We start from the raw sequence: 47822 nt of genomic DNA on the forward strand, positions 1-47822 counted from the left end.
TACCTTAAAGATGCTTCTATAATTTCCTGTGGATCCCACTATAGTATGCAATTAAAAAACACTGAAACTTGAACCTTTCAAATCTCAGTGTTTTTATATTTAGCCTTCTTTCCTCAACGACACAAACTCATAGGGCGAAAGTGTAAGCCTTCCCTCTTTATACTTTAAGCCGTCATAATTGCCTAAAACTTTTTTAATTGTATATTATAAACTTGTCAATTCTCAAAAATTTGATTAAAATATATTTATTATCAATATAAATAACTTCAAAGCATTATAATATTAATTGTATTTAATTTATTCTTCCGGAGTTATTTAACTAACTACGACACCACACTAATACCTAAGATAATCATGTTCTTATACACTACTTATTATATATAACAAGAACTGTAGAATAAACAACAAGGTGATAAATATTTATGGGTGAAGCAAGCAGAAAAATAGGAAGTCTGATTCGTCAATTCAGACAATCCAAAGCACTGACCATTGAAGAATTGGCTGAAAGAATTAATAAAAGCAGGGCAACTTTGTCAAAATATGAAAAAGGAGATATTGTGTTGGATGTAGATACCCTCTATGATATTTCTGACGCTCTCGGCATTCAAGCGGAGCAACTTTTATACAGAAAAAACAAAGAATTTTCTTTTAACAATAAAAGAATAAATCCCGGTTTTTTCCAAAATATTGAGCAATTCTATGCATATTTTTATGATGGTCGCAATAAAAAAATAAATCGTTCCGTCATTGACATTATTCGTAATAGCGACGTTAACAGCTATGAAGTTGCTATGTATATGAACTGTTCCGATTTGAATAATTATCATAAATCAGAAAATACCTATTGGGGATTTATGGAGCACTATGATACCATGACTTTACTGGAGGTAACCAACCAGGATACTCCAACTGAAAAAGCCAGCATACAAATTTTAGCTTCTTTTTTAGATGCCGAAGTTAAATGGGGACTTTGGAACGGAGTTTCCAGCCGTCCTTTAATGCCTGTTGCCTTAAAAATGCTTTTTTCAAAAAAGGCTCTTAAAGAGGATAAAGAGCTGGTTCAACTTCTAAAGGTAAGTAAAGAAGATTATCAAAATTTAAAATACTATAATTTTTTCTGTGTTTTCTAATTTATAGTTTTAAATTTATGCATTCTCTTAGCTCGGTAGCGGAATTTCTCACATACTGTAATTTCCTTATACCTCCCTTGCCGTAATATCGGCAGGGGGGATTAAAAATTCCCCCTAAAAAATCATATCTTATTTTTATATTCTTCAATGGATTTGCAGATTCTCTCAAGTCCTGTCTTTATTATTGCTTGTGGCATCGCAAGGTTCAAACGAATATATCCATCCGCATTTCCTACAAAAAGGCTGTTTCCTCCCTCTAAAAGTACTCCTGCATTATTCGCAAAAAATCCGGGAAGGTCTTTTACATCCGGTAATACAGCTGATAAATCAACCCAAGCCAGATAAGTTGCCTCGGAGATTCCCATTACGGCCTCCGGAAGATTTGTACTCAGATATTCCTTTACAAACTCAAAATTTTTGTCTAAGTATATTTTTAACTCCTCATGCCATTCACCACCTCGGTCATAAGCCGCCTTTGCCGCCACAAGAGACATCGGGTTTACCATTCCGAAAAGTTTATCACGATTTTTAAAAATTTCTCTAAGCTGCGGATCCCTTATTATAATATTTGAAAATGCAAGCCCTGCAAGATTGAAGGTTTTACTTGGTGCCATACATGTAATAAGTTTAGGATAATTATCAAGCACCTTAGCCATCGGGATATGTTGCTTGCCCTGCCTGATTAAATCACAATGAATCTCATCAGATATAACCCAAAGATTATATTGCATCATAATTTCTCCGCAACGCCTCAGTTCTTCCTCTGTCCACATTCTTCCTGTCGGATTATGGGGGTTACACCAAAATACTAATTTACAGGCAGGATCTGCACATTGTTTTTCAAAATTTTCATAGTCCAATACAAATCTGCCATTTTTATCTTTTTTTAAAGGAGACTGAAGCACTTCCACTCCTGAATACTCTGCCGCATGGAGAAAATAACCATAAGAAGGGGTATTAACAAGTACCTTCTCATTTTTGGTCAATAAAGTTTCCACCAGTTGATACATTGCCGGTATAATCCCCGGTGAAAAGCAGAGCTCATCTTTAGGAAATGACCACTTATAATGATCTTCACACCACTTTTTAAATGACTGATAGTAGCTGTCATCATATACTCCTGTATACCCGAATATTTTTCTGTCGATTCTTTCTCTCAATGCCTCAAGAATCGGTGCAGCAACAGCAAATTCCATATCAGCCACCCACATACGCACAAATTCTTCATCTTTATACGGAAATTTCTTTTCAGGCTCCGCATGAAAAATATATCCTCTAAAACCGTCTGTATTCAAACAATTGGTATTTCTCCGATCAATTATTTCATCAAAGTTATACATTTAAACCTCCTTATTCTGCCCAATTATTAATATTTCCCGAAACAATACTTGTATGATAATAGGTGTAAAAACAACATCTGCTCTGCTATTCCTCAAGTAATGCTTCTTTTACAATTTCTTCTCTGCGCTTATCCAGGCTCTCTTTTGAAACAGCTCCCTTTTTCAAAGCAATTGCAGAAAATAGAAGCGGAATCAATATTATAGCGGCAGCTGTAATCATATCATAAATTGTAAGCCCGCCAAATAATGTGGAAGCTACTATAAGAGCACAGATTCCTCCTAAAATACAGCAAATGTCATATATTACCGCCGGGCACTTTATAGACCTTTTCTCAAATTGTTTAGGATATTTTCTCGGTATAGTAATACAATACACATTCAAGAATGCATTAATCAGCATACTGGGAATCATCAGCATGGAAATTGCATTATTTACGCTCATTCCGGTTAATATGGGAACCAATGCAATAATATAAACTATCAAAAAGCAGTATTTAGGATATCCGTCAGCAGTTTTTTCTTTAAAGATGGCAGGCAACCATCCATCATCGGCCATATGTGCAATAGGTTCTCTAATCATGGCTAATACAGCAAGAAACGAAGAAACTATTGCGCAAACTCCTCCGCCTAACACAAAATAAGCAAACATCCCCTTAGGCATAATTACCGATGCAGTAACTGACAAATTTTGCCCTGCAACCTCATCATATGGAAGGACTCCGGCAGCGGCAAATGACATCAATCCATATATTATAGAAACCACAACACATGTTATTAAAATACCCATGGGAATTGTTCGCTTAGGATTTTTTGTTATGGGAATAACTCCCACCGGCCCCATTGTAGTTCCTTGACATGCCCATCCCATGATTGCAATTGCATTTATAACTCCAAAAAACCCGTTATGAAAAAATCCGCCATCATAACTCATATCAAAAAAGTTATTTATATCCACTTTGGGGATTCCAAGTATAACAAAAAGCATTAATGCTCCTATTAAAAATATCGTTGCAGCATTTTGAAATAATGCAACAATTCTATTTCCTTTAATTGAGAGCAGAAAAAACAAAGTTAATATAGCAGCACTTGTCAGTTTCCCATGTTCACCAAGTACAGGCCAAAGACTGCTAAGATAACTTGTCAGTCCTAAAGCATATCCGGTAAATCCGAATGCCCAAATCACATTCGTCCAGCCTCCATAGCCGATTAAAATAGGTGGAAGAAGCATACCCTTCATGCTGTAGTCTCCTCCATTTACAATAAAGATACCTGAAAGTGCCAGATTATACCAGTAAGCCAACAGCATATAAAATACACATATAACAGTCATCGGAAGAATTGAACGACCTGTACTGGCAATAGCTGTGCCCAATGTAATAAAAATTCCTGAACCCACGGCACCGCCAACTCCCAGACCGACAACATTCCATAGTCCAATTTTTTTAGAAGTTTCCTTATTCAATTTTGCCTCCTTATGGAAATGAAAAATCATATCTCTAAGAATGTACTGCGCAGCACTCTTTGTAATAAACATTATATATGTGAAAAAAACTTATTGCAAAAAGAGTAAAATCTCTTTAAACGAAATTTTTTCTTTAAAAAATTCTTCTCATGAGAAAAAAACTATATTTTATTAAATAAAATCAAGAAAGACAAAATATCCAGAAACTTATGTAAAAAAATCAATTTATAATAAATAAATATGGCCGCTCAACTCGCAAAGACTATATAATCATAGTAACCCTACATGCACATCCAATGTGCACCACCCACGGCAAAAGTGGGGGTATGGGGGCACACTTGAATTCAAGCTGCCTGACGGCAGCAGGACTTTCAAAGTAATAAGCTTGTGATATCTAATCAATTCCCTCCTCATTATAGTACAATTCGGCATTTCCCATGCCAACACCGTTTCCCCTAATTTTTTAAAATCATCTCACAAACAAATCCTCCCATCTCCCCCTCATGAAAGGATATTTTCCATTTATGACGGCTTGCCACCTGCTTTACTATTTTTAATCCCAGCCCGTGATTTCCTTCACTTCTTTCCGTTTCATAACTTTTTTTATTCAGCTTTTTTAAAAGCTCTCTTGAAACTCCCGCTCCATTATCTTCCACACTCAGCACTATGGCGTTTTTTTCATTTTTATATAATTTGATTTGAATATTGCAGCCCTTGGGATTATGCTTTATTGAATTATTTAAAAGGTTAATAATTGCCCTTTCTGTAAAGTCTTCGTTTATTAAGAAGCACTCTTTTTGAAGAGACTCGTCAATATCCAATTCAAAGCTAAAAACATCCTCTTCCAATGCATTTAAAATCTGAGTGACACACTTTCTCAGTAATGTACTTATTTGGATATTCTTTTTTTCAAACTTTACACTTCCGTAGTCCAGTTTATTTAAAAAATTTAAATTCTCCACAAGTGTACGACATCTTATCCCCTGCTTTTCAATAATTTCAGCCCTTTTTCTTACTTCATAATCTTTGCTTTCTCCCATTATCATTCCGGCATTTCCCAGTATTATAGCTAAGGGAGTGCGAATATCATGGGAGACTCCGGCAATCCATTACACCCTTCTTCTTCCCTTTGTCTGATTTGCCTTCTGTAAAGTCCCAGGGAAATTATAATTAAAAGCACCACATTCCCCAAAATAAGAAACGGTGTCATCTTAATTGACAGCAGCAAAGAATCCTCATAATATTCCAATGTATATTTCCAAATATTTTTATTCCTATATCCCACCACCAAAAGCCCCGGACTCACTACATAGGTATGTACTTGATAATCATTCAAATAATACCTTGTAAACCTTGCCACATCCTGAAGTGTATATTCCTTTTCAAGTTCCTTTGGCAGATCTTCACTCCATAAAATATTTCCTGAATTATCCAAAAGCATTGCAAACTCTCCTCTTTCCCTAAGGCTTTCCACCGCCTCATCTGAGAGCTTATACTTTCCCTCCTCAAATAAAAGATTTTCCATTATATTGACCTTAGGATAATATAATGAAAGAGCGCTTTTATACATAACAATGCCGTAAAGAATTAAATCTATAAATAATAATGCAAATATTGTCATTATTACCAGGATAATTAATCCTAGATTATTCATGGTAACTCCATGAAAGTGGCTGAAAGACATATTATTACTATATTTTAACTAAATATTGCTTTTCACTTATCAAGTGAATAAAAAAAGAGCGTCCATTTGTGGTAAAATTAAGGTGCTTTAAACTTAACAAAATCACACAAAGGAGCCCTTTATGAGTATTGTAAACACCTTATCACTTGAAAGCAATAGAAAAATTAAAATTAATTTCGATGGAGGGGATTTATCCTCCGATGCTGCCTTACTTCTTATAAAAGAATTCGTAAGTAAACTTGGTATTGATAAACTTTTCAGTCAATCATTTAAGACCAATGATTCTGCATTATTTCGTTATCACACTGATAAAGAAAACCTTTTTCAGATGATATATATGATCATTGCAGGTTATTTTGAAGATGATTCTTCAGATGAACTTACAAATGATCCTGTGTTTAAAGCAGTGCTGAATAAAGACACTTTAATCACAACCGACCATTTCAAGATTTTATAATCGAATGGATGAGGATTCTCTGAAACAGTTCCTTTCTATAAACTAAACCCTTCGAAAGAAAGTTTATAGCATTCAGATGCCGGAAGCTATCATTTTAGATTTGGACTCAACACTTCTTAATGCCTATGGCAAACAGGAAGGCAGAGCATTTAACTTCCACTATCAAAGTAACGGTTACCATCTACTTGTTTGCTATGATGGAATCACAGGAGATTTGATTAAAATTCAGCTTCGCGACGGGACTCAGTATTCAAGCACAGGAGTTGTGGACTTTCTGCAGCCTATACTTGATGAATACCTTGAAGATTTTCCGGAAATTAAACTTTTACCTCGTGGAGATAGTGGCTTTGCAACACCAGGTTTATATAAACAGTATGAAGAAAACGGTACCGGCTATGTAATTTGTTTGAAAGAAAATGCTATACTTCGTGATAAGGCATCATATCTTGTAGATGAAATCACAAAAAACAACAAAGTAGATTATGCTGTTGTTTATGGTGAACTCATGTATCAGGCAAGTCCTTGGCCTTATGAAAGACGCGCTGTCTGTAAAGTTGAAAAAACTGAAAACCAAATGACTTACATGTATACATTCATTGTTACAAATATGGAGTCATCCCCTGAATATCTTATCAAGTTCTATTGCAAAAGAGGCTTGATAGAAAACTTCATAAAGGAAAGTAAAACAGGTTTTGACTTTGCTTCTGTCAGCAGTCATACAAGAATTGTAAATGCCAACAGGCTTCAACTACATGCACTTGCTTATAACATATTTAATTGGTTTAGACGATTGGCATTATCTGTAAATATGAGAAAACAACGTATTGATACTGTTCGTCTAAAACCGCTTAAGATTGCTGCAAAAGTAATTCGTTCAGCAAGGTATGTAACATTCAAGCTGTGTAGCAGTTGCCCATATAAGGATGAGTTCTATAAGCCCCTATCCAATATCAGCAAGCTATTTATACAGCTTGAATAACAACTAATAATGAACCTTGAGAGCTTAATAACTACTCAAAAACTCTACCTAGGGGAAGTCTGCCCATTTTTAGGTGTATTAAGTCAGTTATAGCGTCATGGGTTAAGTTTAAAAATTAATAGCACGGTAATTAATTTAAATATTACACCGTGAATAATTCAGGCTAAGTAAACAATATCAGGTCTTTTAATGGCTTTTTATAGATTTACTAGACCTTGAAATATATAAAATAGTGCCTAAAGTATATAGCACTGTTTTATATACAAGACCTTAATGAACACTTAAAACAATTTTAGTATTATAAAATATGCTTATAATAAATCTAATGTAACCAATAAAGACCGGTAGAAGCATTATTTGTCATAATTCCCTGTACCCTTTGTGCAAAAACCTCATCTTTAGTAAGTAAATCATTCCATTTAACTAAATTTCTATCTTTTTTATTGTTATGTAAATCCATTTTCTTATGTGCAACTTTACTATACCCATCTGACTCATTTCCAGAAGTATTCCTGTCTTCAGGTGCAGTTGCATATGCCGCAGCCCAGCCTTTATTTATTCGTGCAGTCATTAAAGCATTCCAGTATGCATGTCTAAAAGCGTCTGTATTATCACCTAAACCATTATATCCATATAACTCTGCCGTTTTTGCAACTGCATTGTTTGCCAATTCTTTAGTAATTGCAGCATTTACAGGGTTAGTTGCTATTAATATTTTTTCAGATAAGGTAAGTGCAGTCCATGACTCATACCACCCTGCTGGTTGTGCTGTATTACAATACATATCCTCATATTCTTTTAAGATTTGCTCTGGCGATAAATCAGGATTGCTATCTTTTATTTCCTTTATTTTATCAACAAAGTCATCATAATCTGCTGGAAAGCCAAGTGCATCAATATCTTCAATAACTGAATATGAATCTCCAACTTGTAATGATTGGTACTCTGTACTTGTGTTTTCTTCATCAGCATAAATATTATTAGTTATTGGGATTGCAATCATAAAACAACTTAAAGCCGTTACCATAATTTTGCTTATATTTTTCATATAATCATTATTCCTTTCAATATTAATTTTAAAATTATTATCTAACAAAATATTTATCATAGATAAAATTTGCTTTGTCTATAATCTACTTTCTCCATGATATACTTCTTCTGCAGTATCACTATTGACATCAACTATTACTTTATCAACATTCTCCTTAAAATTAGGGATATTAACAAATATTTCTGAAGATACTTCATCATCGCTGTAAACTGGAATAGCCTTTAAATTAATTTTTAATATACTGTTCTCATATGTTATCACATTTACTTTGAGCTTTGAATAAAAGATAATATCTCCATAAGTTCGATAATAAAAATTGTAATTATCACTATTATTTATAATATAATACCTATTATCAATAAGTTGCTTAATATCTACTTCAAATTTATTTTGTTCATAATACAAAATAGAACCATTATTTTGTGTTTTTTCACAACCTGATAAATATAAAGCACTTAATAACAAAATTAAAAATAAACTATTCTTATAGAATATCATAATTACACCCACTAATCCTAAATTATTCATAGCATAGCTATGTCTGCGGCTGAAAGCCACATAATTACTGCATTTACAAAACTTTCTTACTTTCACCTAAAAAGTGAATAGAAAAAAGACCTCTTTCTTGGTAAAATTAAGGTGTCAAATCAAAACAATGCCAAGGAAAGGAAGTCCTCTTATGTCAATTTTAAACACTATTTCACTTGAAAGCAACAAGAAAATTAAAATAAATTTTAACGGTGGAAATCTCCCTTCTGATGTAGGGCTGCTCCTCATCAAAGAATTTGCTGCAAAGGTAGGTCTTATAAAGCTTGTGAAAAAGCTCTTCAAAACCAATGACCATACAAACAGCCGTATTCATACAGATTCTGATAACCTTATGCAGATGCTCTACCAAATTATAGCAGCCTATTTTGAGGATGATTGTGCAGATGAACTGACTAATGACCCGGTATTAACATCTATTTTGGAAAAAGAAGCCTTGGCTTCTCAACCTACACTATCTCGTTTTTGGAATAGAATGGACAACGACACTCTTACACAGCTTGATTCTATAAATGCAAAAATGCGTGATATTGTCTATTCTATTAAGGCTCCGGAGCACATGTTTTTTGACCTTGATTCTACACTGCTTAACACCTACGGCAAGCAGGAAGGCGAAGGTTTTAACTTTCATTATCAGGCTCACGGTTATCATCCACTACAGCTCTTATCATTTGTGTTAATCCAAATGCATAAATTTCCTTATCATCTTCCAGAAAAATATTATTTTCGATCACATATTGTATGATTTTTTTGATAGCCTTTCCATAACTTAAAATTTACGCAACTTTTTCACTTTGTCAGGTAACTCAGGCTGATGATAAATAAAAGCACACGCTGAATTTGCATTAAAAAGTGCAAATACAAATGAGCATAGAGCAATGCCTTTACTTATTAGCAATAAATACTTTTTCATAGTTAAATCCTCCTTTCAATATTCTTTTAATAAGTTACGCTTTGGATTATACTAAATAATGATGTACTGTGCGAAAAATGTAATGAACTGTATGGTTATTTGTAATGAAATGCATTTTTTATAAAAATAATAATCCCCATACTATAAATATTTTTATTTACACAAAAAGCATTAATATACCGCAAATATCTCCATCCAAATAATGCATCAATGTGAATAAAATGTCTTTCTATGAAATAGTTGGGCTGTATGTTGATATAAATATTAAAGGGAAGTAAATTCATAAAAATTCAAAGTTCAAAAAGTTACTATATACCATGATATTCATATATTTATTAATAGGAAAAAGGGAAGGTTACCCTTCCCATATCTTAAACATCATTCTAAAACTTAGGCAAAACTTGACATACTCTAATATTCTTTAATTATACCCTCTTTAGATTTCGGCAATATAGCTACATTTATTTTGTTTGTAAAATCACCTATTCCATTTTCTATAAGCATCACGAACTTTCTGAATGATTCTTGTGTTAATAAATTATTTCTCTTGAAAGCCTTTCTCATTGATTTATTCATTTTATACAATCAATAATTATAATTTGATTTCCTTGGAAATATCCTTTATCTTTTTCTTTTATCAGCAATATAAAATCACTAAAACTACAAATAGATTATCTTCATAATCTATTTGCATAATGCCATTATATCTTTCTGCTACTTCCCTTACGCTTTCTAATCCAATGCCATGACCTTGTTTTTCCTTTTTGGTTGTCTGAAGTTTTCCTTGGGATTTGACTATATTTTTATATGAATTTTCTATTTGTAAAATTAGCCTCCCTTTTTTATATTTCAAATTTATTTTTAATTCTTTTCTATCCGACTCTTTTACAGCTCTGACTGCATTATCCAACAAATTTCCAAGCGCCACTGTCATATCCACATCTGATATTTCTAACTTCTTAGGAATACAAACATCAATATATAAATTTATATCATTAATATTTCTCAATTTGTAATTTATAATACTATCCACTACTAAATTTCCGGATTTACACACTTCTTCTTTTTTATCTATTTTTGATAATAAAGTATCCAAGTAATCTCGGTATGAATCTATTTCTCCTTTTTCATATAACGATTTCAACATAAATAAATGATTTTGTATATCATGTCTAATCAAAGAGATATTTTCATTATTGGCTTGTATCATTTTTAGTTGTTGTAAGTATGCTTCATCTTGCTTTTGTAAAAGAAGCTTTTTATTTTTCTCCTGCATTATGGAAACAACATGGTTATATAATTGAAAACTCACTATATTGATTATAGCAATGGATAGCAGTACAATTAATATATGCAGTTGTTCAGAGCCTGTTGCTATATTAAGAAATAAAATCATTACAACCAAACTTGCAACCGGTATACTTACAACTCCTATCCAATATAGAGGAGATATTTCTCCTGATTTTTTTATATTGAATTTTCTTTCAGAAAGAATCAATGCTACTATATACACCAATACTTTCACACAAATAATAAGATAAACAGAATGCAACTCCTGTACTTTAAAAATGAATATCTTTTTATATTCAAACAAAGACATAACCATTATTTCAATACCAAAGATAATCAAATAAACATATACCGTAGCTGTTATATGGCGCTTTAATGTTCCGCTATAATTGAGTGTTATAGCAAAAATACTTATTATGTTAAATGAAAGAAGAACTACTGGAACCGGAAAGAAAGTAAAAATCAGAACACTCAAAATATAATATATAACATATGACAGTACCTCAACACATTTATAGATGTTTTCTCTTTCAAAAAATATAGATATAAGTTTAAAAATTGAAAAAGTTCCCAATATGTTACTGACTAAAAATACACTATGTACTAAACTCACTATTATAATCCTTTCCTCTCAAACATCATCTGTAACTTTCTTATTTCTTTTCTTTTACTCCTGCTTATCGGGATAATATCTCCATTTGACATTATAAGTTCTTCATATTTAAAGCAAGCTATAAGCTCATAATTTACAAGATAACTTCTATGTGGATATATGAAAAAATCCGGTAACACTTTACTCAATTCTTGGATATTATCATAAAATGTGTATTGCATTTTGCAACTTACTAAACTGATTTCTCTGCCTTTACTTTCAAAGTACAATATGTCTTTATATGGCACTTTTACTGTGTTCCTGAGATTTTTAAATTCAAAGATTTTATTTTCCTTTCCAGAGATTTTAATTGCTAATTTTATGTCATTTAGAAGTTTTGAAACATCAATTGGCTTTTGAAGAAAATGCAAAGGTTGTACATCAAACAGTTGCCTGTCATAATTATTCTTAGACGAAATATATACTATTTGAGTTATATAATCGTCCATTTCATCTCTAATAATATGCCCTATCTCCACACCATTTATCTTACCTCCAAGTTCAATATCCAAAAAAATCAAATCATATAGATTCCCTTCCCCTATATCGGATATTAAGGCATCTCCACTATAAAATATATCAACGCTAATATTCTCATGTAAAACTCCCTTTGCTTTACTTAAAATAATTTCTTTAAGTTCATCACATGTAGCCTTAATATCATCACAAACAGCAATCTTAAACATAATAACTCCAATTCCGCCGCCAAACCTTGGCACAAAGTTTCTTAAGAATCTTCATACATTATATAGATTATATCACAGCCAAAATCAATGATATAGATAAACAAATTAATTCTCTAATCCTTTGTTAAAAAGTGTTGCAGTACATCAGAATAGCTGTAAAAATAAAAAGTCACAGAATTAGAATTAGGATTTTAATTTATTCTGTGACTTTTTTCAGCTATGTTTACTTGTGTTAGCACTTATTGTTATCCCATCCCCTTCGTTGTCTCTTTTTGTTTTGTACTGTCTTTTAAAACAGATGACATTATCTTATCATAATCCGGCGTATAGAAAATCAATATTGCTGTAACCAATATCATCAACATTAATGATATACAACCAATTGCCGGATTGTAAGCTCCCTGTGCATAACTGATAATTCCAAGCCCCGCCGTAACAGGATATACATCTGTCAAATGTCTCCCTGCTGCAAAAATTCCGCAAAGCCCATAAAAGAAAGCCAATCCGACACCGACATAAAAACCTCCACGCTTTCTGCTGAAAAATGCAATCAATGGAGAAACCGCAATAAAATTAAAAACGGCTATCAAAGAAATTTGAATACATGAAACTCCGATTACCTCAGACCCCATTTCTTTACAAGAAAGAAAAAACTTTGCTGCTGCCAGTGTACAGATAAAGCTGAATAATCCAAGTATTGCAGATATTACTCCTACACAGATCATCTTGGCAAGCAGTAATCTGCGCATAGAAACAGGAACTGTCATGATATTTTTCAATGTATCATCTGTGTATTCATGGTCAATCATATACCCTCCAATCAATGTGATTGAAAAAGGAAAGGAAATACTAAAATTATTCCAGATTACACTATTAAAAAATTCGTTATAGGAGAGAGTTTTTACACCTTCAAAATTTTGAAATACAGATATAACAACAGCAAAGATAACAGCCACAATACCAATCCACATAATATTGTATCTCTTCAGTTTAATAAATTCACAGCCGATAAGATTCATTATTTTCATACCTCCTATATTTCTGTACGTTTATAACTGAACAGGGACAGTAGAGTAAAGGCAATTCCATATGCAACCAGAAGCCCGAAAGCAACCGGTGTTGATAATGTGTATGGAAGTATATAGGAAAGTGCTTGCTCCACAGGAACGATACCCAAATACCACTTGCCTGTAATACAAATCGGTAAAGCGAATGTGAGCCTATCTAACACCGATCCTCTGCCTATTGTCTGCACCGTCACAAATCCAAGTACAGCATAAATTAATACAATAATGATTGAGAAAACTTTACTTTTATTGCAAACAATTATAATCGCTATAACCGGTACGGTAGCCAAAAAAACAAAAATTCCAAGCCCTATTGAAACTGAAAATAAAAACGGAACATCTGATATTTTACCAATAATCAGACCTCCGATAAGTGAAGCTGCATAAGCCGCCAATGTATATATTAATGACAAAAGAAACAATACCGTAAGTTTAGTTAAAAAGATATTTGTCTTTGATACCGGAATGACCAGCAGATTTTTTAAAGTATCACTGTCCTGTTCCATAGAAAAAAGTATGATTGCAACGATTCCAAGCACACATGGCAAAAACAGAATATCATCAAACATTACAACAGCCCGAAACAGCTGAATAAATGACTGCCCGTCTTTTGCCATAGCAATAATCAAAGGAGTCGGAAATAAACAGGCCGCAGCTATGGTAAGCTTAATAAATCTCTTCCGTCTCAATTTTTTAAATTCACATCCCACAAGTTTAAGCAATTCCCTCACCCCCTGTTACACGTTTAAAATAATCTTCCAGTGTCTCCTCACAAGTATGGGCTTCGGACACCTCCAATCCGGTTTCTACATATGCGGCAACAATTTTTCCCACGGGTAAATCAAGGTTATACAGGTTGAGATTGTGATCGTCATGAACAAGAAAATGTGTCTCATTAAATGTTTTTTCCAAAACCATTGCGGCTTGTGCCGAATCCGAAACAGTGAAATGAATGTGGCGACTGCTCTTTTGTTCAAGTTCTGCAAAAGTTTCTTCTTCCAGCAGTACGCCACGGTCTATGATACCGATATCATCCGCAAGCAAGGCGATTTCCGAAAGGATATGGCTGGAAAGCAGAATTGTCTTACCCCTCTTGTTGCAAAGTTCTCTGATGAATTTCCGTACCTCAGCAATCCCGATTGGATCAAGCCCGTTGATCGGCTCGTCCAGTATCAAAAGCTCCGGATCATGCATGACTGCAAGTGCAATTGCAAGACGCTGTTTCATTCCCAGTGAGTATTGAGAAAACAACTTTTTATCTTTATACGGCAGGCCGACTAAATTCAGTGCATCCTGAATAGAGTGGTTGTTGGGAACACCACGCAGTATTGCAAAAATACTCAGGTTTTCTGTCCCGGTCAGATTCGGATAAAATCCGGGAGACTCGATCATGCTTCCTATACGTGGAAGCACTTTATTTTCATTACCATGCAGAGGCTCTCCCCATAACAGGACTTCCCCAATAGTAGGTTTTGTCAGACCCAAAAGCATTTTCATTGTGGTTGTTTTACCCGCACCGTTTCTGCCTAAAAGACCGTAAACCCGTCCTTTTTTCACATGAATATTCAAATCGGCCACGCTTTTTTGTGTGCCGTACTGTTTTGTCAAATGTCTTGTTTCAATAATATATAGGCTCATACAAAAAACCTCCTTTGTATTACTCATATTGTAGCATGCCAACCTTGCATTAACCTTACAATTTAAAAAACAGCCGGCCACATAGCCGACTGAATATAATACATTATTTTAAAAGAGGCAAGGTCAGAATAAATGTCGTACCTTTCCCCAAGCCGCTTTCAACACATAGCTGCCCTCCCATCTTTTCTGCCAACTGGTACGCAATAGACAGACCAAGCCCGCTGCTTTTATTGCTCCTGCTCTTGTCACATTTATAAAGGCGTGAAAAAATATGTTTAAGCTCCTCTTTTCCAATGCCGATGCCGTTATCTTCTACTGACAATCTCATTACACCCTCATGTTTTGTGAAAAGCACATCTATTCTATCTGCCATGCTGTGTGTAATAACATTTTGCAACAGATTATTTATGATCCGCAAGTAACTGTCCTGATTAAGATTAACTGTGACTGCCTGATCCGGTATCTCTATAGAGTATTCGATACCCTGCTCCTCCAAAAGAGGTATCCAGTCAATCAGAATATTGCGGGTCAGTTCTGCCGCCTCCACACTTTGTATCTCCATAGCAAATTCATCTGAATTGAGCTTAAACCAATCAAACAAAACATCAATATATCCTTTGAGGTCGTAGGCTTTATGTCTTGATATTTCGATGTATTCCTCACGTTCACTACCGGTAACACTGCCTTTATGTACCGCATCCAAATATCCGATCAGTGTTGTCAAAGGTGTCCTCACATCATGTGAAAGGCTTGTCATAAGTTGTTTGTTCATTTCATCTGTCTGCTGAAATACTGCTATTTTGTCCTCATAAGCTCTTATAATGTCATTGATTTCATATACAAGAGGAGAAAGCAGCTGACCGGGATAGGCAAGAATGCGGCGGTTTCCGTTTCCGTTTCTCACATCAAGCAAAGCTTTTGAAATCTCCCCAATTTGCTGTCGTTCCCTGTGCAGAATAAGTACGGAATAAATAATGACAAGCATGGTAACGAATGTAAGAACAATTATTAAAACTTCCATAGTAGAGATCACACCTCCTTATTGAAACGGTAGCCGATACCCTTTACCGTCTGTATGTACTTCGGATTTCCGGGATCCGTCTCCAGCTTCTTACGCAGGCGACTGATAACAGACATGATATTGCTGTCATCATAAACATAAGGTTCACCCCACACTTTTTCATAAATTTGCTGCTTTGTCATAATTCGTCCCTGATTTTTTGCACAAAACAAAAGCAAATCAAACTCTTTGGGAGGAAGTTCAAAAGTCCCCTTTTCAGTTGTGAAAGATCTTGTATCAAGGTCAATAATAAGGCCGTCATAGTTAAGTGTTTTTGCCTCGTTCCCGTTTCGGTTAAACATTGTATAACGCCGAATCAACGAGATAATGCGTGCAAGCAGTTCCTCCATAACAAATGGTTTTGTCATATAATCATCTGCTCCGTTACGCAGTCCGCGCACTTTTGAAAAGCTGTCATTTTTTGCTGTAAACATCAGAACAGGTATGCAACTCTCTTTTCTAATCTGTTCCAATGTGTGAAACCCGTCAAATCCCGGCATCATAACGTCCAAAATAATAAGCTGATATTCATTTGACTTTAGTTTTTCTAAACCGACCCGTCCAAAGTGGCAACATTCCGCCTCTATACTTTCCTGTAAAACTGTATGCCTAATCAGAGCACACAGTTCACGGTCATCATCAATAACCAAAATCCTGTTCATTCCCTTATCTCCGTCCTTAATTCTATTATATTTTCTGCTCCACCCTCATCTTTTCCGATGTATGTTATTTTTTTACAAGTCCGTTATTTACATTTTCATAAAACTGTCTATCAATCAAAACCGACGGTGTTACAATTTAACTATACCACAACAATCCCTATGATAAGAAAATGTAAATACTATTTTAAATATTTTTTTATTCTAATTTTCCCTCCCCTATTGTACTATAATCGTACTGTTAAAATATCCTGAAAGGATTGATCATAAATGAATTTATTTAAAAAATTTATATCAGAGAACTGGCTCGGTCTGTTTATATGTTTTATTATTGCTCTACCCTCATGGACTCTTGGTAAGAAGTTTCCGGTGATAGGCGGTCCAATGATTGCTATCATTACAGGCATGATTATTGCCCTTTTTTGGAATGATAAGAATGAGGCGGAAAAGGGAATAAAATTCACTTCAAAATATATTTTGCAGACCGCAGTTGTTTTCTTGGGCTTTGGTCTTAATCTAAATGTTATACTTCAAACCGGCAGGCAGTCATTGCCCATTATTTTATGTACCATATCCACATCATTGATTATTGCCTTTATTCTTCACAAAATAATGAGAATATCAGGCAATATATCCACACTTATAGGAGTGGGTTCCTCAATATGCGGCGGTTCCGCCATAGCTGCCGCTGCTCCTGTGATTGATGCGGATGATGATGAGGTGGCACAGGCAATATCAGTTATTTTCTTTTTTAATGTGCTGGCAGCACTGCTTTTCCCGATATTGGGAAAAATGATAGGTTTTGATACTTTAACAGGTGAGGCCTTTGGAATCTTTTCCGGTACCGCAATAAATGATACTTCCTCTGTAACTGCTGCCGCTTCTACATGGGACAGTATGTGGAATCTTGGTACACAGACTCTTGATAAAGCCGTTACGGTAAAACTGACAAGAACTCTTGCTATTATACCTATAACTTTAGTACTTGGAATAATAAAATCTCGTACCTCATATGAGGAAGATATGGATTTTGATCTGATGAAATCATTTCCGGTATTTATAATATATTTTATTATTGCATCTGTTATTACTACTGTTGCCTTATATATCGGCATACCTTCAAATATCTTTGCTCCATTGAAAGACTTTAGTAAATTCTGCATTATCATGGCAATGGGAGCAATAGGGCTCAACAGCAATATAATCAAGCTGGTAAAATCAGGCGGAAAGCCTATTATTCTTGGAGGAATATGTTGGATGGGTATTACTTTTGCAAGCCTTATTATGCAACATATACTTAAAATATGGTAAACCTCTATTTTCTCATACTTTACTATACCAAAAAATTAAACTGACTCTATCTTAAAAATACCTATGCAACTGTACAGTCAAGCAACCTGTTATACTTGACTGTACAGCACCACATTAATTTGATATCGCTTTAATTTGATGAATTAAAGCGATATCAAAAAAAGTCTGTCATGAAATTTTTATCATTGAATTGACAGCTTTCTGTCATTATATACACTTCTACAATGGTGTATTTATGTTCTTTTACTATTTAAAAACTCAACCAGCTCATAGACTGTTGTTACCGGATTACTATCCCGACAGATCACAGCAACCTGATCTCCTGTTAATCGCTCCACTCGTTCTTTTGCGTACTGAATAGCTTTCGGCTGATGTTCCTGCAATTCTTCAAAAACATCCACGCTTTTTCCGTAGTTCTCCAGATACCCTTTATTTTTCAAGATATCACTTACTGTAGAGGAATCTTTCAAATATCCATTCCGTTTTTCAAAGTGGAGCAAATACCAATATTCAAATGCCGGATTGGAATATGCGATTTTGTACCCATGTTTCTCCGCATAGGAAATTGCGGCTTGGAGTTCAGAGTCTTTATTATCATCACAATCGAATACACACCAAAGCCGATCTCCATCTTTTGGATAATAGTCAGCTTGAGAAATTAAAGATTTTGCATGTCTAACCAAATGTTCCGCTGCTTTATGTTTTGACGGAATTGGGATAATATCCACCAGGCAGTTTCGTGAACGAAAATGTTTGAAATAAAGTGTCTCTGTTTCTTTTCCTTCGCATATGATATAAACAATCGGTCTACGCTTACGCTGCTTCACTTTGTTCGGATCGTACTCTTTTCGCATCTTACTCATCAGGTGTCACCTCCGATAAAAGGGATTGCACCAAACCGTCCCCGGAGATAACCTTTGCGTACATTTTCTCCTTTTCTTGGAGAAAATGATGCCAGAGAGTAAAGCTCTGTTGCACAAGTCCCATCGTTCTTTTCAGCAAACCAAATCTGATCTCTACGGAAGAAATTCAAATCAAGTAGCATTACATCATGTGTTGTAAAAATCAGCTGCGTTCCCTTTGTATTGATAACCTTATCCTGCACCATTTCAATCAGCCTTCTGGTTAAAAGAGGATGCAGACTATCTTCAATTTCATCAACAACTAAAAGTGTGCCGTTTTCAAGTGCCTGCAACCACCCGCCAATGCGGGAAAAAAAATGTTGTGTACCGACAGATTCCTGCTCCATTAAAAGCCGAAAGTATTCTGTTGTACCATCCTCGTTAATAATTCGATGTGTTGTCATAATAACCGGGATTTCACCGGAAGTATTCTTGATTGTAACATCGGTAATTCCAAGATCCGCAAGCAACAATTCTTTTAAGATTTGAGCTTTCTTATCGTCACCACCGGCAATCTGAGCAACGGTTTCTGAGGTAGCAGGTTCTTCATCCATCAGGAATGTCAACTTTTCCAGAAACCACTGATAAGCATTTTCCGTCTGAGGCAGGTTCCAGTCATTAGATGACACCAGATAGAGCTTATTATCCGGTGTTCGATTGCTTAGAGTTACCTGTTCATTTACATTTTCCCGGAACTCATACACTCCGTTTTCTCTTGAAAAAATTAATGCTTCACGGCCATTCGGCCGGTGGTAAAGATACTCTTTGTAAATCTTCTTTGCATCAAAAGAAAAACCGTATGTGTAACGAACGCCATGAAAAATAAATACCATCTCAAAAGAAGTCGAATCCTTTGTTCCACCAAACGGCTCCCACGGCAACTTTTGTCCCTTAGAAACTTTTGCCGCATTTCCTACAACCATTTCTTTCATCGTCATCATTGCGTGTAATACATTACTTTTTCCGGCAGCATTGGCACCGTAAATTGCAAGTACAGGCAGCAACGCCTTCTTTTCATCCGGACGAAGCAGATATTCTTCAAATGCCTTATCCTTAGAGGCCGCAAAACTGATTACTGCACTGCTCTTTATTGACCTGTGATTTTCAACTGTAAACTGAATAAACATAATTGAATACCTCCATTCTCAGTATTCGTATCTTTAACCGCTATTATAGCGGTTAAAAACGCTTTGGTTAATATTTATTAATTATTTTTGCAGTTTTTCTTCGGAATTTGCAAATAAATCCTTTCTCAGCTATTTTTCGTAAAATATTTATCATACTATAGCCTACCATCTCAGTCTGAACGACTTAGTCAGTGGCCAAGATCGTAAGTAAGATACATCCACCCGTACACCATGTCTTGAATTACATTATTTCAAATCCTGCACCTTATCCAACGTCCAAATTTCCGCTTGCGACAATCAGCAATAGTAATTTCAAAATTTTTTGCATGATTATCATTTCATCTCCGATTCATATTTTTTTACCTCAATTTAGAATTCTTCCACAGTGAAATGCTTTTTAAGTATCAATTCTTTTTGTTAATTTTTTTATGATGGATGTGTACTGTTTTTTCTGTACACTCCTGCCTATCGGTACAGACATTATGCCGGCAGCAACGCCAATGATCCACACATATTTTCGGCTTATGAAAATTGCTATAAGGGCAATTGCTATTATAATAATTGACAGGTATACGATTTGAAACCTTACATTTGCTTTGTTTAATTCACTCAATACATCAAATCCCTCAGATACATGTGGAGCTTTTTCTATAAATTTTGCAGCCCCTTCTGTTCCTATACATGAGCGAAAATCCTTACTGCAATCTTTTGCAGCTATGCTATAAGAGTTATTATTTAAAACTTCCTGCACGGCAGCACGAATGCCTTTGACAGAATCGTCAGTAAGCATAATCCCCGCTCCGATTTCTATCGTTCTTCTTGCCACTGCCCGCTGTTCACTTGTCTGTGGATAAAGAACAAGCGGTGTAGCCATATAAAGACTCTCTGAAACACTGTTCATACCGCAGTGAGTGATAAATACATCTGCCTTTGAAAGTATATCCAATTGATCAACATATGGGTATACTTGAACATTATCCGGCAATACCCCCAGTACCTCTCGGTCCATAGTATTGCCACATGATATAATAATGTCCGCATTCTGATCTTTTAGTGCCTCAATACATCTGCTATAAAAATCCGGTCTGTTATTAATAACCGTTCCCAGAGAAATGTAAATAAGCGGTCTTTTCTTTTCCTTATCAGGTTCATTTTTTGAAAAAACTGATGGACCGATAAAGGCATAATGTTTTGAAAAGCTCTGTGCATATGGTTGAAAACGTCTTGAAGTATAGACGACTGAATCTGTATTATTATCACTTTGAACCAAAGATAAGGCGCTTCGAACATGATATCCATACGGCTTTAATTTCTTTAATTCCTTAGATATTTTCGGCAACCCGAAAATCATATCCGCCAGTTCTTTCGGTGAATTTTTCATATACTGTGAAGACATTTGATTAAAAGCAAATGTGCTTGTGGATACAACCATCGGTACACCATGTTTTAATGCATTAAGTTTTCCCCAAAAACAGATAGAGTCCGTATATACAACATCCGGCTTAAATGACAGAAATTCATTATGCAAAAACATATCCATTGCAAGCGTAGTACGAATACTCTGTATTGTCATTTCAGTGACAGATACATTTTTAAGCTCCGCTTCCTCCCTTTTTGTAAGCTTTGGAAGATAAGAATCACAGGATATAAACTCAGCTCCGGTTGCATCTATTTTACTTTTAAATTCATTAAATGAATAAAACCTGACTGTATTCCCTCTACTGACCAGCTTTGCCGCAACAGGAAGCATGGGGTTTGTGTGACCATGTGCAGGGATACAGAAAAAAGCTATCCTTTTCAATCAGTGTTACCCTCCTTTTCTCCATATGCTATACCGAATAATTAATCAAATATTCTGCCATACTAATTACTGCCTTTTTCGGTTTCACCTGTCCAATCCTTAATACCGCCAAACTCATAGACATTGGTATAGCCCATATCGGCCAGCTTTTGTGATGCCTGTCTGCTGCGGTTTCCGCTTCTACAATATACCAATATCACCTGTTCCAAATCCGGCAATTCCTTCGGCTGTTCAGTTCCTATACTCTCATTCGGGATTACTATAGCTCCCGGAATATGTCCTTCATTGTATTCTTCCTGACTTCTTACATCCACAATCACATGACCGTCATCATTTGCCATCATCTTTTTTGCGGTTTCCATGTCAATATGTGTGTATCCGCCTTCCTTCTTAGCGGCATCACTCTTTTTAGCAGTATCTTTTTGACTCTCACTTGATGCAGTAGATTCAACTTTTGTACTCTCTACCTTATTTGCTGTACTTGAGCATCCTACTGATGTCAATAAAACTCCCGTTAATATTAAACATGCTATTCTTTTCATATGATATATCCTAACTTCTATAAACCTATTTATTATTTATACAATAATCAGTTTCTCTTAATATTGTATAGAGTGCATTATATCATAAACTCGACTATGTAGTCATCAATAAAAGAACTTAAACGTAATTCAAATATATCTTAACTTGACAGATTCGTAAGTGTTATACTATAAAATATTTCAAAAAATAAAAAAGGATAAAAAATATGACATTTAAAATATGTATGATTGAGGATGATTCAGATCTTGCAAATATCGTTAAGGAGTACCTTATCAGATATGATTTTGAGGTCTTTATTTGTGAAGATTTTAAAAATATAGATAAGTTTATCAAAAAGCACAGCCCTAATTTAATTTTACTTGATATCAATATTCCATACTATGACGGCTTTTACTGGTGTAATGAAATCAGAAAAATAACCAAAGTTCCGATTATATTTATGTCTGCAAGAACCGAAGATTATGATCAGGTAAGAGCCATTATGAGTGGTGGAGATGACTATGTTACAAAACCTTTTTCATATGAACTCCTGCTTGCAAAGGTGAATTCTCAGCTTAGGAGAGCCTATGGCGAATACTCAGGAGGTGAATCGACACTTGAGCTTTATGACTGCTCCTTTAATAAGTTGCGCTTTACATTAAAATGTAGAGATAATCAAATAGACCTGGCAAAAAATGAAGCTATCTTAACAGGTATCTTGTTTGAAAGTTATCCGAATGTGGTAAGCCGTGAAAAGATACTTTCTGAAATCTGGGACAGTGATATGTTTGTGGAAGAAAATACTTTGAATGTAACTGTCAGCAGGGTGAGAAAAAAGCTTAAAGATCTGGAATCGGGATTAAAGGTAATCACTGTAAGAGGAATGGGATACAAGGTGGAATATGAAGAATAAAGATGCTTTAAAATTATTTTTTTCAGACAACGCCTTTATATGTCTGATTGTATTCCTTACACAATTTTTTTTCTTCGGAATACTGTTTATGGTTAAGGGAATCTGGTTTGAAGAGATTTTCTATTTTGTATTTTTAGTGTTTTTTATGCTGACTTTATTTATTTTAATCAGATTTTATAAAGTAGGAAGAGTATATGAAAAACTTTTACTTAAGAGTAAACTTTTAAATGATTATATAATTGAAGAACCCAGGAGTGATTTTGAAAAAAATTATAATCTGATGATTGATGAAATAATAAAAATTAGCAGTGACAAGGAAATAGCACAAAAACAGGATAAAAAAATACAAAAGCTTATGATATACAGATTTGTTCATCAAATGAAGACACCTCTGTCAGTACTTAAGCTTATTTATGAAAATAACGGTGACAAGGATGATTACAAAAGAATAGGCAGAAATATTAATACTTTAGAGTATAATCTCAATCAAATTCTTAATATCTACAAATTGGATGATTTTAAGAATGATTTTGTATCTGAAAAAGTATTTTTAAAAAATGTATGTAAGGACAGTATCAACGATCTGAAAGACTATTTTATCAGCTCACAAATCTATCCTAAACTTGATATAGAAGATGATATTTATGTTTATTCAGACTCCAAATGGCTGAAATTAATTATTCACCAAATCCTAACCAATGCAATAAAATACAGTAACAGTAATCGGAGTGTAAATGTAACAGCAAAGAAAAAAGGCGATAGAGTATATCTGTCAATTATCGATTATGGTATCGGAATAGAAAAGGCTGATTTAAAAAGTATTTTCGAATTGTTTTATATAGGGAAAAACGGGCGAAATAATGCCGACTCAAGTGGGATAGGTCTTTATATAGTAAAAAAAGTCAGTGAATATTTGGGTCATAAGTTAGAAGTCGAATCTGATATAAATAAAGGTACAACAATAACCGTTATATTTCAATAAAATCTATAATCCGATAACATTACAAAAATGTAAGCTTATGTAATGTTACCGGATTTTTATTTTATACTGTCTTTGATAAAATCATTACATACTTGATAAAGACCTTGGAGAGGGTCATTAAAAAATACTACAAAAATTTTGGAGTACAATATGATATTAAAAGTTTCAAATCTTGAGAAAATATATAAGGGTAAGATATCCTTCAAAGCCTTGGAAAATATAAATATGGAAGTTTCTGAAGGTGAGTTTGTAGCTATAATGGGTCCAAGCGGAAGCGGAAAAAGTACATTTTTAAATACAATATCAACTATTGATAAACCTACTGCCGGATCTGTTTTAATTGCAGGAAAAAATCCTTATGAGATGAATGCAAAACAGCTTTCGACTTTTAGAAGAAAGGAACTGGGCTTTGTATTTCAGCAGTTTAATCTAATCAATACTCTAACGGTAGGAGAAAATATCATACTTCCGCTTACACTTGATAAGGCGGATGTTAAAACAATGAAAACAAAACTGGAAGAAATCAGTGAACTTCTTGGACTTTCCGATTTACTTCATAAAAGAACCTATGAGATTTCAGGAGGTCAGGCTCAAAGGGTAGCTATAGCAAGGGCTGTAATCAATGAACCTTCAATACTGCTTGCAGATGAGCCTACAGGAAATTTGGATTCAAAGGCGGCAAAGGATGTAATGAAGCTTTTTAAAAAACTGAATGAAGCTATGCATGTAACTATCATTATGGTAACTCATGATCCTAATATTGCATCATATTCAGATAAAACCTATATCATAAAAGACGGCAATATTTATCAGGAAATCATTAACAGAAATGATAATAAAAATTATAGAAGAGAGATACTGAACACTATGAGTTTGCTTGGAGGTGATGACATTGACATTATTTAATTTTGCATACAATAATATAAAAAGAGATTTTAAAAATTATTTATACCACTTTTTAAGCTGTGTATTCTCCGTTTTTATCTTCTTCTTATTTTCAACCTTGGCAAAGCACCCGGCATTAAAAATAGTGGAGTCCGGAAGTGCTATAGGTATCATATTATTTATGGCAAGTATAGTATCCATGCTTTTTTCTTTTGTGTTGATTTTATATTCTGTCAGCAATTTTTTAAGAAACAGAAGTAAACAATTTGCAATCCTGAATATTATAGGTGCAAGCAAAGGGCAGTTTAATAAGCTCATCTTTTTTGAAAATATTATAATTTCAATATTTGCACTGCTTGTCGGAATAATAACCGGCATTATTTTTTCAAAAATCTTTTTGATGATTGCACAGTCAATGATAAACGGATTAAATTTATATTTTTATTTTCCTCTTATTCCGCTACTGCTCACCGTTTTTCTGATGGGAGGATTATTTTTACTTATATCATTGATTTCTCCTGTAATTTTAAGAAAGAAAAGGATAATAGACCTTCTAAAAAAGGAGGAACTGGCTGAGAAAAATTATTTTTTACTTTCATTGGCGGCAGTTATAGTTATATTATCTCCTACGATTTACTTCCATATCAAAAAGGAATTTTTTACATTTATTTATATATTGGACTTGCTGTCCTGTATCAGTACCTCTTATTTTATTTTTAATCTTATTTTTAATGTATATAACTTTTTTATGGAAAAAAGCGGGCGTATTTATGTAAATAATAATTTGATAAAGCTTAGCAATTTTAAGTATAAGGTAAATACAAATATAAAAACCATGGCTGCTACTATGATTTTGTTTTCCATAATACTTACCGCCTTTGTATATATAGTTGGTGCACCGATGAATGTTACCGAAGATACAGAAAAGATAATGCCCTATTCATATATGTACGCAAACTGGGAAGACGAAGCAGAAGGAGAAAGAAAGGCCAAACTGATAGCAGATGAACTTAAATCTGCGGACGGCTTTAAAAAGCTGACCATCTCCTATTCCGAGTTGAAAAATAAAGCAAGAACTGTAAGACATATCATTTTATCAAATACTATGTATAATGAGGTGGCAGACTTTTTAAACAGAAAAAAGATTAATCTCTCTGATAATGAATATTTCCTTGTAGGAGTGGACGGAAAAAGCAAGCCTATATTACCTGATGTTGTAAAAAATGAGATTTCAGGTCATGGTATCACAAAGGAAATAGGAACTGATAAAAGAATAATTTCAATGTCAGGATATTTTACAAGTGTTACTGTCATTTCTGATAGAAGCTATGAATCAATATCATCCGCCTTGGTTAAAGATAGAATATATGCTTTTACGCAGAGTAATTTGACAAATGGCGGCAGTGAGGATTTGGCAAATATAAAAAAGCTTATAGGATTTGAAGAGGGAAAAGAAAGCCTGATATCTTATATTTTTTATTATGACATCGAAAATCTGACAAGAAGACTGGTTTCTTATGTGGGAAGTATATTATGTATATCATTTTTAATAGGAATAGCAAGTATTATATACTCAAGACTTTATTCTTCTGTAGAAGAAGAGAGCAAAAAATACAGCATAATGATAAAAATGGGACTTAGCAAAGATGAATTAAAAGATATACTTGCAAGTACATTAAGGTGGCTGTTTATTCTACCTTTTATGACGTCACTTATTATATCATGGATTATTATCAGTATTGTGAATCAAATGATAGTAACATCATATACCAACTTAACTATAATTTGCAGTTTTATATATCTGCTTACAGAGTTCATTCTATATATGACTATAAAAAGAAAGTATCAGGAAAAAATATTAAATAATATTTAGACAAATGTTAAAGCACATAGTAAAGAGATTAATCATGTTGCTATGTGCTTTAACTCTTTCTTTTTTCAGTATTACTTTAATTCAGAAGCAGCTTTCCCATCCTCTTTTAAAATATCCTCACTTTTTTTGTTCTTTCCCAATGCCGTCATTACACCGGCAATAATACAAAGTACAATGCCTACTGTCAAATAAATCATTTCAAAATTTCCGCTTGTGCCATATATATCAAGTACTCCTTTATATAACGAACCTACTGTAAGTGTTGCTATACCACATTTCCATGATAATTTTGCACTGTCTGAGATTTCTCTTTTTATAAAAATATTTATAAGACTTGGAATAAAAAGCCCTATAAACGGTATCAAGAATGCAAATACCATAAAATTTGAATATACACCATGTGAGAAATATTCATATATCTGAGAAAATATAAATATAAAAGTGGAAATACCGAAGTAAACAAATAATTTTTTCATCAGCTCTCACCTCCTATATATATGATATCACTGACTGCCCTTTCCTGATTGGAATGTCCGTTTGTAGTAGGATTATTTATAATTTCCCCTTTAAATACCATGGTAGAAGAACCGCCACCGTCCAGGTTATATGCATCCACTACACCAATCTCCTTCATAAAACTTGCAAGCTCATATAGACTAAGTCCTGCACTCTCACTTGTCCTTCCGTCGGAAACTACAAATACATAGTGATTGTTTCCCAAATATCCGACAGCAGTTCTTGGATTACTTGCCATTGCCATTCCCACCTCTTCATTTTCACCTACTGAAATCTCACTGTTATTTAAAAGTACAGGTCCAAATGAAAATACCTGCAACGCTCCGGCTTGTAAAAGTTGTTCTGCACTTGTCTCACTCTCTGAAACAAACTTAAACTCACCGTTTTTTTGTATTACCAGAGCATCTCTGTCTCCGGAAGTATTGCGATACAATTTGCTGTTTCTTATCACATATCCGCTCTGTCTTGCTCCATAGTAGTCTCCATTGATTGCCAAAACGGCATTATTTTCATCTGCAATATCTGAAGTTGTATCTGTGATATTTCTTCCATAAGTATTATTTGCCAATGCGGTTTTTAATGCAGATGCATCCGATACTGTAATATCGGCAACATATATATCACTGTCATAAGCTCTATACTGCTTCAGCGTAATACTTGTCTTACTGTCTGAATACTCCCCTATAACGGTTCCTCCTTCAACGGTTTCGGTATCATTTACTGCGCTGCTGCCGGTTTCTTCTGTTTCGGCACTTACTTCCTTATCTGTAGACTCTGTATCTGTTACAGTACCGTTTCCAAGTTTTTCTTTTATTGCAGCTTCCACACTTTCTTTTATATTTGAAGTTTGTGTAGTTTCTGCTATTGCATTTATCTCTACACTCTGCATAGGACGCGGTATCACAAATGTATCTAACAGTGCATATGTACTGAAAGAAAATAAAAGCACACCATGTAATACTCCAAGTCCTTTTTTATTAAATTTTTTCATATCTTACTCCATTCTATATATTAAACAGTCGCTCCGGTTTTTGCTGCACTTTTGAAAACACAAGTTTTTTCTGTACCAAATATGATAAAGTAAATAAAATCACCTCTGTAAGTATTTTCGCAATATATGCATTTATCCTAAAGGTCTCCACTATTCCACGAAGTATAAGGGTATTCATTACAAATATAAATGCGGCTAATCCCAGATACTTCAAATATTCTTTACCTCTTAATCGGCTCTTTTCACCCTCTTCAAATACAAACCTCTTATTGATAAAGAAGTTAAAATGTAAAGATATAATTCTGGCAAAAGCATTTGAAAATAAAATATTTCCTGATATAAGCAAGCCGATACTATATACTAAGAAATCAACAATAAATGAAAGCATTGAACTTCCACAAAACTTTATAATCTGACTGTATATCCTTACGGAGTCCTTTACCGTATCAAAATGGCTTTCTTCATTATCATTGATATAAATCGTTTCTATAGGGTATTCTTTTATCTTCATACCTTTCTTTGCAAAGTCCAGCAACATGTTCATTTCATATTCATATCTTTCACCGCTTATATTCAGCAACTCCGGTATCAGACTCTTATGAAATACCCTCATTCCTGTCTGAGTATCTTCAATATCCACTCCTGTAGATATTGAAAATACCTTTTTTGTAATATAATTACCTATCTTTGAACGAATCGGCGAATCCTTTGTTTGTTCTCTTGAGCCTAAAATCAATATATCTTCATTTTCTATGGATTTTTCAAGTAGATATACGGCATCTTTTAATGAATGTTGTCCGTCCGCATCCAATGTTATCACTACAAAGTCATCTTCTATTTTATTTAAGTAGAAAAGACCTTCTTTCAAAGCCGCTCCTTTTCCTTGATTTATATAAAATCTGATAATCTTTGCCTTGCTGTTTTTCTCAAGTTGAGAAAAGAGGGGAAGATATTCTTCCCCTGAGCCGTCATCTACCACTACTACCTCTATTCCTCTTTTTTCCAAGGATTGCACAAAATATATCAAATTTTCATTTGGCTTATATGCCGGTATTAGGGCAAATTTTCTCATCATGTCTCCTTTCCGGAATCATTATCCGAATTTTTATTATTCTTTTGTTTATTCTTTTTCTTCTTTGAATCACCTTCATTTTTGTCATTTTGATTGTTATCACTTGGATGCTGATTCATCTGTGGGCCGTCTCCCTGTGGCGGCATCGGTGGGCGATTATTATCATTTTCTCCCTGTCCTTTCATCTGTGGCGGCTGTCCCATTCCACCTTGTTCTCTGTCATTTCCGTTCATCTGCGGCGGCTGTCCACCTTGACCTCTTCCATTGCCATGTGGCGGCTGATTTTGGTTTCCACCTCCCTGCGGCGGCTGTCCCATTTCGCCTTGTTCTCTGTCATTTCCGTTCATCTGCGGCGGCTGTCCCTGTTGACCTCTTCCATTGCCATGTGGCGGCTGATTTTGGTTTCCACCTCCCTGCGGCGGCTGTCCCATTCCGCCTTGACGATTTCCAACAGTATTTGAGCCGCTCTTTAGTGTTACAGAATCTTTACTGTCTCCCACACTTATATTATATTTCTTTCCGCTTTCAAGCTTGTCGCTGCTATAAAGCACTGCATTATAGCTCTGAGTCTGATCGGATGATGAAAATATTTCATTACCTGATTCATCACTAAGTTTTATAGTACTTCCCTGTGCAGCATTGTTATCAAGATAATATATAATACTTGACTGTGTAGAGTTATTTCCGTTAAATCCCTCAAACATACCTGAGTTACCTGTAGCAAGTATACTTCCGCCTGTGATTGTAGCAGTTCCATCATAGTCAACAGGTGCATTACCACCGTCAGACGGACCGTCTATAACTATATTTCCTCCTGTGATATTCAAATCTCCGTTTGAGTCTATACCGTCACCACCCGGAATCACCTTTATATTTCCTCCTGAAATATTTATAGCATAATTTGCCTGTGTTCCGTCCTCAGTATCTCCTGCTGCATTAATACCGTCATCGCTTGAATTGACTATGACATCTCCACCTTCAATATTTACAGTTATTCCTTCAAGTCCCTCATTTGAAGCTGCTACATTTATCTTCCCTTCCTTGACAGTAAGTGTATTGTCGGCATGTATTGCATCATCACCTGCATTTATATTTATTTCACCGTTTTCTACAGTTACATCACCTTTAGAATGGAATGCATCCTCCACCGTAGTAACATCGAATTTGCCGTTTCTTACTGTTAAACTTGTCTTTCCGTTAAGTCCATGGTGCGAAGCTGTAACGGTATAATTTCCGCTGTCTACAGTCAAGCTTGACTTACTGTGGATGGCATCCTCATATCCTCCTTCTACAGTCAAACTGCCGCTTCCGCTAAGATTTATATCCGATTCACTGTATATAGCTGCATCATATGCCTTTGTAGAGCTTTCACCTGAACTGTTTTCATCTTCTGTATTGGCTGCTCTCATATCGCTTACCTTATTGTCAGTACCCTCGGCCAATATAATATTAAGTTTTCCATTCTTTACAACTATCGGTGCATCCTTTGAATTTGAAATACTGAAGTTGTTGAAAGTAAAGTTCACATCACCGTCAGTATCTATAATTACCTGACCTTCATCCAGACTGCCGGTAAAATTATAATTTCCCGCCTTGCTGACAGTTATTACATTTCCTTCACTGCTTATACCGTCACCATTTATACTGACGGAATTATTGTCTATGCTTACAGTGGCGGCACTTACTTCAGTACCCTGACTTTTATTGCTTACATTTGCACTGACAGTTGCAGCATCGGCATTTTTTCCTACATTGCTGCAAGCACCTAAGCTAAGCATCAATCCCACTCCTGCAAGAGACATCACAATTTTCTTATTTGTCTTATTTATATTCTTCTTCATATATATACCTCTATATACCTCTTTTTATGTTTTAAAGGTTTGTTTTCCTTTGATGTGTTAAGGATACAATCTCAAGCTGAAATGAAACTTAAAAAATCCGGATATTCTGTGAACAATCTGTGAAATCAAAAAAGCCCTACATACAAATAAAACTTGTATGTAGGACATCTAATAGTCAACTGAATTTTACTCAATCAAATCTTATATATATTATTCTATACTCACTTGGCAACTCCTTAGCGTTTCAAGCGCGGCATTATGCTTTTCTACAGTCACACCTGCACAGCAGGCAGCATCTACAATTATCTTTGTCTCCGGCAAAAATGCTTTTAACAGCAGAGCATTTGAAACCACGCATATATCTGTACAAAGTCCGACCAATTCTATTTCTATATCTTCCTTTTTTGCTATCTCCTTTATCTTCTCAGCCAGATCTACACTTCCAAAACTTGGCTTCTTAAAAATATTCTCAGGATCTATAAGCGGAGCTATCTCCTTATTCAACTCCCAACCTGATGTATGTTCTATACAATGTGATACCGGGAGATTTTTACCTTCCTGAGTATCAAGATAATTTTCCTTATGTGTGTCCATAGTTACAAATATATCTTTTTTATCATATCCTAAAATCTTTTTCTTAACAGCTTCTACAATGCCTACCGCTTCCTTAGTACCAAGACTTCCGTCAATAAAATCATTTTGCATATCTATAACAATCAATATTCTTCTCATAACAGCCTCCTAAAAAACTTTATGAAAGTATTATACCACAATTTTTTCAAGCTTGTAGGAAGCTTTCTCACTAAATACTTAAACTCAATACAAAATTTTATCTGTAAATCAGCATATGGTTACTTTGTATCATATTGAGAATTTGTTGATAAATTGTTAAGATTTTGCTATAATTGTCGTCAGTGATACTTCACAATTTATATTTTTCGGAGGAATTAAAAGTGAAAACATTTTTGACAATTCTTATTGTCATACTCGTTATATTGATTGCCGCCTTGGTTGCTCTCTATTTTTTTGGAAGAAAAATGGAGACAAAACAGGTAGAGTCACAGGCTGCTATGGAAGCTGCCAAGCAAACGGTTTCAATGCTTATTATAGATAAAAAGAAACTGAAGATAAAAGAATCAGGTTTACCTAAGATTGTATACGAACAAACGCCTTGGTACCTGAAATGGACAAAAGTCCCCATTGTAAAAGCCAAGGTAGGCCCTAAAATTATGACACTTATGGCGGATGAAAAGATATTTGCTATGATACCGCTAAAAACAGAAGTAAAAGCTGTGGTAAGCGGTATCTATATCTCAGATATAAAAAGTGTCAAAGGCGGAAAACTGATTAAGCCCGAGCCAAAGAAAAAAGGCTTCTTTGCAAAATTGTTTAAAAAATAGTTACTGCAAAAAGACTGTCACATCATTAAATGTGGCAGCCTTTTTTTGTTTTGTACTTATAAATTATATTACTACGTATCAGCATTCATATCAAGACCGACTATTTCTCGTACAAGTTCGCCCGGCGACTTTTGTCCATATTCATTCTCATATTCCTCTTTTGTTCCAATCTCTGACCAAAGCACCTCTTCAAATTCTTTTATATCATTTTTACTTAACGGAATTTTTGAAATTCTATTGATTAAAATACATGTTTTGGAACTCTTGTTATTCAGCTTTTATGTAAGTAAAATAATGTACCATAAAGTATACTTTTCGGTTTTACTATTCCGGATCAGGTAAATCTTCAGTGTGAACAGCTACTTTACTTTTAGTCTTTTCCTGAATAATAAAATTATTGGATATTTGGTTTACAATATCATTAATTTTATCATTACTAATGTCGAAAAACTTTTCTTTAAAAAATCTTTCTTTAACATCTTTAACTGTATTTTTACTTCCGGTTAATTGGTTAAGCCTATAAAAGTCGACTACTAAAGAATCGGTAGACTTGAAACCATATTTAGTAATCATATTTTCGATATTTTTTCTTTCATCTAATGGAATTATAGTATCTGCAATTATATTTTTTATCCAATCACAATCTTGCTTCAGACTTATAATATTAGAGCCATCTAATTGAGCTACCTTCTGTAAATCCCTATATTTAGAGTTATCATATATATATAAATTATCTACCAGTGGTATTACTTCCTTTAAATTTGATAAAGAGGTATTATAACGCCTTTCAATATCTTCTTTTGGTATACCATGACCACCTTTATTAACTCTGTCTGCAACTCTTTGAATAGCTAACTTTGAGCTTTCAAGTCCAATGTAATGTAACTTGATTTTAAAGCCTGACTTTTTTGCATTTAATATATTATTTATGATACTTCTTCCACTTAGTGTAGTTTCCTGATTGAATGAAATACCTCTTTTTATACAATCTTTAATTAAGCGTACAGCCTCTTTCATTGCTTCAGCTTGATCTTTAGCATTTCTCCAATCACCACCATTAGCAACTAATATTTCATCAGAATTAATTCTGACACCTAAGTTATCATGATATATATAGGGCGTATTATATAATGTTGATTTCCCTGAACCGTTTACACCGGCAAAAATTGTATATGTTGGCTGCATTAAAATATACCTTTATCAATTACTTCTCTAAATTGTTGGCTTAAAAATATATTACTAACAGAAGTAAAAAATTCAATCACATTTTTATCACCAATGGCAGTAAGTATATTATCTATACTTATATCCCATTCCGGGAATTTTTTACACTCTTCATATAATTCAAATATTTTAGAGACCACTTCTTCTTTACTAAGTTTTTTTTCTGTTTCCATAAATAACTCCTGTTCTAAAAGATTTTGACAAGGAATAGCTTATAATTTAATTATCCTTATGATCATCATGAGTAATAAAAGGATTGTCCATAGTGACTATAAAAGGTATTCCTTGTTCTCTTAATGATTGTCTTAAAAACACATTCACAGCACTTGATTAAATATAATAGTTGTAAGGCAAGCTGTGACTTATTTCTGATTTACAATGTTTTTATAAACCTGTCAAATGCTTCCTGTCCTTCTTCATCTCTTTTATATACTCCGGCACACTCAAGTACCTTTACAAATACCTTGCTGATTTCCGCCTGAACAATACTGTGAATATTTTCTTTTTCAAAGTTGTAATTATTTATCCACTCATCCACCCAGTCCGCGTGCTTTTGCAACACTTCATTACTGCGTATATCCTTCTTATCAAGTATATACTCCTCAAGCTCTTCCATCTCTCTTTTCAATCTGGCAGGCAATACGGCAAGTCCCATTACCTCAATCAGACCGATATTTTCTTTCTTGATATGGTGAAGATCCGCTGAAGGATGATATACACCCCATGGACTCTTTTGTGTAGTGATATTATTTCTAAGTACCAGGTCAAGTTCGTACAGGTCTTTACGCATCCTTGCAATAGGCGTTATAGTGTTATGAGGTATTCCTTCAGTCTCACTGAATATAAATGCAGACTCATCACTGTAGGTTCTCCAACTTGTCAAAATATGGTCGGCCGCATCTACTATCCTGCCGATATCCTTGCCCTGAAGTCTGATAACGGACATAGGCCATTTTACAATTCCTGCATTCAAATCCTCATAACCTTTAAGTATAAAAGTCCTGTCATATGGTGCCTTTGCCATTGCAAATACATATCTTCCACCTTGAAAATGGTCATGACTTAAGATAGACCCTCCCACTACCGGAAGATCGGCATTTGAACCGGCTGTATAATGTGGGAAAAGCTTCACAAATTCAAGTAATTTCTGAAATACAGCCCTGTCAATCCTCATAGGCTTATGTTCTTTGTTTAAGATAATACAATGCTCATTGTAGTACACATATGGCGAATACTGTAAAAAATAATCTTCGCCGTCCAATACTATCGGAATCACTCTAAGATTCTGCCTTGCAGGATGTGAGAAGGTTCCGGCATATCCCTCATTTTCCATACACAGTAAGCAACTTGGATATCCTGACTTTTTTGCAGCTCCAGCCTTTGCAATATCTCTCGGATCCTTCTCAGGCTTTGAAAGATTGATAGTAATATCAATAGGACCGTACTCCGTATCGGTTACCCACTTCTCATCCTTGGCTATGCGATCCGCTCTTATATAGTTTGACCTTTTACTGAGCTTATAAAAATAATCAGTTGCAAGTTTACTGTCTACACTGTATATTTCCTTAAATATTCTTCTTACAGTGGACGGCATCGGTGTCAGAAGCCCCATAATCTTAGTGTCAAAGAGATCTGTTGCAGTCACACTGTCGTCCTCAATAATTTTCTCTTTTACGGCAAAATCACACATATCCTTTAGAATATCTGCAAGCACTCTTTCTTCTTTGATTTCTTCTTTATCAAATTCCACTTGCTTAAACAAATCCAGTAAATTATTTGTTACAAATACTCTGTCGTCTTCATCCACCAAATGTTCTCTGATACCATAAGCCACAAGCTCATTTATAAGTTTGTTAATCATTACCTGCTCCTTAAAATAATCTATATCAAGTTAAAAATTATCTGTTTTTTAGCAATATTTTACTGTCAAAATTTTAAAATATTATATACAAGGTTCATTACTCCTGCAAAAGCCATCACAAATATCGGATTCTTATTATACTTTATCAAAAGTACCATGCATACAATAAATATAACAACCATATGCAATCTGATACTTTCTATTGTCATCTCATTAAGCCCGAATGCCTGCATCAGTATCTTTACACCTGATATAGCAATCATTGCAACAACAGCCGGTCGCAAAACCGCCAGTATCGATTGCAGCATTGACAATTTCCTGTACTTCATATACAGCCACGCTATCACAGTCACAAGTATTAAAGCCGGCAATATACAGCCCAAAGTCGCCGCCACTGCACCGAATACTCCTGCAATCCTTATCCCGACAAATGTAGCCGAATTTATCGCAATAGGTCCCGGTGTCATCTGTGATATGGTAATAAGGTCGCCAAACTCCGCCGCACTGAGCCAGTGATGTGTACTTACAACTTCACTCTCTATAAGCGGCATAGCGGCATAACCGCCTCCAAAGCTGAATGCACCTATCTTAAGAAAGCTTATAAAAAGTTTCAGATAAATCATACGGCCTTCTTTCCGGCCTGTACTAAAGTCTTTATAACGCCTATAAAAATACATAACAATATAATGTATATTATATTTATTTTAAAATATAGACTAAGTACAAAAACTGTCGCCATTATAATAGAACTTATTCTGTTTGCCTTTACAATATCAAAGCCCATCTGAATACTGACTGAAGCTATTACCGCTCCCACGCCTGCCTGCATACCGTCCAAGATATACGCTATAAATCTGTTTTCTCGAAACAATGTATAAAATACCGATATAATGGATATTATAATAAACGGAGGAATAACGGTTGCAACAGTAGCCACCAATACTCCGATTATACCTGCAAGCTTATAGCCCACCACTATTGCACCGTTAACTGCAATAGCTCCGGGAGCGGACTGTGCAATAGCCACCAGGTCAAGCATCTCATCTTCTTCAATCCAATGACATTCATCTACAAACTTATTCTTCATCAGAGTGACTATCACATATCCTCCGCCAAAGGTGAATGCACTTAGATACAATGTAGATAAAAAGAGATTGATAAGAACCTTTTTATTCATTGTCCTTCACAACCTTGTCTATTTTCTCTAATTCCTCATCACAAAACTCTATATTCCTTATAGCGGCTATGTTGTCAAGCACCTGCTCGGCCTTTGATGCACCTATCAGTACAGATGTTACAATATCATCTTTTAATATCCAAGCCAGAGCCATCTGTGCAAGACTTTGATTTCTTGACTTTGCCATTTCATTCAATTCTCTTATAGCATTTAATTTTTTATCTGTCAGATTATCAGTCTTTAGAAATCTTCCGTCAGTTGCTATTCTGCTGTCACTTGGCACACCGTTTAAGTATCTGTCTGTAAGAAGTCCCTGTGCAAGAGGACTGAATGAAATGATACCTTTCTTAAGTTTAGCCGCCATATTCTTTAAACCGTTATTTTCAATAGTTCTGTCAAATATTGAATATCTGTTTTGATTTATAATAAACGGCACATGGAGTTCCTCCAAAATCTTTGTGGCCTGCTCCAAGGTCTCACCGTCATAGTTTGACAGACCCACATAAAGTGCCTTACCGCTGTTTACTATCTGTGCCAATGCACCACAGGTTTCTTCAAGCGGTGTGTGCTTATCCATTCTGTGGTGATAGAATATATCTACATACTCAAGCCCCATTCTCTTTAGACTTTGGTCAATACTTGCAATAAGATATTTTCTGCTTCCGAAGTCTCCATAAGGACCGTCCCACATAGTATAGCCTGCCTTAGTGCTGATAAGTAACTCATCCCTGTACTTTCCCATATCTTCTTTTAGGATAATGCCGAAATTCTTTTCTGCACTTCCCGGAGCGGGACCGTAGTTGTTGGCAAGGTCAAAATGTGTGATACCGTTGTCAAATGCAGTAAATATGATTTCCTTCATATTTTCAAGATTTGAGTGATCACCGAAATTGTGCCACAGTCCAAGTGATACAAGCGGCAGCTTAAGTCCGCTGTTTCCACAGTGAGCATATCTCATCTGCTCATATCTGTCTTTACTTGCATAATACATAAAAAACTCCTTTCAAATCAATCTTCAAATTCTTTGAACATCATTATAAAAATATTTATCATAGCCAATGCGGCAAGTAATATAGCCTTTTCAGCCATAAACTTCACTGTAAAATATCCTATTGCAGTACCCAGTATAAAAACCGATATACATACATAGTAATATAAACCTTTTTCTATAGCATCTTTATCTCCGGACTTTATCCCATGATATAGATTCTGAGTTCCGTTTTTCAGATTACCTGTACACATGGTGGTAGCTATAGCTGTGCCCCTTATCTTCGGAAAGGTGGCAAACTGTATTCCCGATATCATAGATATTATGGAATTGGCTACTCTGTTCATTTCCTGCGGCAAAAATCCCACTACTATAAATGCACATATCTCAAGCAATACAAGTATCTGTCTCCAATGCACCATATTGATTCTTTCTTTTCTATATTTTATCATCTCACATATGCCCACACCTACAGCAAATGATACTATAGGTATCAGATAATTGACAGCTTCAAAAAACTTTCCTTCACATACCTTAAGTGCCATCAATATAATATTTCCGGTTTCGGCATTTGCAAAAACCTTTCCACGATTTATATATGAATATGCATCCATAAATCCACCTGAAAGTGCCAAAAATATTCCAACCATTATGGACTCCGATATCTGCCATTTCTTCATAGTCTTTCTTTCCTCTTTATCTATATCACTCTATTTTAGAACAAATTTTACATAAATAAAAGTAATAAAAAAGTATAACCCGAAACAGGCTATACTTTCTTATCTAATTTAAACTTGTAAATCCGTCAAGAGCCTTCTGTGCCTTCTCTTCAGAAGTACTGCTGGCTGTAATGATAGCCATAAAGTTTCCAGATTTAATATAAATCTGCTTTCTATATACAGTATAATCACCACTTGTATCGGTAGCATTCAGTGAAATAGTCTCTTTGCCGTTAAACTTCGCCTTATCACTTTCCACACTTACATTAACCATACCTGCCGACTTATACTGCTTTTGCAGCTTGTCTACCACATTTTCAAGCTCAGTCTCATTTTCAAAAGGTGTACCCATCTTCTCAATAACAACATTTACACTGCTTACACCTTTACCGTTCTCGCTGGTAGCATATACATCCATATATATACTGCTGTCCGCCTCCTCCTGTGACATACCTGACTGCTTGATAAAAATATCTCTCATCTGTGCAATATTGTCTCTGCTTTGCATCTTGTAACCGTTGGCAGTCGCATCAAACTTGATATTGAAGACAGTATTGGTATATACATTATTTTCTTTCCTCCCTCTGTAATACTGTATATCGTCTTCCGCATGGCTCTCCTCCTTGATAACTGCCGCCTCAGTAGTGGTTTCCTGTGTAGTAGGAGCCTCAGTCGTGGTAGGTGCAACCGTAGTGGTTTCAGCCACTGTGTCGGTATTTGCCGTACTTTCCTTCTTAGCATCATTGCTACAGGCAGTTATCATCACTGTTAAAAACAATAAAGGTATAAAAATATTTTTTTTCATATCAATACTCCATGTAATATACTCTTTTACATATAGTAAAATTTGTATGTGATTACTTTCTGATAAAATATTACAACAATATGATTAAAATGTAAATATTTTTTTAACCCAAGCTTGTTTAATTGTTAAGAAAAATAATATATAATTTTAAAATCTGTCTTAAAATACTTTTATTAACCTTATTTTGCCTTTGTGAACATATTTAAACAGTCAGTTATACCCTGTTCATTTGTATCATTTACAACTACAACTGCCACATGATCACCTGACTTTATAAAGACCTGTGTATGATACTGTGTCATATCACCTGAATTCAGCTTTGCATTAAGGCATGGAGCATCTTCTCCTAAAAATTTTATTGTAGAGCTTTCTATCTTCAGGTTTTCCTCACCTACTCCCTCATTGTCCTTCTTTATTGTAGCTACATTTTCATCTATATAAGATTTTATATCTATATTATCTTTTAAAACACCGAACATTACAACTCTTGTATAACTGTCATTGTATGCGTACATTTCCAATGTGTCATCATTTGACATCTTCCTCATTTCATTAAATTCTTCCGCACCCGCCATTACCATACCGGCAGCCTTGGCATCAAACTTTATATTGAATTCATCATTTGTATACACATCACCGTCAAGTGAGCCCTTTATTTTTGCAGCTTCAGCACTTACAGTTTCCTCACTGCTTTCTGAATCAGCCGCACTGCTTGCTTCAGTACTTGTGACACTGCTTTCTACAGTGCTTCCTTTTGTAGTTTCCGCCTTGTTGGCACCGCAAGCTGTAAAAAAAAGTGCCGATACCGTCAAAATCCCCGTTGCTATAAGTTTAAAATTTTTTCTCATTTTTCCTCCTGAATCTACTTTAACTCTTTTTATACAGTGGCGTCGGATTCATCTCATCTTTAGCAAAATCCGCCTGTTTTAAGGTCACAAAATCCAGATATACCACTTCTCTTAAAAGGTCTCTGCAACTGTTATAAATATCTTTATAATACTTTCTTACATCGCTGTCATCTATATCCGTTATTATAAGATATGACTTTGTACCTGTCTCATCCACTCTAAGCATCATATCTATTAAATTTATCTCGCTGTGAGCATTTCCGAATGCGACCAATCTCTTTTTTATAGCCGCTACTTCTTCATTATCAGGCGGATACCCCAAAAAAATTTTCTCTCCGCCCTTTGCAACCTTTGTTTCTATTTTGGCATCACCGAACTGACTTTGATATCCGGATGAATTCACTATATTATTGATATTTTCCGAATTCATATAGAACGACTGCGGACCGTAAGGATTGATAATAAATCCGCCTTCACCTTTTAAAAATCCCACAATATCGGGAAAGCTTTCAATAATTGTTTCCATTTTCCAATTTATCGCTCCCATATCCGACCATTTTTTCAAGGCGACCCAGTCTGTAAATACGGGAAGTGCATTTATTCCGCCTTGAAGTTCGATACCGTAGATATCTATCTTTGTATTTTTTTTCAAAACCGTACTGCCGCTTCCTTTAAAATCTTCAGACATTCTCACAGGCAACAGATAATGTGACATTACCATCTCTCTGAAAAACAGATTTATAAAGTCTTCATCATTATAGTTATTATCATATTCGTATAAAAGACCAAGTATATAAGGATTTTCTACAGCCTTGTTCACATCGGATTCTATTTGAAAGTCTATATTTGTAATCAAGGCGTATTTAAAATCATCACCCTTATCTATACTTTCAAACCCTATATTTGCATACGCATCCGTAACAGATTCGCAATCATTGCCTGCACTGTCTATAAGCCTTGCTATCTTTAGATGAGATACTTTTCCATCTTTAAACAGTACGGTAACATCCTCTTTTTTTACAGTACCGTAAACATCACCTTCAAGCAGTATACTTCCCTCGTCTTTACTGCCCTTTACCAACATGGTAAATCTTCCCTTAACTACTTTGTTTTCTTTATTATAATCAACACTTTTTTCGGATAAAAAAGCATCTTTTATCTTATCCCAAAACATATATACTCCGAGTTACTGCGCTTTTGTAAAGACGTTCAAACAGTCTTTGATAACCTTTTCATCTTTAGCATTTATAACTATAACGGATACATCCTTTCCGGACTCTAAAAATACCTGTGTATGATACTGTGTAACACCGTTTGCAGTCAACTTTGCATTTATACAAGGAGCATCTTTACCCAAAAATTTTATAGTGGTACTTTCCGCCTTAATATCTCCTGCACCCTCATTATCCTTATTGATTCTTGCTATATTTCCGTCAATATAGGCCTTTAAATCCGAAGTTATATTCACAAGTCCGAATAATACCGAGCTGCTGTTTGCAGTATCATGTGCATACATCTTCAATGTATCATCATGCGTCTTTTTTTGCATATCGCTAAGATCCTCGGCACTTACCATCTCCATATTTACAGCTTTTGCATCAAACTTTATATTAAATGCCTTATTGGTATATACACTGCCGTCATATGTACCGTTCATATCCTCAGTACTTGCACTCTCAGCGGTGCTTTCTACCGTACTTGCGACAGGACTCTCCGTCTTACTTTCAGCTTTACTCTCAGCCTTGTTACCTTTACAAGCAGTCATGGAAAGAGCAGACAAAACAATAACACCTACCATTATAAATTTAAAATTTTTCTTCATTTTTCCTCCTATATGCAAAATATACTTTTGCTTTAGTATACCACATAAATTTTATTTTATTTACTGATATTGCTGAAATAAATCAAGTCCTTCCTGTGCCGCTTTTTCATCCTTGCCGCTTGATACTATAATCATCATATAATCATCCTTTACTCTGAAGAGATATTTTTGACACTGTTTTGCAACTGTTGTATCCACATAAATATCCAAACATGATAATTCCTTACCGAGAAAATATGCAGTTGATTTCCTTACCTCTGAACTGTTCAGTTGGTCTTTTGAAACTTTACTAAGTTGACTTTCCATTACCTCTTTTTGTACGTCCAAATACTCATCCATAGGCATCAACATATCATTTTTTGCCAATGAGACACTGATTCTCTTTGTAGTGTCGTTATTGTCAATCGCAAACATATCTGTAAATGATTTGCCGTCTTCGATATGATTCTTTACAGCAGCTAAATCCGATTTATCTATGCCGCCATTTCCCATATTTTTAAGCCCTTCATCACTTACAAATTCCAGATCTGTTTTGCTTATATCAAACTTTATATCAAGCATCTTATTTGAATAAACTTTATCACTTATACTTCCAAGCACAAGCTCGCCTTCAGAGTCTTTAACCTCGGCTGTATTCTCACTGTCTTTTTTATTTGTATCATCAGATACACTTGTAAACGACTCCAAAACTTTTTTTGCCTCATCCTTATCTTCACCAAATGAATCAATAACCGCTACATATTTTCCTGACTGTATATAAACTGTGTATCTGTATATCTTTTTACCGCTACCGTCTTTTGACTCAACTTCTACACAAGGTACTTCTTTGCCGCAAAATTCCATTTCTGTTTTTTGAGAATTCTTTGTATTCTTATTAACCTTATCTATATAAGCATCTATATCGCTTTCAATATCATCTATTGAAATACCTATCTTACTTGATGAATCTCCATCCTTAGTTGCATACACAACTACCGGCGCGCCGCCCATTCCGATATATTTCAGCATATCTTCTTCAAGGTAAGCTTCTGTGGCACTCTTATATAATTCATCAAATTTATACCCGTTTGACTTTGCGTCAAAGCTTATATCAAATTGCTTATTTATATATGTTTCACCTATATACTCGCCCTTTGAAAATTCTATATCCGATTTTGTATCGTTTTTAGTCGACTCATCTAATTTACTGCTATTTACATTGTCATCAGATCCTGTATATTTTTCAAACATTCCTAAATACTTGTCAATATCCTCTTTCTTATCACCTCTTACATGAATTTCTACGAAATATTCACCTAACTGCTTATATAATGTAGAGTCGGCAACCTCTATTCCGTCCTCATCTATGATGATATCCACACTGAGCAGTTTATCTCCCAGAAAATCTCTTGTTGTCTTCTCTACTTTAGGATCTTTATATTTCTCTTTTTGCTCACCTTTTTGCTTTTTTACCTCATTATCAATATACTTTTCCAAGCCGCTCTTCATTTCATGGTGTATATCCTTATATATCTCTACCTCTATATAATTTCCCTTGTTTTTATTATCATGGGCTTCCATATCACCTATATAATAGCCCTTATCAAGTCTGTCATGTACGGCTTCCATATCGGATCTTTTTACAACTTTTTTGTCAAGTCTGTTTGTAAATTCCTCTTCAGCTGATACATCCATATCATTTGCATTTCCGTCAAACTTTAACTGAAGCATTTTACTTGTATACACTCCGTCAACTACTTTACCCAAAGAAATGTCCTCAGCTTTGAATTCACTGACAGTTTCACTTGATTTTTTATCAGCTTTTGCGCCACATCCCAAAAAGCAAAGTGATAAAACAACAACCATACCCAGTTTAAAACATCTTTTCATAGTCTCCTCCAAATATATTTATTTGTCAATTGTAAACATTTTAAATGCATTTTTTACAAATTCTTCATCACTTCCCATTGCTCCAATGGCTGCTGTATACTCTCCACATGGCATAATAATGTATCTCTCATAGTACTTGCTTTTATCATCTTTAGTTTCTACCTTACTTATGCAAATTAATTCTTTACCGTTAAAGTTGATTTTTTCTTTTTTATGTTCTACAAATACATTGTCCTTTTTATCAAAATAGAAATTTTCACCTGCTTCCTCTTTTGATAAGTCCACCTTCTTATCTATCAAAACAAGAACCGCATTGTCAAATGTGACATCATGTGCAACCATATCAAGAACTGAATTACCGGCATCAACATAATCTTTTTTATCTTTTTCAGAAACTACCCATGACGGATTTCCAAGAAGTTCAAGGTCATCATTTGATGCAAAAACCATATGTTTTCCGGTAATATCTATTTTTATATTCAAAGCACTGTTTGTATACACATTTCCATACGTTACGCCTGCACAAAAATCTCCTGTTGATACTTTATCTTCTCTACTTTCTTCAACACCGCTTTCTGCGGTACTGCTTTCTTCTGTCGTTTCTTCACTGCTTCCTTTAGTTTCTTTCCTGCTTTCTTCCTGTCTTTTTCTTCTGTCTCTTCTTTCAGACTTACTTTCTCTTGTTTCATCCTCTTTAGGTGAGTTCTTTGCTTTTTCAAAATCCGACTTATCAGGCTTTTCAAATATATCCAACAAACTCTGTGCATCATTGGCATCGTATGCGGATACATCTATAGTAACTATATAATCTTCATATTTTAAAAACAGCTGCTTTTCATAAAACATCGTATCCCTGACACCGTCATGTTCCCATACCGACTTTATTTCAATACCGGGTATTTTCTTACCTGCAACCTTTCCGTCCGTAAGATTAACATATGACTTTTCCATCATGTCAAATTCTTCCTCATCCTCTTTAAACATATCCTCATATTCACGTATTTGGTCAAATATATAATTGTTCAAAGTCTTAGAATCCGGAGCCTTTCGTATCGTGATACTGATACTTCTTAGGCCGTCTGTATCACTTGCTCCCATATCGCTGATTACGGCACCGTCCGCTATCTTTTCTTTTACCTCATCCATATCGGTTCTGTCATATACTGTGTCGTCATTATCTCCGATAAGACCTTCCTCATAATATATATCCATATTGTGGGACTTAGCGTCAAACTTCAGATTAAGCATCTTGCTTAGGTACACACCGTCATTGATTTCACCCAAAGAAAACTCAAATTTACCTTTCTTTTTATCTTTCTCATTAACTTCAACAGACACACCTTCATTATGTTCTCCACTATTACACCCTACCACCGATAACATAGATACAAGTAATATACCGCTTATAATACCCTTTAAACTTCTTCCCATAGTTCCCCTTTGATATCTTAATTATTCCTCAAGCTTTGTAAACATATCTATGCATTCACTTGCCTTTTCTTCACTTTCTGCATATGATGTTATCTCTGCGACATAATTTCCGACTTTTAAAAATACTATCTTTTGATATATAGTCTCTCCGTTTTCAGTTGCACCGACTGTTACATAAGGCATAACTTCACCCAAAAACTCTCCGCTACCTTTTTGTGTTTCAACTTCCATACCCATACCCTGTATACCCTTTTTTATTCCTACAACAGCTCTATTTGCATAAGTATCTATATCCTTTATATTTTCTTCCTTCTTTATCATTACACTTACAGATCCTTTTTCACCTTTAGCATACATATCAGAAAATTTTTTACCTGTATCAAGATATTCTTTTACTGCTGTAATATCCGATTCTTCTTTTCCTGTATCATAAAAGTTTTTATTTGCCTCTTTTTTACTTACAAATGTCATATTATTTGACTTTGCGTCAAACTTTAATCCGAACATCTTATTTGTATATACATCACTGTCTATCTCACCTATTTGGAGTTCAACATCTTCACCGGAAGTTTCCACGCTTTCAGCGGTGCTTTTTGTTTCATTTGAATTAGCCTTTGTCTTTGCACTTTCTACTTCTTCCTTATCGTCCAATATGTGAACTACCCATAGTCTAAAGCCTATGGGCTTCCTGCTTCGCTGACCTCGCAACCTACTATCTCCACAGGCGTTAATTCGGGCAGTCCCTGCCCTATCATTTTTATTATACTACTTGTCTTAATCCTTCTTCCAATATATTTTTTGCCGCATTGATATCTCTATCATGTTTTGTATTGCAGAAAGGACATATCCAATCTCTTACTTTTAGATCTTTTACATTTTTATTTTTATATCCACAACTAAAACATAGCTGACTGCTTGCATAAAATCTATCTATCTTAATATAATTTCTACCGTTCCATTTTGACTTATATTCCAGTTGCCTTGTCAGCTCATACCACGATACATCGTTGATAGATTTCGCTAAATTATAATTTTTTACCATATTTTTTATCTGTAAGTTTTCCGAAACTATCACTTGGTTTTCGTTTATAATTTCGCTTGAAATCTTATGCAGATAATCTCTTCTTGTATTAGTTATTTTCTCATGGCATAGTGCTATTTGTTTTCTTTTTTTCTGATAGTTCCCACTCCCTTTTATTTTATTTGCTAATTGTCTTTGCAATTTTACAAGCTTTTTCTCATATTTTTTAATTGTCTTCGGATTTTCATATTTCTTCCCATCTGATGTAATACATAAATCTTTTATTCCTAAATCCAATCCTATTTTCCCGTTTATTTTTACAAGTGGACTATGTTCAGTTTCTACAAGAACAGACACATAGTACTTGCCGCTTGGTACCTTAGATATAGTTGCAGCCTTTATCCAACCTGAAAATTTTCTATGTAATTTTATTTTTACCATTTTTAATTTTGGCAGCTTTATTCTTCCTCTATCAAAATCTACCGTTATATTCCCATTTGTAAAATTGGTTGTATATGATTGACGATTACTGTGCTTACTCTTAAACTTCGGATAACCTGCATGTTCTTTGAAAAACTTTTGATAAGCACTGTCCATATTATAAATTGCATTTGTTAAAGCAAATTTATCTACTTCTTTTAGCCATTCATAAACTTTTTTCAGTTCTCTATTGCAATAATTATTACAATCTGTTTTACTGACAGACTTTTTTTCTTTTTCATAAGCATCTTTTCTGTACGCAAGGGTTTGATTATACACAAAACGACAACAGCCAAATGTCTTTGCTAACTGTATTTCTTGCTCTTTGTTTGGATAGATCCGATATCTATATGCCTTTAACATTAAGCTCACCCGCCTTTCTACCCTTGATTTTCTATATATTGCTTTAACATTTCTTCAGAAACATTGCCTTCGCTACAAGCAAAATATCCATCCGTCCAAAATATATGTTCTTTCCAAAAATGATTCTTAAGATATTCTGTATGCTTTTTCCATATATGATATGTTGTATAGCTCTTAATTAAATTAACCACTTTACTTATGGATATTGTAGGCTCAGTTTCTATCATATAGTGTATATAGTCTTTGCCTGTTTCCATATATTTTATGATTATATTACTCTTCCATACTCCCATAACGCTAGTTATTGTATCACAAATATCTATTTTTTGCTACCTTAACCCACCGTCTACAGTGGTGAGGAATAAATGTTTTATATTTTTATCCCTACTTACCTTTTTTTACTTTCCGGCATTTTATCCACTACTGAGTTCTAAATTATTTGTGTTGTCCACTTTTTATGGGCG

Annotated in this window: 47 protein-coding genes and 3 pseudogenes; 9 read left to right on the top strand and 41 right to left on the bottom strand. The window is 34.6% G+C overall.

Annotated features, from left to right (window positions below; translation table 11 throughout):
- Nucleotides 1–422 precede the first annotated feature (422 nt).
- A complete protein-coding gene (locus HMPREF0381_RS00800) occupies nt 423–1130 on the top strand; it encodes a helix-turn-helix domain-containing protein (RefSeq protein WP_008749942.1) in 708 nt (235 codons plus the stop codon).
- Between the two features lie 122 nt (nt 1131–1252).
- Here HMPREF0381_RS00800 and HMPREF0381_RS00805 read toward each other — a convergent pair whose 3' ends face one another.
- The 4 genes from HMPREF0381_RS00805 to HMPREF0381_RS15240 form a co-directional block, all read right to left on the bottom strand.
- On the bottom strand, nt 1253–2470 hold the full coding sequence (locus HMPREF0381_RS00805; RefSeq protein WP_008749943.1) for a MalY/PatB family protein: 1218 nt from the start codon (nt 2468–2470) through the stop codon (nt 1253–1255).
- 85 nt (nt 2471–2555) lie between these two features.
- Nucleotides 2556–3932, bottom strand: coding sequence for an APC family permease (locus HMPREF0381_RS00810; RefSeq protein WP_040460982.1), 1377 nt, complete (start codon nt 3930–3932; stop codon nt 2556–2558).
- Nucleotides 3933–4387: 455 nt separating this feature from the next.
- The gene (locus tag HMPREF0381_RS15235; protein WP_008749945.1) at nt 4388–4978 is read right to left on the bottom strand and encodes a sensor histidine kinase; all 591 of its coding nucleotides are present in this window, start codon (nt 4976–4978) and stop codon (nt 4388–4390) included.
- A gap of 23 nt (nt 4979–5001) precedes the next feature.
- A complete protein-coding gene (locus HMPREF0381_RS15240; protein ID WP_008749946.1) occupies nt 5002–5586 on the bottom strand; it encodes a hypothetical protein in 585 nt (194 codons plus the stop codon).
- Nucleotides 5587–5737: 151 nt separating this feature from the next.
- Here HMPREF0381_RS15240 and HMPREF0381_RS14420 point away from each other — a divergent pair.
- Nucleotides 5738–7052 (top strand): annotated as a pseudogene (locus HMPREF0381_RS14420) (IS1380 family transposase).
- Between the two features lie 322 nt (nt 7053–7374).
- Here the strand turns inward: HMPREF0381_RS14420 and HMPREF0381_RS00835 are convergent.
- Together HMPREF0381_RS00835 and HMPREF0381_RS00840 are read right to left on the bottom strand one after the other, a co-directional pair.
- Entirely contained in the window at nt 7375–8160 is a 786-nt protein-coding gene (locus HMPREF0381_RS00835) for a DUF6973 domain-containing protein (RefSeq protein WP_008749949.1), read from the bottom strand.
- 18 nt (nt 8161–8178) lie between these two features.
- Nucleotides 8179–8631 carry a hypothetical protein gene (locus HMPREF0381_RS00840; protein ID WP_008749950.1) on the bottom strand — a complete coding sequence of 151 codons (453 nt, stop codon included), beginning with the start codon at nt 8629–8631 and terminating at the stop codon, nt 8179–8181.
- A 151-nt stretch (nt 8632–8782) separates the two neighbouring features.
- Here HMPREF0381_RS00840 and HMPREF0381_RS00845 point away from each other — a divergent pair.
- Nucleotides 8783–9307: pseudogene (locus HMPREF0381_RS00845) on the top strand (transposase); the annotation flags it as partial.
- 111 nt (nt 9308–9418) lie between these two features.
- On the opposite strand, the gene HMPREF0381_RS14425 reads toward HMPREF0381_RS00845, so the two are convergent.
- The 9 genes from HMPREF0381_RS14425 to HMPREF0381_RS00885 all read right to left on the bottom strand — a co-directional run bounded on the left by HMPREF0381_RS14425 (nt 9419) and on the right by HMPREF0381_RS00885 (nt 16617).
- Entirely contained in the window at nt 9419–9562 is a 144-nt protein-coding gene (locus tag HMPREF0381_RS14425) for a cyclic lactone autoinducer peptide (protein ID WP_008749952.1), read from the bottom strand.
- Nucleotides 9563–9973: 411 nt separating this feature from the next.
- Entirely contained in the window at nt 9974–10126 is a 153-nt protein-coding gene (locus tag HMPREF0381_RS00850) for a diguanylate cyclase (protein WP_242824369.1), read from the bottom strand.
- Nucleotides 10127–10199: 73 nt separating this feature from the next.
- Entirely contained in the window at nt 10200–11465 is a 1266-nt protein-coding gene (locus HMPREF0381_RS00855) for a sensor histidine kinase (RefSeq protein WP_008749955.1), read from the bottom strand.
- A 2-nt stretch (nt 11466–11467) separates the two neighbouring features.
- Complete coding sequence (locus HMPREF0381_RS00860) at nt 11468–12190, bottom strand: LytR/AlgR family response regulator transcription factor (RefSeq protein WP_040460984.1); 723 nt, start codon at nt 12188–12190, stop codon at nt 11468–11470.
- Nucleotides 12191–12435: 245 nt separating this feature from the next.
- Complete coding sequence (locus tag HMPREF0381_RS00865) at nt 12436–13218, bottom strand: ABC transporter permease (protein WP_008749957.1); 783 nt, start codon at nt 13216–13218, stop codon at nt 12436–12438.
- Nucleotides 13219–13223: 5 nt separating this feature from the next.
- On the bottom strand, nt 13224–13988 hold the full coding sequence (locus HMPREF0381_RS00870; RefSeq protein ID WP_008749958.1) for an ABC transporter permease: 765 nt from the start codon (nt 13986–13988) through the stop codon (nt 13224–13226).
- Complete coding sequence (locus HMPREF0381_RS00875) at nt 13972–14895, bottom strand: ABC transporter ATP-binding protein (protein WP_008754574.1); 924 nt, start codon at nt 14893–14895, stop codon at nt 13972–13974. The genes HMPREF0381_RS00870 and HMPREF0381_RS00875 overlap by 17 nt, the downstream gene beginning before the upstream one ends.
- 103 nt (nt 14896–14998) lie before the next feature.
- Nucleotides 14999–15916 (bottom strand): sensor histidine kinase, encoded by a 918-nt coding sequence (locus tag HMPREF0381_RS00880; protein WP_008749960.1) that lies wholly within the window; start codon nt 15914–15916, stop codon nt 14999–15001.
- An 8-nt stretch (nt 15917–15924) separates the two neighbouring features.
- A complete protein-coding gene (locus HMPREF0381_RS00885; protein WP_008749961.1) occupies nt 15925–16617 on the bottom strand; it encodes a response regulator transcription factor in 693 nt (230 codons plus the stop codon).
- Between the two features lie 267 nt (nt 16618–16884).
- On the opposite strand from HMPREF0381_RS00885, the gene HMPREF0381_RS00890 reads away from it, so the two are divergent.
- Nucleotides 16885–17925: a YeiH family protein gene (locus HMPREF0381_RS00890; protein WP_008749962.1), complete on the top strand. Its 1041-nt coding sequence runs from the start codon at nt 16885–16887 to the stop codon at nt 17923–17925.
- A gap of 233 nt (nt 17926–18158) precedes the next feature.
- Here HMPREF0381_RS00890 and HMPREF0381_RS00895 read toward each other — a convergent pair whose 3' ends face one another.
- The 4 genes from HMPREF0381_RS00895 to HMPREF0381_RS00910 form a co-directional block, all read right to left on the bottom strand.
- A complete protein-coding gene (locus tag HMPREF0381_RS00895) occupies nt 18159–18788 on the bottom strand; it encodes an RloB family protein (protein WP_008749963.1) in 630 nt (209 codons plus the stop codon).
- Nucleotides 18788–19954 (bottom strand): AAA family ATPase, encoded by a 1167-nt coding sequence (locus HMPREF0381_RS00900; RefSeq protein WP_008749964.1) that lies wholly within the window; start codon nt 19952–19954, stop codon nt 18788–18790. The genes HMPREF0381_RS00895 and HMPREF0381_RS00900 overlap by 1 nt, the downstream gene beginning before the upstream one ends.
- A gap of 397 nt (nt 19955–20351) precedes the next feature.
- A complete protein-coding gene (locus HMPREF0381_RS00905) occupies nt 20352–21755 on the bottom strand; it encodes a macrolide family glycosyltransferase (RefSeq protein WP_008749965.1) in 1404 nt (467 codons plus the stop codon).
- A 62-nt stretch (nt 21756–21817) separates the two neighbouring features.
- Complete coding sequence (locus HMPREF0381_RS00910) at nt 21818–22297, bottom strand: rhodanese-like domain-containing protein (protein WP_008749966.1); 480 nt, start codon at nt 22295–22297, stop codon at nt 21818–21820.
- Nucleotides 22298–22503: 206 nt separating this feature from the next.
- Between HMPREF0381_RS00910 and HMPREF0381_RS00915 the strand changes: the two genes are divergently transcribed.
- From HMPREF0381_RS00915 to HMPREF0381_RS00925, 3 genes are all read left to right on the top strand, one after another.
- Nucleotides 22504–23190: a response regulator transcription factor gene (locus tag HMPREF0381_RS00915; RefSeq protein WP_008749967.1), complete on the top strand. Its 687-nt coding sequence runs from the start codon at nt 22504–22506 to the stop codon at nt 23188–23190.
- Nucleotides 23180–24172, top strand: a complete 993-nt coding sequence (locus tag HMPREF0381_RS00920) for a sensor histidine kinase (RefSeq protein WP_008749968.1) — start codon at nt 23180–23182, stop codon at nt 24170–24172. The genes HMPREF0381_RS00915 and HMPREF0381_RS00920 overlap by 11 nt, the downstream gene beginning before the upstream one ends.
- 150 nt (nt 24173–24322) lie before the next feature.
- On the top strand, nt 24323–25078 hold the full coding sequence (locus HMPREF0381_RS00925; RefSeq protein WP_008749969.1) for an ABC transporter ATP-binding protein: 756 nt from the start codon (nt 24323–24325) through the stop codon (nt 25076–25078).
- Between the two features lie 36 nt (nt 25079–25114).
- Here HMPREF0381_RS00925 and HMPREF0381_RS15245 read toward each other — a convergent pair whose 3' ends face one another.
- A complete protein-coding gene (locus HMPREF0381_RS15245) occupies nt 25115–25258 on the bottom strand; it encodes a hypothetical protein (protein WP_242824370.1) in 144 nt (47 codons plus the stop codon).
- Here HMPREF0381_RS15245 and HMPREF0381_RS00930 point away from each other — a divergent pair.
- Complete coding sequence (locus tag HMPREF0381_RS00930; protein WP_242824371.1) at nt 25239–26930, top strand: ABC transporter permease; 1692 nt, start codon at nt 25239–25241, stop codon at nt 26928–26930. The genes HMPREF0381_RS15245 and HMPREF0381_RS00930 overlap by 20 nt on opposite strands.
- A 71-nt stretch (nt 26931–27001) precedes the next feature.
- Here HMPREF0381_RS00930 and HMPREF0381_RS00935 read toward each other — a convergent pair whose 3' ends face one another.
- The 5 genes from HMPREF0381_RS00935 to HMPREF0381_RS00955 form a co-directional block, all read right to left on the bottom strand.
- Nucleotides 27002–27406, bottom strand: coding sequence for a hypothetical protein (locus HMPREF0381_RS00935; protein WP_008749971.1), 405 nt, complete (start codon nt 27404–27406; stop codon nt 27002–27004).
- Entirely contained in the window at nt 27406–28437 is a 1032-nt protein-coding gene (locus tag HMPREF0381_RS00940; protein ID WP_008749972.1) for a phosphodiester glycosidase family protein, read from the bottom strand. Before HMPREF0381_RS00940 ends, HMPREF0381_RS00935 begins: the two co-directional genes overlap by 1 nt.
- 13 nt (nt 28438–28450) lie before the next feature.
- Nucleotides 28451–29512 carry a bifunctional glycosyltransferase family 2/GtrA family protein gene (locus HMPREF0381_RS00945; RefSeq protein ID WP_008749973.1) on the bottom strand — a complete coding sequence of 354 codons (1062 nt, stop codon included), beginning with the start codon at nt 29510–29512 and terminating at the stop codon, nt 28451–28453.
- Nucleotides 29509–31350: a carbohydrate-binding domain-containing protein gene (locus HMPREF0381_RS00950; RefSeq protein WP_008749974.1), complete on the bottom strand. Its 1842-nt coding sequence runs from the start codon at nt 31348–31350 to the stop codon at nt 29509–29511. Before HMPREF0381_RS00950 ends, HMPREF0381_RS00945 begins: the two co-directional genes overlap by 4 nt.
- Nucleotides 31351–31560: 210 nt before the next feature.
- Entirely contained in the window at nt 31561–32082 is a 522-nt protein-coding gene (locus HMPREF0381_RS00955; RefSeq protein ID WP_008749975.1) for a cysteine hydrolase family protein, read from the bottom strand.
- 221 nt (nt 32083–32303) lie between these two features.
- Here HMPREF0381_RS00955 and HMPREF0381_RS00960 point away from each other — a divergent pair, with 221 nt between their 5' ends.
- The gene (locus HMPREF0381_RS00960; RefSeq protein WP_008755046.1) at nt 32304–32750 is read left to right on the top strand and encodes a hypothetical protein; all 447 of its coding nucleotides are present in this window, start codon (nt 32304–32306) and stop codon (nt 32748–32750) included.
- Nucleotides 32751–33074: 324 nt separating this feature from the next.
- On the opposite strand, the gene HMPREF0381_RS00965 is transcribed toward HMPREF0381_RS00960, so the two are convergent.
- The 16 genes and pseudogenes from HMPREF0381_RS00965 to tnpA form a co-directional block, all read right to left on the bottom strand.
- The gene (locus HMPREF0381_RS00965; RefSeq protein WP_008749977.1) at nt 33075–33935 is read right to left on the bottom strand and encodes a zeta toxin family protein; all 861 of its coding nucleotides are present in this window, start codon (nt 33933–33935) and stop codon (nt 33075–33077) included.
- Nucleotides 33935–34147 carry a hypothetical protein gene (locus tag HMPREF0381_RS00970; RefSeq protein WP_008749978.1) on the bottom strand — a complete coding sequence of 71 codons (213 nt, stop codon included), beginning with the start codon at nt 34145–34147 and terminating at the stop codon, nt 33935–33937. Before HMPREF0381_RS00970 ends, HMPREF0381_RS00965 begins: the two co-directional genes overlap by 1 nt.
- A 200-nt stretch (nt 34148–34347) precedes the next feature.
- Nucleotides 34348–35835 (bottom strand): UDP-glucose--hexose-1-phosphate uridylyltransferase, encoded by a 1488-nt coding sequence (gene galT, locus HMPREF0381_RS00975; protein ID WP_008749979.1) that lies wholly within the window; start codon nt 35833–35835, stop codon nt 34348–34350.
- A 65-nt stretch (nt 35836–35900) separates the two neighbouring features.
- Nucleotides 35901–36458: a chromate transporter gene (locus HMPREF0381_RS00980; RefSeq protein ID WP_008749980.1), complete on the bottom strand. Its 558-nt coding sequence runs from the start codon at nt 36456–36458 to the stop codon at nt 35901–35903.
- On the bottom strand, nt 36455–37012 hold the full coding sequence (locus HMPREF0381_RS00985; RefSeq protein WP_008749981.1) for a chromate transporter: 558 nt from the start codon (nt 37010–37012) through the stop codon (nt 36455–36457). The genes HMPREF0381_RS00980 and HMPREF0381_RS00985 overlap by 4 nt, the downstream gene beginning before the upstream one ends.
- Complete coding sequence (gene mgrA, locus HMPREF0381_RS00990; protein WP_008749982.1) at nt 37005–38003, bottom strand: L-glyceraldehyde 3-phosphate reductase; 999 nt, start codon at nt 38001–38003, stop codon at nt 37005–37007. Before mgrA ends, HMPREF0381_RS00985 begins: the two co-directional genes overlap by 8 nt.
- Nucleotides 38004–38020: 17 nt before the next feature.
- Nucleotides 38021–38680, bottom strand: a complete 660-nt coding sequence (locus tag HMPREF0381_RS00995; RefSeq protein WP_008749983.1) for a YoaK family protein — start codon at nt 38678–38680, stop codon at nt 38021–38023.
- Nucleotides 38681–38783: 103 nt separating this feature from the next.
- Nucleotides 38784–39524 carry a hypothetical protein gene (locus HMPREF0381_RS01000; protein WP_008749984.1) on the bottom strand — a complete coding sequence of 247 codons (741 nt, stop codon included), beginning with the start codon at nt 39522–39524 and terminating at the stop codon, nt 38784–38786.
- Nucleotides 39525–39703: 179 nt separating this feature from the next.
- On the bottom strand, nt 39704–40372 hold the full coding sequence (locus HMPREF0381_RS01005; RefSeq protein WP_008749985.1) for a hypothetical protein: 669 nt from the start codon (nt 40370–40372) through the stop codon (nt 39704–39706).
- A 19-nt stretch (nt 40373–40391) separates the two neighbouring features.
- Nucleotides 40392–41546 (bottom strand): SseB family protein, encoded by a 1155-nt coding sequence (locus HMPREF0381_RS01010; RefSeq protein WP_008749986.1) that lies wholly within the window; start codon nt 41544–41546, stop codon nt 40392–40394.
- Between the two features lie 12 nt (nt 41547–41558).
- Nucleotides 41559–42194: a hypothetical protein gene (locus HMPREF0381_RS01015; RefSeq protein ID WP_008749987.1), complete on the bottom strand. Its 636-nt coding sequence runs from the start codon at nt 42192–42194 to the stop codon at nt 41559–41561.
- Nucleotides 42195–42254: 60 nt separating this feature from the next.
- Nucleotides 42255–44063 carry a hypothetical protein gene (locus HMPREF0381_RS01020; protein WP_008749988.1) on the bottom strand — a complete coding sequence of 603 codons (1809 nt, stop codon included), beginning with the start codon at nt 44061–44063 and terminating at the stop codon, nt 42255–42257.
- 18 nt (nt 44064–44081) lie between these two features.
- Complete coding sequence (locus HMPREF0381_RS01025) at nt 44082–45494, bottom strand: hypothetical protein (protein ID WP_008749989.1); 1413 nt, start codon at nt 45492–45494, stop codon at nt 44082–44084.
- Between the two features lie 21 nt (nt 45495–45515).
- Entirely contained in the window at nt 45516–46202 is a 687-nt protein-coding gene (locus HMPREF0381_RS01030) for a hypothetical protein (protein WP_008749990.1), read from the bottom strand.
- 52 nt (nt 46203–46254) lie between these two features.
- A complete protein-coding gene (gene tnpB, locus HMPREF0381_RS01035) occupies nt 46255–47358 on the bottom strand; it encodes an IS200/IS605 family element RNA-guided endonuclease TnpB (protein ID WP_008749991.1) in 1104 nt (367 codons plus the stop codon).
- 17 nt (nt 47359–47375) lie between these two features.
- A pseudogene (tnpA, locus tag HMPREF0381_RS01040) lies at nt 47376–47639 on the bottom strand (IS200/IS605 family transposase); the annotation flags it as partial.
- Nucleotides 47640–47822 lie beyond the last annotated feature (183 nt).

This window comes from Lachnoanaerobaculum saburreum DSM 3986, assembly GCF_000185385.1.
In the GTDB taxonomy this organism is placed as follows: Bacteria; Bacillota; Clostridia; order Lachnospirales; family Lachnospiraceae; genus Lachnoanaerobaculum; species Lachnoanaerobaculum saburreum.

What these genes read in the sequence shown, in the direction of transcription:
- HMPREF0381_RS00800 (WP_008749942.1), top strand. Translation starts at nt 423, where the DNA reads ATGGGTGAAGCAAGCAGAAAAATAGGAAGTCTGATTCGTCAATTCAGA.
- HMPREF0381_RS00805 (WP_008749943.1), bottom strand. Translation starts at nt 2,470, where the DNA reads ATGTATAACTTTGATGAAATAATTGATCGGAGAAATACCAATTGTTTG.
- HMPREF0381_RS15235 (WP_008749945.1), bottom strand. Translation starts at nt 4,978, where the DNA reads ATGATAATGGGAGAAAGCAAAGATTATGAAGTAAGAAAAAGGGCTGAA.
- HMPREF0381_RS15240 (WP_008749946.1), bottom strand. Translation starts at nt 5,586, where the DNA reads ATGAATAATCTAGGATTAATTATCCTGGTAATAATGACAATATTTGCA.
- HMPREF0381_RS00835 (WP_008749949.1), bottom strand. Translation starts at nt 8,160, where the DNA reads ATGATAAATATTTTGTTAGATAATAATTTTAAAATTAATATTGAAAGG.
- HMPREF0381_RS00840 (WP_008749950.1), bottom strand. Translation starts at nt 8,631, where the DNA reads ATGAATAATTTAGGATTAGTGGGTGTAATTATGATATTCTATAAGAAT.
- HMPREF0381_RS14425 (WP_008749952.1), bottom strand. Translation starts at nt 9,562, where the DNA reads ATGAAAAAGTATTTATTGCTAATAAGTAAAGGCATTGCTCTATGCTCA.
- HMPREF0381_RS00850 (WP_242824369.1), bottom strand. Translation starts at nt 10,126, where the DNA reads ATGAGAAAGGCTTTCAAGAGAAATAATTTATTAACACAAGAATCATTC.
- HMPREF0381_RS00860 (WP_040460984.1), bottom strand. Translation starts at nt 12,190, where the DNA reads ATGTTTAAGATTGCTGTTTGTGATGATATTAAGGCTACATGTGATGAA.
- HMPREF0381_RS00865 (WP_008749957.1), bottom strand. Translation starts at nt 13,218, where the DNA reads ATGAAAATAATGAATCTTATCGGCTGTGAATTTATTAAACTGAAGAGA.
- HMPREF0381_RS00875 (WP_008754574.1), bottom strand. Translation starts at nt 14,895, where the DNA reads ATGAGCCTATATATTATTGAAACAAGACATTTGACAAAACAGTACGGC.
- HMPREF0381_RS00880 (WP_008749960.1), bottom strand. Translation starts at nt 15,916, where the DNA reads ATGGAAGTTTTAATAATTGTTCTTACATTCGTTACCATGCTTGTCATT.
- HMPREF0381_RS00885 (WP_008749961.1), bottom strand. Translation starts at nt 16,617, where the DNA reads ATGAACAGGATTTTGGTTATTGATGATGACCGTGAACTGTGTGCTCTG.
- HMPREF0381_RS00890 (WP_008749962.1), top strand. Translation starts at nt 16,885, where the DNA reads ATGAATTTATTTAAAAAATTTATATCAGAGAACTGGCTCGGTCTGTTT.
- HMPREF0381_RS00895 (WP_008749963.1), bottom strand. Translation starts at nt 18,788, where the DNA reads ATGAGTAAGATGCGAAAAGAGTACGATCCGAACAAAGTGAAGCAGCGT.
- HMPREF0381_RS00900 (WP_008749964.1), bottom strand. Translation starts at nt 19,954, where the DNA reads ATGTTTATTCAGTTTACAGTTGAAAATCACAGGTCAATAAAGAGCAGT.
- HMPREF0381_RS00910 (WP_008749966.1), bottom strand. Translation starts at nt 22,297, where the DNA reads ATGAAAAGAATAGCATGTTTAATATTAACGGGAGTTTTATTGACATCA.
- HMPREF0381_RS00915 (WP_008749967.1), top strand. Translation starts at nt 22,504, where the DNA reads ATGACATTTAAAATATGTATGATTGAGGATGATTCAGATCTTGCAAAT.
- HMPREF0381_RS00920 (WP_008749968.1), top strand. Translation starts at nt 23,180, where the DNA reads ATGAAGAATAAAGATGCTTTAAAATTATTTTTTTCAGACAACGCCTTT.
- HMPREF0381_RS00925 (WP_008749969.1), top strand. Translation starts at nt 24,323, where the DNA reads ATGATATTAAAAGTTTCAAATCTTGAGAAAATATATAAGGGTAAGATA.
- HMPREF0381_RS00930 (WP_242824371.1), top strand. Translation starts at nt 25,239, where the DNA reads ATGGCAAGTATAGTATCCATGCTTTTTTCTTTTGTGTTGATTTTATAT.
- HMPREF0381_RS15245 (WP_242824370.1), bottom strand. Translation starts at nt 25,258, where the DNA reads ATGGATACTATACTTGCCATAAATAATATGATACCTATAGCACTTCCG.
- HMPREF0381_RS00935 (WP_008749971.1), bottom strand. Translation starts at nt 27,406, where the DNA reads ATGAAAAAATTATTTGTTTACTTCGGTATTTCCACTTTTATATTTATA.
- HMPREF0381_RS00940 (WP_008749972.1), bottom strand. Translation starts at nt 28,437, where the DNA reads ATGAAAAAATTTAATAAAAAAGGACTTGGAGTATTACATGGTGTGCTT.
- HMPREF0381_RS00945 (WP_008749973.1), bottom strand. Translation starts at nt 29,512, where the DNA reads ATGATGAGAAAATTTGCCCTAATACCGGCATATAAGCCAAATGAAAAT.
- HMPREF0381_RS00950 (WP_008749974.1), bottom strand. Translation starts at nt 31,350, where the DNA reads ATGAAGAAGAATATAAATAAGACAAATAAGAAAATTGTGATGTCTCTT.
- HMPREF0381_RS00955 (WP_008749975.1), bottom strand. Translation starts at nt 32,082, where the DNA reads ATGAGAAGAATATTGATTGTTATAGATATGCAAAATGATTTTATTGAC.
- HMPREF0381_RS00965 (WP_008749977.1), bottom strand. Translation starts at nt 33,935, where the DNA reads ATGCAGCCAACATATACAATTTTTGCCGGTGTAAACGGTTCAGGGAAA.
- HMPREF0381_RS00970 (WP_008749978.1), bottom strand. Translation starts at nt 34,147, where the DNA reads ATGGAAACAGAAAAAAAACTTAGTAAAGAAGAAGTGGTCTCTAAAATA.
- galT (WP_008749979.1), bottom strand. Translation starts at nt 35,835, where the DNA reads ATGATTAACAAACTTATAAATGAGCTTGTGGCTTATGGTATCAGAGAA.
- HMPREF0381_RS00980 (WP_008749980.1), bottom strand. Translation starts at nt 36,458, where the DNA reads ATGATTTATCTGAAACTTTTTATAAGCTTTCTTAAGATAGGTGCATTC.
- HMPREF0381_RS00985 (WP_008749981.1), bottom strand. Translation starts at nt 37,012, where the DNA reads ATGAATAAAAAGGTTCTTATCAATCTCTTTTTATCTACATTGTATCTA.
- mgrA (WP_008749982.1), bottom strand. Translation starts at nt 38,003, where the DNA reads ATGTATTATGCAAGTAAAGACAGATATGAGCAGATGAGATATGCTCAC.
- HMPREF0381_RS00995 (WP_008749983.1), bottom strand. Translation starts at nt 38,680, where the DNA reads ATGAAGAAATGGCAGATATCGGAGTCCATAATGGTTGGAATATTTTTG.
- HMPREF0381_RS01000 (WP_008749984.1), bottom strand. Translation starts at nt 39,524, where the DNA reads ATGAAAAAAAATATTTTTATACCTTTATTGTTTTTAACAGTGATGATA.
- HMPREF0381_RS01005 (WP_008749985.1), bottom strand. Translation starts at nt 40,372, where the DNA reads ATGAGAAAAAATTTTAAACTTATAGCAACGGGGATTTTGACGGTATCG.
- HMPREF0381_RS01010 (WP_008749986.1), bottom strand. Translation starts at nt 41,546, where the DNA reads ATGTTTTGGGATAAGATAAAAGATGCTTTTTTATCCGAAAAAAGTGTT.
- HMPREF0381_RS01015 (WP_008749987.1), bottom strand. Translation starts at nt 42,194, where the DNA reads ATGAAGAAAAATTTTAAATTTATAATGGTAGGTGTTATTGTTTTGTCT.
- HMPREF0381_RS01020 (WP_008749988.1), bottom strand. Translation starts at nt 44,063, where the DNA reads ATGAAAAGATGTTTTAAACTGGGTATGGTTGTTGTTTTATCACTTTGC.
- HMPREF0381_RS01025 (WP_008749989.1), bottom strand. Translation starts at nt 45,494, where the DNA reads ATGGGAAGAAGTTTAAAGGGTATTATAAGCGGTATATTACTTGTATCT.
- tnpB (WP_008749991.1), bottom strand. Translation starts at nt 47,358, where the DNA reads ATGTTAAAGGCATATAGATATCGGATCTATCCAAACAAAGAGCAAGAA.